The organism is Cohaesibacter gelatinilyticus (assembly GCF_900215605.1).
Taxonomy (GTDB): domain Bacteria; phylum Pseudomonadota; class Alphaproteobacteria; order Rhizobiales; family Cohaesibacteraceae; genus Cohaesibacter; species Cohaesibacter gelatinilyticus.
In genome coordinates this window covers 1-57,671 of the sequence record NZ_OBEL01000002.1, presented here as the reverse complement: position 1 = coordinate 57,671, position 57,671 = coordinate 1, and the positions used below count along the sequence as shown (strand labels likewise).

Genomic DNA, 57,671 nt, shown 5'->3' with positions numbered 1-57,671 from the left:
TCTGTCTGCTCTTTGGAGAATTTGGCAAGCCAAGGTTCTGATGCCTGTCATGGAAGGTACCACACAGGTGACCTCCATGGTCTTCGTCATTCTGATTGGTGCATCGTTGTTCTCGCTGGTCTTCCGGGGCCTTGGTGGTGAGGAAATGATCCAGGAAGCTCTCGAGGGTATTCCTGGCGGTGCTGTTGGCGCCATGATTGCCGTTATGCTGCTGATGTTCTTCCTCGGCTTTTTCCTCGATTTCCTTGAAATCGTCTTTGTGGTTGTGCCGATGGTGGCACCGGTTCTGTTGCAGATGGAAATGCCGAATGGCGAGCCGATGAGTCCGGTCTGGCTGGGAATTATGATGGCTGTGAACCTGCAGACATCCTTCCTGACACCGCCCTTTGGCTTTGCGCTCTTCTACCTGCGTGGGGTGGCTCCTGCGACTGTGCGGACCATTCAGATCTACAAAGGGATCATCCCGTTCGTGTTCATTCAGATGTTGGCTCTGGTGCTGTTGTGGTATCTGCCAAGTCTGGCGACATGGTTGCCGAAAATCATTTATGGCTAAGCGGTTGCATCTCATTGCAAATGCTATCAAGGGCGCTGGTTTTCAGTGCCCTTTTTGTTTTGCCTATCAGCCTTTCAATCGTTGATGGGAATGTGTTTTGGACGGATGGAATCAGTTTTCTAAGACGAAAGTTCTAGAGGTTCTGATGTGCAGTTTTTGAAAATTACGAGCGTTTGTGTCTTAATTAGTTTCACTTGTGGAAGAAAATTCAAAAAGCCAGATCTTGCACGACAGATTGAATCTTGAAGATTACGTGGACGTAAAGTGCTATTTTAGTGTTTCTTAAAATTCCCTGAAGCGCTTGAATTTGCGCCTTTTTCTTGCCAATTGACGTAAAGGTCAAAGAAAGAATGCTTTTAAATCACGCACTTGCTTAAAAATAGAATCTAATCGGTGTCAGAAAATCAAACTAAGCCATTGGGCTAGTTTTCGTAGTCTGGCCTTGATTTGACTCCGATATATCGGCTTAGATTAGAAAAAAATAATCACCAAACCCATTCATTGGGAAACGAGGAAACACCTATGTCAGTTGCGGAGGACTCTGCATCTGCACGTCTGGAAACTTTTCCAGCTGTGTTGTTGCGGAACGCCAAACAGTGGCGTGATCGGCCGGCTATTCGTGAAAAGGATCTTGGGATCTGGCAGACATGGACTTGGAACGATACCTTGAATGAGGTTCGCTCTTTCTCCATCGGCCTTGCGGAGTTGGGCGTTAAAAAGGGCGACCATGTTGCCATTCTGGGTGTGAACCGCCCGCGTCTTTATTTCTCTTTTGCGGCAGCACAGGCGATCGGAGCGATCCCCGTGCCAGTCTATGCGGATTCCGCAGCCGAGGAATTATCCTATATTCTGGAACATGCCAACGCCAAGATTGTGGTGGCGGAAGATCAGGAGCAGGTCGATAAGGTGCTCGAGATTTCCGAGCAGCTACCGGCCCTCAAGGAAGTGATTTACGACGATCCGCGTGGCCTGCGCGATTATGATCACACGCACCTGCATGATTTCGTCTCTGTGCAGGAGCGTGGCGCTGAAGCGCTGAAATCGAATAATGGTCGCGAGAAAGCCTGGCTTGACGGCATTGCTGCGGAAAAGGGCACGGACATTGGCGTGATGCTTTATACCTCGGGCACCACCGGCAAGCCTAAAGGCGTGATGCTGTCCAACGACAATGTCATGATCTCTGCAGCCAACGCTTGTGAAGCCGAGAATCTTACCGAGAAAGATGAAGTGCTGGCCTATCTGCCGCTGGCATGGGTGGGTGACCATCTCTTCTCCTATTGTCAGTCCTATGTTGCTGGTTACTGCATCTCTTGCCCAGAGAGTGCTGACACCATGCAGACGGATATGCGCGAGATTGGTCCGAGCTTCTTCTTCGCGCCTCCGCGTATGTTTGAAGGCCTTCTGACATCGGTGATGATCCGAATGGAAGATGCAAGCAGCTTCAAACGCAAGATGTTTGACTATTTCATCAAGCATGCCGAGAAGGTTGGTGAGGATATCCTCAATGGCAAATCTGTTCCCTTCATGGATCGCCTGAAATACAATCTCGGTGAGCTGATGGTCTATGGTCCTTTGAAAAACACCTTCGGGTTTTCAAAGATCCGCGTTGGCTATACTGCAGGTGAGGCGATTGGTCCGGAGATTTTCCGCTTCTATCGCTCTCTCGGAATCAACCTCAAACAGCTCTATGGTCAGACAGAAGCCTCCATCTTCGTGACTGTGCAACCTGATGGTGAGATCTATTCCGATACCGTTGGCGTTCCTGCCAAGGATGTTGAGATCAAGATTGCCGATAATGGCGAGGTGCTTTTCCGTGGTCCTGGCGTTTTTGTGGCTTACTTCAAAAATGAAGAATCCACCAAAGATACCAAGAATGAAGAAGGCTGGGTCTATTCCGGTGATGCTGGTTTCTTTGATGATCGTGGGCATCTGAAAATCATCGACCGCGCCAAAGATGTGGGCAAGCTCAATGATGGTTCTCTGTTTGCGCCAAAATATATTGAGAACAAGCTCAAATTCTTCCCGAACATCAAGGAAGCCGTTGCTTTCGGTAATGAGAAGGACAATGCGACCGTCTTTGTCAATATAGATCTGAATGCCGTTGGGAACTGGGCTGAGCGTAATAACATTGCCTATGCATCCTATCAGGAACTGGCAGGCCATCCGGAAGTCTATGATATGATCCGCTCTCACATCGAAAAGGTGAATGAGGATCTGTCGAACGAGCCAATGATGGCAGCATCACAAATCAATCGCTTCCTGGTTCTGCATAAAGAGCTTGATGCCGATGATGGCGAATTGACCCGTACTCAGAAAGTACGTCGTCGCTTTGTGGCTGAACGGTATGATGATCTGATCTCAGCGCTCTATAGTGACAAGACAGAGCAATATACCAAAACCGAAGTTGTGTTCGAGGATGGCCGCAAGGGCTCCATCGAGGCAACTGTTCGTCTCTCTGATGCCAAGACCTTTCCATATGCGAAAGCGGAGGCTGCAGAATGACATTCCAAGCCAATGTGAGTGACGCGATGACTGAATCAACAACGGCTAAAGAGCCGGAAATGATGTTGGCTGTGGAGCATGTCTCCTTGTCGTTCGGCGGCGTGAAGGCGATTACGGATATTTCCTTTGATATTCATAGAGGGGAAATCCGCGCAATCATTGGGCCCAACGGTGCCGGCAAAACGTCAATGCTCAACGTGATCAATGGATTTTACCATCCTCAGGAAGGCACAATCTATTGGCAGGGCAAAGTGCGCCGCCGCATGAAGCCTCATGAAGCGGCAAAATCCGGCATCGCCCGCACCTTCCAGAACGTGGCTTTGTTCAAGGGCATGTCCACCTTGGACAATGTGATGACCGGTCGTGGTTTGAAGATGAAGTCCAATTTCCTTTGGCAATGCATCCATAAAGGCCCTGCCTTGCGTGAAGAAAACGAGCATCGCGCGAAAGTGGAAGAGATCATCGATTTCCTCGAGATTCAGCATATTCGTAACAAGCCCGTGGGCAAGCTGCCTTACGGTCTGCAAAAACGAGTGGAGCTGGCCCGCGCTCTGGCAATGGAGCCGGATCTCTTGCTTCTTGATGAGCCGATGGCGGGCATGAACCTCGAAGAAAAAGAGGATATGTCCCGCTTCATCATCGAGACCAATCAGCGCTATGGCACCACGATTGCTCTCATCGAGCATGACATGGGTGTTGTCATGGATTTGTCCGACCGTGTGGTCGTACTCGATTACGGTAAAAAAATTGGTGATGGCCCTCCAAAAGAAGTTCAGGCCAACCAGGAGGTTATCGATGCTTACCTTGGCGTAAGTCACTAACTCATCTGGTTAAATCCATTTTTTTGTAATCATGAACTTCATGAGGCTAATCCATGAATTTCTTTATTGAAACAGTCTTATCCGGCTTGATGGCTGGTGTGATGTATGCGCTGGTCGCATTGGGTTTCGTACTTATCTTCAAGGCCTCGGGCATTTTCAACTTTGCTCAAGGCGTTATGTGTCTGTTTGCTGCTCTGACCTTTGTCGGCGTTCAGGAGAAATTTGGTCTTCCGGTCTGGCTTGCATTGCCAGCTGCTGTCGGCGTTATGATCCTTCTGGCCTGGCTGATTGAACGGTTGGTGCTGCGCCATCTTGTGAACCAGGATCCAATCATCCTGTTCATGGCGACCATTGGTCTTGCCTATGTGCTGGAAGGCCTGGGCGATCTGATGTGGGGTTCCGACGTCAAGGTGCTTGATATTGGTCTTCCAAGCGGCGCGTTTGACTATCTGCTCGACGAATTCAATATCTATCTTGAAAAATTGGAAGTCGTTGCTGCGGTTATCGCTTCTGTTTTGGTGGCAGCTCTTGCGGTCTTCTTCCAGAAAACTCGTGTTGGCCGTGCGCTTCGTGCGGTGGCTGATGACCATCAGGCAGCATTGTCGGTTGGCATTTCCCTGAACACCATTTGGGTTATCGTTTGGTCTGTTGCAGGTATCGTGGCTCTTGTTGCCGGTATCATGTGGGGGTCCAAGTCCGGGGTTCAGTTCTCGCTGTCCCTGATCGCCCTGAAAGCCCTGCCAGTTCTTATCCTTGGTGGCTTTACTTCCATTCCAGGTGCGATCATCGGTGGACTGATCATTGGTGTTGGCGAAAAAGTTGCTGAAGTTTACATGGGGCCGTTTGTTGGTGGTGCCGTTGAGAACTGGTTCGCCTATATGTTGGCTCTCGCCTTCCTGCTGGTCCGTCCGCAGGGTCTGTTTGGCGAAAAGATCATCGAAAGGGTTTAACAGATGTTCTATCGCGAAACTGGTCAATTCAAGACCAACTATTCGGATGATCGGGCTATCTTCCCGATTGCGCAGGATCGCTACGGTATTATGATCCTGCTGGCTCTTGCCTTCTTCGTGGTCCCTTTCACCGTGGATGACTATTGGGGCAATGCGATCTTCCTGCCGCTTCTGATCTATGCGCTGATTGCGATGGGTTTGAATGTTCTGGTGGGTTATTGCGGGCAAATCTCGCTGGGTACTGCCGCTTTCATGGCGGTTGGATCCTATGCATCCTTCAAGTTGATGACATCCTTCCCGGGGCTTGATTTCACCGTTGTGGTGCTGATGTCAGGTCTGATCACTGCGATCGTGGGCTCCCTGTTCGGTTTGCCGAGCTTGCGGATCAAGGGCTTCTATCTGGCTGTGGCGACACTGGCAGCGCAATTCTTCATTATCTGGCTTGTGAACAAGGTAGAGTGGTTCTACAACTATTCTGCAACCGGACAGATCAATGCGCCTGAGCGGTATGCCCTGATGTTCCCTGTTACCGGGCCGAATGCGCCGATCCTGTATAAGTATTTCTTCTGTTTGACCATTGTGGTGCTTGCTGCTCTGGTAACAAAGAATATTGTCCGCGGTCGTATCGGCCGCCAGTGGATGGCAATTCGCGATATGGATATCGCGGCCGAGTTGATCGGTGTGCGTCCGCTGACCACCAAATTGTCAGCCTTTGCCGTCTCTTCATTCCTGATCGGCATGGGTGGTGCTCTCTACTTCGGCGTATGGCTGGGTGCAGCCGAACCAACCGAAGCATTTGGCATCGATCAATCCTTTCTCATTCTGTTCATGATCATCGTGGGCGGTTTGGGAACCATTCTTGGCTCTTTCCTGGGTGCTGCCTTTCTTTGGTTGTTCCCGATTGCCTTCAAAAACTTCATGGTGGATTCCCTGGGGCTTTCGACGGCAATGGCAGAGCATCTGCAGATCATCCTGATGGGTGGCCTGATCATCTTCTTCCTGATCGTTGAACCACACGGCTTGGCTCGTCTGTGGCAGATCACGAAAGAGAAACTACGCATTTGGCCATTCCCGCACTAACCAGTGCGGGCATAGCCCCTATCACCTTTCATTAGTAGAGGAGTGTTTACCCAATAAAAGAACATGGGGAGCACTTTAATCGGAGGAACGAAAATGAAATTTTCCAAGGCGAAACTTGCCGCTGGCCTGTTGGCAGCAAGCTTGATTGCTCCAGTTGCAGCTCAGGCTGCTGACAATGAGTTGATCTTGCCATCACTGGATTATCGTACTGGCCCGTATGCGCCAGGCGGCATTCCTTATGCCAATGGATATGCAGATTTCTTCACCATGCTCAACGAGCGTGATGGTGGCATCAATGGTGTGAAAGCCAAGGTTGTGCCATGCGAAACCGGCTACAACACCAAAAAAGGCGTTGAATGCTACGAGAAAACCAAGAATGTTGGCTCAGGCGCTCTGGCTTATCTGCCACTGTCCACCGGTATTACCTACCAGCTGATCCCGAAAGTAACCGCTGACAAGATTCCTCTGGTTACCATCGGCTATGGTCGTACATCTGCTCGTAACGGTGAAGTCTTTGAATATGTCTTCAACCCACCAGCAACCTACTGGGATGGTGCGACTGTTGCGATCAAGCATGTGATCGACAGCGAAGGCGGCGCTGACAAACTGAAGGGCAAGAAGATTGCTCTGGTTTATCATAACTCCGCTTATGGCAAGGAGCCTATCCGTACGCTGGAAGCTCTGGCTGAGAAAATGGGCTTTGAGTTGACGTTGTTGCCTGTTGACCATCCAGGTCAGGAGCAGAAAGCGACTTGGTTGCAGGTTCGTCGCAATCGTCCGGACTGGGTCCTGATGTGGGGCTGGGGTGTCATGAACCAGGTTGCCATCAAGGAAGCTGCGTCCATCCGTTTCCCAATGGATAAGTTCGTAGGTGTTTGGTGGTCCGGTGGCGAGAATGACGTGCTGCCAGCTGGTAAAGATGCGCATGGCTACAAGTCGGTTGTCTTTACCGCTGTTGGTGCTGACTTCCCAGCACATGCTGATATCAAAACCTATGTATATGGCGGCGGCAAAGCAGTCGATGCTGCATTTGAGCCACGTATCGGTGAAACCCACTACAACCGCGGTGTTTATGCCGGTGCAGTTGTCTCTGAAGCTATCCGCAAGGCAATGGCTGACAACGACACCAAAACCCCAACTGGCCCTATGATGCAGAAAGCCTTCGAAGGTCTGGAAATCTCTGATGCTCGTTGGGCAGAACTGGGCCTTCCAAACTTCACTGGTGCTGTGAAACTGTCTTGTGCTGACCATCGTGGTCCTTCCAAGATTGCTCTGCAGCAGTGGGATGCCAATGCCAAGAAATGGTCCATCATCACCGACTTTGTCGAGCCAATGGATGATGTAACCACTCCATTGATCAAGGCTGACTCCGAGGCTTATGCCAAAGAGAACAACATCGCTGTACGCGATTGCAAATAATGATACTGGTCTGCGCCCAACAGGGCGCAGACCCCATAATCAAAAAACAAATATGCGGTGAGAGATGTCTTGTCGATTCAAGAAGTCTCGATCCAGGAATTGATGACATGACCGACAGGCTTGCGATCACGCGCCGGGTTTGTGTTTAGGAGGAATGAGTTGTGAGTGACGCGACAGACAACACGATTCTATCGGTGAACAATATTGAAGTGATCTATGATCATGTGATCCTTGTTCTTAAAGGGGTGTCACTTACCGTTCCGCGCGGCGGCATTGTGGCGCTGCTGGGCGCCAACGGCGCTGGTAAAACCACCACCTTGAAGGCCATTTCAAACCTGCTTGGTGCGGAGCGTGGTGATGTGACCAAAGGCTCCATCGAATTTCAGGGCGAAGAGGTTCAGGCCCTTAGTCCGAATGATCTGGTACGTCGTGGTTGTATTCAGGTCATGGAAGGTCGCCATTGCTTTGGCCATCTGTCCATTGAAGAAAATCTTCTGACCGGTGCCTATACCCGTAAAGACGGTAGCGCAGCTATTAAGCGCGATCTGGAAATGGTGTATGACTATTTCCCTCGTCTTCGTGAGCGTCGTCAATCTCAGGCTGGTTATACATCCGGTGGCGAGCAACAGATGTGCGCCATTGGCCGCGCGATGATGGCAGGTCCGTCCATGATTTTGCTGGATGAGCCATCGATGGGTCTGGCCCCACAGTTGGTGGAAGAGATCTTTGAGATTGTGAAGCAGCTGAACGAGAAAGAAGGCGTGTCCTTCCTTCTGGCTGAGCAGAACACCTCTGTTGCCCTGCGCTACGCATCTTACGGTTACATTCTGGAAGGTGGGCGCGTCGTGATGGATGGCGAGGCCAAGGAACTTTCCGAGAACCAGGACGTGAAGGAATTCTATCTTGGTGTTGGCGGCGATGGTCAGAAATCCTTCCGCGATGTGAAGCATTACAAGCGTCGTAAGCGCTGGTTGGCCTGATTCCTGTCAGATATAGGATTGACGATTTTCAAAGGTAGGCGAGAAAAGACATTGCCTGCCTTTTTCTTTGACCAAGACCTGGTTTGATATTGAGAAACCAGAATTAATGTCCGGGAGTGGGATATGTCAGAATTTTTTGATGAGCGTGATAATCAGGCATCTGATGCCCGAGAAGCGGCTCTCTTCGCCAAAATGCCCGCCTTTCTGGAAAAGGTAAAAGCTGGGGCGCCCGGCTGGGCTGACTTTCTGAAAAATATCGATCCTGCGACGATTACCAGTCGCGAAGCGCTGGCTGAGGTGCCGGTCCTGCGTAAAAGTCATTTGCAGGCCTGCCAGAAAGCCAAGCCACCTTTTGGTGGGTTTGTGATGGGGGATCCGTCCCAGTGGAATCGTGTCTTCATGTCTCCTGGCCCGATCTGGGAGCCTCAGGGCATGGCAGCGGATCCATGGCGTGGTGCACGGGCTCTGCATACAGCAGGGTTTCGCAAGGGTGATATCGTTCATAATGCCTTTGCGTATCACATGACCCCTGGTGGTTTCATTCTGGATGAGAGTGCCCGTGCTCTTGGCTGTGCGGTCTTCCCGGCTGGAGTTGGAAATACCGAGGTGCAGGTGGAAGCCATGTCCATGCTGCAACCATCTGCCTATATTGGCACACCGGATTATCTGAAGGTCATTCTGGACAAGGCCGACGACATGGGCGTGAAGCTTGATAGCGTGAAAAAGGCCATGGTGTCTGGTGGGGCGTTGTTCCCATCCTTACGCGATGAATATACAGCCCGCGGTGTGGAGACCTACCAATGCTATGCCACTGCTGATCTGGGCGTTATTGCCTATGAAACATCGTCTTTGGAAGGCATGCTGGTTAATGAGGATATCATTGTCGAGATCGTGCGCCCCGGCACTGATGAGCCGGTGGCTCCGGGCGAAGTGGGTGAGTTGGTCGTCACCTGTTTCAGCGAGACCTATCCGCTTATCCGCTTTGGCACCGGTGATCTGTCTGCCATGATGGAAGGTACCAGTTCGTGCGGTCGGACCGGCATGCGGATCAAAGGCTGGATGGGCCGTGCGGATCAGCGCTGCAAGATCAAGGGCATGTTTGTCGATCCTGCCCAGATCAATGTGCTGTTGAAGCGCTTTGATCGTGTGGATCGTCTGCGCTTGACGGTTTCCCGTGCGGAGGAGCAAGATGTGATGACTTTGCAGGTGGCGACATCCGATCAGACCGAGGGCTTCCAAAAGGAAATGAGCGAAGCCTTGAAGGATGTGACCAAGCTCAAAGGGGTGGTCAATCTGGTTCCTGCTGGCAGCCTTCCCAATGACGGACAGGTCATTGTTGATGAGCGTGATTACTCGTAAGTTGCGTTTACATGTCACAGATACAAAAGGCCCGGTTTCAAACCGGGCTTTTTATTGGCACTCTATAAGAGACTGATTTCAAAGTCCTGAGCCAAACCCTCTCCCCCCTGCATCTCACCCGTCATGGTACCCTCTTGGTACTTTTAGGGGGCGGTTTGGGAGGGGGAGAGGGCAGGACATGCAGCCTGCAGCGCGTTCCCGAAAAGTTGCAGACTTTTCGGATAAGAACTCGTTCTTTATAAATCTCATCCAGAGACTTTTAAGTCGGGCACTATGAAACAATCCCGGTCAGGGATAAGGAGGTTTCCTATGCTGAGAGTGTTGATTGCTATTCTTTGTCTTGGCGGGCCGACTTTGGCTGATGAGTTGCGATATGCCAATAGCAGGTTTGGAACATCAGCCTCTCTGCCGATGGATGTTGCACCATTGCAGGCTCCGGAAAATGGAGATGGTTATCATTTTTCCCGTTCCGGTTTGGAAGGTACAATTTCTATCTATGGCTCCCACAATATATGGGGCGGTGGACTTGCCGGCTATCGAAAAGAACTCTCCAAATCCTTTGAAACCATCACTTACAAAGCTGGCAAGAAAGACTGGTTTGTCCTCTCGGGTCATGAAGGTGAGAGTATTTTCTATGTCCGGGTGAGGGGCTGTGCCAATGGCCCGATGCACCACATCCATTTTCAGTTCCCAAGGGAAGAAAAATCGAAGTGGGATGCAGTTATTGCCACTTATGCCAAGACGCTGGATGGGCCTTGCGAGTAGAGGAAGTCCTGACTTCAAAAGTTTAGAAAGCCCGGCAGTAACCGGGCTTTTTGATATCTCAATCAGCGGCTCGGGGTGGAATTAACCCGGTTTATCAGCTCCTGCCCACTTTCCACGCGCTCGGAGTAACGATCCACCAGATAGTCAGAACGGGTGCGCGTCATATATGTGAATTTCATAAGCTCTTCGCAGACATCAATGATGCGATTGTAGTAAGGGGAGGGCTTGATGCGATTGTCATCACCAAATTCAGTGAAAGCCTTTGGAATAGAGGATTGGTTGGGAATGGTGATCATTCTCATCCAGCGTCCCAAGATACGCATCTGATTGACAGCATTGAAGCTTTGCGAGCCACCACAGACCTGCATCAAAGCAAGGGTTTTGCCCTGGGTTGGGCGCACAGCGCCCAATGATAGTGGGATCCAGTCGATCTGAGCCTTCATGATACCCGTCATGGCACCATGTCGTTCTGGTGATACCCAAATCATACCTTCCGCCCATGCTGCAAGATCACGTAGCTCCTGCACCTTGGGGTGGGTGGCATCGGTCTCATCGGGCAATGGCAGGCCCGATGGGTTGAAGGTGCGGGTTTCAGCGCCCATTGCGGTTAGCAAGCGAGTTGCTTCCTCTGATACAAGTCGCGAGAATGAGCGCTCGCGCAAAGAGCCATAAAGCAGCAGAATACGCGGTGCATGGCCAGAATCATCCGCTGGTGCCAGATAGCTGACATCTAGTGGACGCATGAAGGTTTCATCGGCCAGATGATTGCTCAAGACATCACAATCTATGATTTTATCCATTTTATTGATCTTTCTTGGCAACCATTTCGCCATCTTCCTTGGTGAAGGTGCCGATATCTGCGTCCAGAATGTCCAATACAGCTTCGGACGGGCGGCATAGGCGCACAGCGTTTCTGGTCACGACAATCGGACGATTGATAAGGATTGGATGCTCCATCATGGCATCAATCAGGGTTTCATCACTCAAATCCATATTATCCAAGCCCAGTTCGCCATAAGGCGTGCCTTTGGTGCGTAATACATCACGCACGGAAATAGGCATGGCATCCAAGAGTGAAACGAGTGTTTCGCGCGATGGTGGGGTCTGCAGATATTCAATGATTGTTGGCTCGATGCCTGCTTTTTGAATCATAGCCAGTACATTGCGAGAGGTTCCACAATTGGGATTGTGGTAGATCGTGATTTCTTGAGAAGACATGGGGAGGCTCTAAGGTCTATTTCATAAGATTAATCTGGGCCGCAAAGGGCTTGTACCAGGGGTTTGCACTCTTCAGCCTTGCCACCACAGCAATCGAGCAGAAGAAAATCGAGAAGATGTTGTATGCCTGACATATTTGCATAATAGCGAATGGTTCTGCCTTCTCGTTCATTGCGGATCAGTGCCGCTTGCGTGAGAATGGACAGATTGGTCGACATGGTATTCTGACGGACATCCAGTCGAGTGGCGATATCGCCAGCCAATAGACCCTGATGCCCGGCCTTGATCAGCAGACGGAAAACCTGCAAGCGGGTTTGTTGGCTAAGGGCAGAGAAGGCTGTGAGTGCTTTTTTTTCATCCATATATCCAGAATAATTGATATATGGATATTGTCAATACCTTCTTGTGAAGCCAGTTCGCTTATGATGATAGCGCATTTTGAATGAATATCCGGTCACGCAAAATGTTCTAACCATTGTTTCCAAGCATAGTCCCTAAAACCGTACGCGCTTTTCGGGACTATGTTCTAGGTTTTATAGAAGGAAGATATCTTCTTCCGGTTCAGCATGTTTTGGTGCTGTTTTGGAAACTGACGATGTGGGCTTTCTTGTGATTTTTGCAGGTTCTGCTGGTTTGACCGAGAAATATTGAGAACTGCGCAGCAGGTCATCCATTTCATTCAGCAGACCAGATGCGGGAGTGGCGTCCTCGCTATCCTTGCCGCTGCGTCGTTCACTGCCTGGTGTTATCTTGATCAATGAGCCCGGATCCAATACCGCCCGAATGCGACGATCCAGTGTCTGAGGCGAGAAGGGGCGTGACAAAACCCAGTGAGAGCCAATGTCGATTGCGGTTTTTACCCGTGGTTGCGTCGGATTGTCCATCAGCATGATCAAGCGCGTGTGACGGGCAAGATGTTGCCTTGGAATGTTGGATGCTACTCGTAGCAAATCTGATTGTCTGGCGGTGTCATAGTCGATGAAAAGAAAATCTGACGAGGATCGTTTGGATTCTGTCAAACCACCTTCGAAGCTGTCTGTCTCAAAAATACGATGGAAACCTGATGTTCTTAGAAGGCTTCTCAATAATTTGCGTTGAAAGTTATTCTTGTCGACAAGCACTGCCGAGCAATATTCAAGTTGCATCAGATTGTCCCCGATTCTGATGGTTGTAGGAGAGCCCCATCTCTCCCTTGAATGAGTTATAGCGACAAGAGTTTAAAAAGACGTAAGGTGTGCGCTGCAATATTCAGAAAAATATATCTGATATGAAATTTTGGGGAAACCAAAGACCGGCAAATTCCGCGCCCTTCAATTGCCTTTTTTCGGGCACCTACCTATATCTGAGTTAGATTGATTTGATTGCAATTGTGCATTTGCTTTGTGCTGACCCTCATCAGGACAAATAGGAATGAATTGGAGGCTTTGATATGGATGCATTTGGGTTTGGCTCTATCGGTTTCGACAGTTTTGTCATTTTTCTACTGGTTTTGTTGATTGTTTTGCTGGTTGCTGGCATCAAGACCGTGCCACAGGGGTATAATTTCACTGTTGAGCGTTTTGGCGCCTATAAGGAAACCTTGCGCCCAGGTTTGCGCTTTATCGTGCCGTTCATTGACCGCATAGGCGCGCGGATGAACATGATGGAGCAGGTTCTTGATGTTCCAAGTCAGGAAGTGATTACCAAGGATAATGCGACCATCACGTCTGATGGTGTGGCATTTTATCAAATTCTCGATGCGGCTCAGAGTGCTTATGAGGTGAATAATCTGGAATTGGCTTTGCTGAATCTGACCATGACCAATATTCGTAATGTCATGGGCTCGATGGATCTGGATGAGCTGACCTCCAATCGGGATGCAATCAACGCGCAATTGCTGCGCGTTGTGGATGATGCAGCCAGCAGTTGGGGCGTCAAGATCACTCGTATCGAAATCAAGGACATCAATCCGCCGCGAGATCTCGTGGATGCCATGGCGCGTCAGATGAAGGCGGAGCGTGACAAACGCGCTGCCATTCTGGAAGCAGAAGGTCAGCGACAATCCGAAATTTTGCGTGCTGAAGGTGAAAAGCAGGGGCAGATTCTGGAAGCAGAAGGTAAGAGGCAGGCAGCCTTTTTGGAAGCAGAAGCACGTGAGCGTGCAGCGCAGGCTGAAGCGAAAGCGACCGAAATGGTGTCCAAGGCGATTTCTGAAGGAGATTTGCAGGCGGTCAATTACTTTGTCGCCAACAAATATATCGAAACTCTGGGTGAAGTGGTCAAAGCGCCTAACCAGAAAGTGGTCATGTTACCTATGGAATCTACGTCCATTCTCGGAGCTCTGGGTGGTATTGGCGAACTGAGCAAGGAAGTCTTTGGTAAGAATGGCTCTGCTGGTAATGGTGGTTCTTCCTCCCGTGTGCCGCATGTCCCCAACAACGAAAGCTAGGAAAGATCATGATCCTTACCATCTATGAAGGTCTTGGCGGTTGGTTCTGGATGCTGCTTGGCTTGATCCTGCTGATTTTGGAAATTCTGGCGCCGGGGGTGATTTTCCTTTGGCTTGGTGTTGCCGCCATGTTTGTCGGTGTGGCTGACCTCATTTTTCAAATCAGTTGGCAAACCGAGTTGATGGCTTTTGGTTTCCTTGCCTTGATTTTGGTGTTTGTGGGCCGAATGCTGATGAACCGCTTCCGCAAACTGGAAACTGACAGGCCGATGTTGAATGAGCGTAGCAAGGCTCTGATTGGCAAAGAATTTTCTCTTGATGAGGCGATTGTAGATGGTCGGGGCCGGATAAAGGTGCTGGATAGCTACTGGAGGGTTAGTGGTCCGGATTGTGACGTGGGCGGCAAAGTACGGGTGGTCAATGCAGATGGTGCATCCTTACAGGTAGAAGTCGTCGAATAGATCGCGAAAGCAAGAAAGCAGTGAAAAAGCCAGCTCTCGATCATCAGGAGCTGGCTTTTTTGGCTCTGTAGTCAAGGCTTATGCGTGGGTGGCAGGGGAGGGTTTTCTGCCATCAGCAAAATGGAAATGCGGCGATTGGCAGCCAGATAAGGATCGTTTGGAAAGAGTGGTTCCGAATCTGCCTTGCCTACCACCGAGAAGATCTGGTCTATTGGTATGCCGTGCTCGGTCAGGATTGAGCGAATGACATTGGCGCGGTCTGCCGACAATTCCCAACCGGTATAACCGGGATTGATAGAGCCGTTTGATGCGGTGGTATGACCGGTGATTTGAATGCGATTTGGCATACGGGCCAATACCGGAGCCATTGATGTGATCAGCCGGCGCGTGAAATCGTAAGGATATTTGGAGCCTTCCGCGAACATGGAGCGTCCATCCTGATCAACCATCTGAATGTTGAGGCCGTCTTCATCTTCCTCAATGATGATATGTTTTGAAATCTCTGAGATTTCCGGTAATTCCTGCCAGGCTTGGCGCAAGGAAGCGGCAGCGGTTGCGAACATGCGTGGGCGTTCGATTTCGGTTTTTTCAATATCGTGGGTATTGGCTTCGGGACCTTGACGGGACCGCTGATCGTGACGTTCCTGGGCAAAGTCGGAATCATTTTCCTGACTGACCGCTGCGACCTGTTTGACATATTCACGAACAGGCATGCCTTCGATCTCGATCATACCGGCCTTGCGCATGACCGGCTTCACACCAAAAGCATCCTTCATCGAACCGGCAACAACCTGCAGTTTCTCGTTATCCTGAATGGAGAAGGAGATGATCAGAACGAAGAAACATACCAGTAGGGACATTAGATCAGCAAAGGTAACAAGCCAATCGGGTGCGCCACCGCCGCCTTGTGGTTTTTTCTTTGCCATGATGCTTGTCCTGCTGCCTACGTGATCGTCCGAGTGTTGTGCTCAGATTGTGATAAATTCAAGAGGGAAGGGGCCGGAGCCCCCGCCAGAGGATTGATATGGTGCGTTATGCTGCTTCTTCCTGGAATTCCGCTCTTGCGGATTCTGGCAGATAGGCCAGCAGCATTTCGCGAATAAGGTTCGGGCTTTTGTTTTCACGGATCTGCATGACACCGTCGATGACGAGTGTCTGGTTAAGATCTTCACCATCAAGTTTGGCGTCCAGTTTGTCCACGATGGGAATACAGATCACGTTTGATACAAGTGCGCCATACAGCGTGGTCAAAAGCGCAATCGCCATGGCGGGCCCAATGGCTGCCGGATCATCCATGGCCGCAAGCATCTGCACCAGGCCAACCAATGTACCGATCATGCCAAAAGCCGGAGCCGCATCTCCAAGCTGTTTATAGAAGCGTTTGCCTTCGTTCAGGCGTTCGATATAGAGATCACGCTCCCGTTCCATGCTGTCGCGAATGAACGCGGGCTCATAGCCATCGGCAATCATCTGAACGCCTTTGGCCAGGGTGGGCTCGTCAACTTCCACGCCTTCCAGACCAAGAGGGCCGGACTTGCGTGCTACATCGGCAAGCTCGGTAATTTTTTCGATCATATCACGGGCATTGACCTTGCTGCCACCAAAGGCAACTTTACCACCGGTTACAATGGCGCCGCCAATGCCGCCAAGCGTGAAGCGAATCAAGGTTGCAGAAAGGCCACCACCAATCACGATCAATACGGACGGGATGTCGATAAACTGACCAAGGGTTCCGCCCAACAGAATGGCGGTGACAACCACGCCAAAACTGGCGACCATCCCCAAAAGTGTTGCAATATCCATCTGGTTTCCCTGCGCTACCCAAATTGGCCTGACGCCAATTGCTTGCCTGTCTTTGGGTCTCAGTGTAGAAAAACAGCTCTAATGGATTGCTAATGGATAGGCTGAAAAAGGCTTTTAATTTACAAACTTACATTAAGGTTAGCGAACGTTTAACGCCTCCGGTTTGTAAAAAGACGGAGGCGCTTTGATGTCGTGGTTTGAAATGCTGGTGCGGATATCAAGCTGCGCCAATGCGTAGAAGATCATGCATATGCAACAGACCAACCGGTTTTGTTCCATCGACAATGAAAATGGCTGTAATGGATGAAGCATTCATGCTTTCAATTGCCGAGGCGACCAATGTATCGACTGGCAGGGTTTTGGGATTGGCAGTCATGACATCACTCACCTTGCGGCTGAGTAGATCATCGGCCAAATGTCGACGCAAATCACCATCGGTGACCATGCCTACCAGATTGCCCGAGCCATCGATAATACCGACGCAGCCAAAGCCTTTTTCCGACATGGTCATGATGATTTCACTCATCAGACTGTCAGATGGCGCCAGAGGCATGGTTTGCTCCTTATGCATCAGATCCCGCACATATTGCAGATTGGCGCCAAGGCTTCCACCAGGGTGATAGACCTTGAAATCAGATGCGGTAAAGCCGCGGTTTTCCAAAAGAGCCACCGCGAGAGCATCACCCAGGGCGAGCTGCATTGTGGTTGATGTGGTGGGTGCCAGTCCAAGAGGGCAGGCTTCTTCCGCCTTTGGCAGGCAAAGCGCGATATCAGCCTGTGTAGCCAGGGCGCTTTTCTCGCCAGAGGTCAAGCCGATCAATGGTACCTTGAACCGGCGGGTGTAGGAGATGATATTGGCCAGTTCGGCCGTTTCACCCGACCAGGACAAGGCCAGCACGACATCAACAGTGCGGATCATGCCCAAATCACCATGGCTGGCTTCGCCAGGATGAACGAAAAAAGCCGGAGTGCCGGTGGATGCCAATGTGGCGGCAAGTTTTTTGGCAATATGGCCACTCTTGCCCATACCGGTCACTATCAGGCGACCCTGGGCCTCCTGAATTGTCTTTACTGCATCCAGAAATGGCTGTTTCAATGCCCCGACCAACGCATCTTTGAGGATGGCGATGCCATTCATCTCTTTGTCGATGGTAGATAGGGCAGATTGTAGGGGAGAAATAGCGGCGTTGTCGCTTTGACCTGGCATGGACCATCCTGCTCGTTTATGCGATTTGGCCTTCTTTTATACTATTCAATAATCGCTGGAAAGAGCTGCAATAGATCTTTCAGACTCGATTTGGCAAGAAGTTGTTAACCAAAAATCTTTACGATCTGGAAAGGATTTCTTAAAGGATTCGCCTTGCAGTTTTGGAAAGATACGGAACATGGCAAAAACACACTTGCCTCTTATGATTTTGGGCCTTGGTCTTGGCATGAGTGTGAGCAATGCTCTGGCGCAAGGCTATCCGGGTTCCTCTTCCCAAACCTTTGGCCAAAGCTCTAGTCAGAGCTCGGTTTTTGGTGAAGATCCCGGTTTACGCGGCTTGAGCGCAGATCCTGCTGCCGAACAAGTGCCGTTTGGTGAGGCGCCTGTTCCGCCAACTTCCGATACTGCACCTCCTGCCTTTCCCACCCAGCCGGTTCAACCGTTGCAAACGAATCCGCGATCAGCGCAGGTATTGGGGCCTTATGATCCAACAGGTATTTCCGTGGGATCTTTCGATCTTTATCCGTCCGTTACCTTTTGGGGCACGCATGACGACAATGTTGATAATGCACGGAGAAAGCAAAGCTCCAATTCCGGACGTATTGAAGGGGATCTTCGCTTGCGTTCCAACTGGTCCCGACATGAGTTGGAAGTGAATGCCAACGCCAGTGCTACAGGATATAGAACGCCCAAGCGGAAACCTGACCATAATTATGGTTTGGATGGAGAGCTGCGGCTTGATCTTGGTGAAGTGAGCACTTTGACCCTGCGCTCCGGGCTTGGGATCGAACGAGAGGCCGCCAACAGCGTTGAATTGCGTGCTTCTGGTGGAACGCAGTCCATTCAAACTGTTCTGTCAGGGAATGCTCAGCTTGATCATCAGGCAGGCCTGTTCGAGCTGCAATTGCGTGGCGGTCTGGTTGATGAAAGTTTTGACGAGAACAAATCCCGCGATTTCCAGCTCTTTACCGTTGGTGGTCGTGTTGGCTATCGTTATACAGACCAGGTTGTCCCCTTTGTGGATCTGGAAGCAAGTCGGCGCCGCTTTGATCAAGGTCCCAATGCGCAGGATGGAGATCGCCTGCGTGGTTCTATCGGTGTAGCTGTTCGAGAGCGGGAAAAATGGTCTGGGGAGTTTTCTGTAGGGCAGGTTATCTGGAAACCTGATCAGGCGGGTCAGACATCAGACCGGGGATTGTTTGCCGATGCCAGTGTGATCTGGTCCCCCAATACGCTCTGGCGGATTGAAGCGGGGCTTGGAACCTCCTTATCATCTACCTCCACAGCAGCCAGTTCCGTGCTGAGCCATCAGTTTGATCTGAACGTGGATTATGATATCCAGAGAAATCTTGCCTTGGGTGCCGACCTTTCGATCTCCCGTCAAGACTATAATGGCATTTCCCGCAAGGACTGGGTGACCAGCGGTGGTTTGGATGCAACTTATAACCTGTCCCGTAATGCGCAAGTGATTGGTCGATATCAGCATGATCGTCGCTCCAGCAATGTAGCTGGTGAGGATTTCAAATCCAATCTCTTTGAGCTGGGTGTGCGCTTCCAAAAGTGATGCAATTGAGAGTCTTCATGAACCAAAACCCCGCTCATTGAGCGGGGCTTTTGTTCTGATGCATTATTGGAATTTTGATCGATGCTATCGATTAATTTCCAACATTGTTTGCTGAGCTGCAAGTTACCATGACTTCGTATTTGTATCCGCCGCGCTGGTTTGTCGTGTTGCTCATCTTCCAGCCTTTCTTTGCCTTGTTTTTACGAGCTGCAACAGCATCAAGCTCGAAATAGGCGTAAGCCTTTACCTGATGTTTTTTGCTTAGAATTTGTTGTTTTGTCTGGCCTTTTTTCTTCAGATTTTGAAGATTGGCATCACATCTGGCTTTGGGATTGCCGCCAGACCAGCGGATATGGTGCATGGCAAGGGAAGGGTTATAATTTTTAGAGACAGTCCGTTTGCTGCCTGATCCAACTTCGCGATGGGCAAAGCTCTTGCTCCAAAGGTTCCCGTCGGCTTCGAAATATTGAACGCCTTTGAAGGAACCAATCTTCAAGGCTACAATCCGCTTGCCTTTGGTTGCGCGGGCATGAAGTTTTAGCAAGAACTTATGTTTCTTGGTCTTGATCGCGGTATAGCCGCCCATGTTGGCAGAGACGCGAATTGCTTTGGTATCAATCCCGTCACGTTTCACGGAAACTTTTTCTACCCAGTCTTTTGCAAGGGCGGTATCGGGAAGAGAAATTCCCGTTGCCAGAATTGCGGCGGTCAGAATTGTCGAAGCAATATGTCTTTTCTCGTACATCTCTTTTTCTCTTTCATGTCTTTATGTGTCAGTATGTCGCACTGAAAGCAGGAAAGGTTCAAAGATTACAGTTTCATGGATTCATGAATCCATACGGAGCAGCTTACTTTGTTGATTTGGACCAAGATTGCAGACCGGATGAGTTTGGCGCTCAATGGTTATTGGAAGGACTGAGAAGTGAACACGCAAACCCATTTGCTGATCAGTGCTTTTCTTCTGACAAAGCCGGGGCAATCCGGGCGGAATATTGCCGCGATTGCTGGAGCATTGGCTCCAGATGCTTCTATCTATGCGTTGGTCATCTGGTCAAAGATCAATCAGATCCCGGAAAGTCAGGTATGGAATGGCTATTATTGGCAGCAGCCCTGGCAACTTTATGGGGCAATCTCCAATTCCGTTCCGTTCTATTTGCTTGGGTTGCTTCTCAGTCTTGTCTTTCTGAACTATTCGAAATCAAGACCGTCCGTTGTCTCATTGGCGGAACCACCCCCCATGAACAGCAAGCTCTGGCTATGGGCTTGCGTATTTTTTGCCAGCTGCCTTCTGCATATCACCTTTGATTTTCCAGTGCATGTCGAGGATGCTCACCGGCATTTCTGGCCTCTTTCAGATTGGCGCTTTCAGTCCCCCATTTCCTATTGGAATTCGGCCCATCATGGCGATCTGGTTCAGATCATCGAGTTTCTTGGCGCGGTCATCATGCTTTCCGTACTCTTCATGCGTTTCAAGGCTTTATGGGTGCGCTCGCTATTGGTGATTGCAGGATTGGCTTATGTGATCATGCCCTTGTATTGGGCATGGCAATTCTCGTGACAGCCGGTAGATCAAGCGCTGAGCTTAGTTAAACCGGCGAATAGCGAGGGGGGCTACAGCGCGACCGGCGAACTGTCTGGAACTGGTGAAGTTGATTGGTTGATGGCTGAAGCCCTGTTCGATCATGTGGGCTGGTTGGGCTACAAGACCATTCAGATTGTTCGGTGCAGGCCGAGACAAGCGCGCAAAGGTAGCTGTCTGGGCCGATTGCTTCATATGAGCAAAATGCGACATGCTGGCCGGGCCATATGAGAAGGTCAGCTTGGCCAATTGATCACGTGAACGAGTTGCCGGCTGTACAGGGGTATTGGGTGCAACTGCCTTTCGAGCAGCTGGGCGAGGAACCGGTAGATTATTCTGTGGCTGCGTAAGTGGCTTGGCATTTGGAAGGCTAGCCAATTGCAAGGCTTGTTTGCCTGGATCTTCGCTACCCGCTCTTGGAAGGGGAGCCGGGACAGGAGCATAGGAGAAGCGGTTATCGGTGGCATCGGTATCAGCTTCGGCCTTGGCCAATTGGGCGATGGCGTCTTCAGCTTTCGCTGGAGTTGCTTCGACAACAGGAGATGCTGGCGGCACCGTACCAAAGCCCGAAAGCACTTCCTGACGTTCAGGCGAGCCTTGTGGCAGAGATGCCAATTTCAGATGCTCCTGAACCGTCGCAGTACTTGCCGTGCTGGTCGGATCGATTGCTGGCTCTGCTGTCAGAGCTGGTGCAGGCACTGGGTTCGGTGCAGCAGGCTTCGGTCCGGATGCAAGGACGAAACGACGCTGAGCATTTGGTGATGACTGACGTGGCTTTGGCAGAATTGCCAACTTGATTTGTTCTGGTTCCGGTGCTGGGCCAGTCGGCGCCGGAATATCGGTATGATCACTTGCTGCCAGATCAATTGGAGCAGGTTCAACCGGTAGCGCTGGGCGTGGCTGTGGTGCTCGCGGCTTTGGCAAAGCGGCGAGCTGGAATGGTGCAGCGCTTGCAGCCGGGGTCAGTTCCACAGGAGCAGGTGCTGCCACCCTTGGAGCTGCGGCTGGTGTAGGGCGATTCTGAGGTGTGCGGTTCAGCAGATTGCTCAAGAAGCTGTTGGATTTTTGCTGGGCCGGAGCGATCCTGCTGGCGTTGGCACTGGCGATTTGCGTACGGCGTGATTTGCTCGGCGCAGCTTTTACCACTTGGGTGAAGCGCGCGACAGAGCGAGAAGACCTTGCCATTTGAGATTTGATGCGAGCGACTTTTGCTTTGGCCTGCTTGTATCCCTTGAAGGGTTTGCCATCTGTCGGAACATGCACCGTATTGCCACGTGGGAAAACCCGAGCCAGTTGCTTTCGGCTCATGCGTGGCCAATGGCGCACATTGCCGGTATCAATATGTACGAATGGGGAGTTGGAACGTGGATAATACCCAACACCACCAGCTTGCATCCGCAGACCGACTTCCCGAATCTTCCTGATAGGAACGCCGGGGAGGTAAAAGTCCATTGCCTGGCCACGGGTATGGCGGCTTTGCTTTGCCACGCCACGGCTTCTTCTGCGCAACATGTTGTTGGTAGCAGGAGAGCGATAGCCGGAGACGACATGGATAGGTTTTCTTGCGCCAGTGTCCTTATAAACCTGCCAGATCAGATCAAACAGGGCGGGGTCCATCTGGATGATTTCGTTGCGGCGCCAGTCGCGCAGGAAACGGTTTAGCTTACGCAGACCATCGGCATCAAAGCGCCCATTGCGCTTGTAGACAATAGTGGTTGTTTCTTTGGTATGAGTGTTGTGAAGGGTCAGGGACCGATTGGCGGCCTCTGCTTCACCTGTGGTCGCAAATGGTATCAAAGTGCAGGCAGCAACCATCGCGGCCTTAAGGGTGGCCTCGATCACTTTGGGGCAACGGGATACATCGCTCAGCCTTTCAGCGAGCCGATCCTTTGTTGTGTTTAACCGGGCCACAAACAATCTTGTCGTTCCAAACCTGTCTGCCGTTGCCTTGAAGGGGACTCGCAGACTGTGAGCCACTCGGCAGTTTCAGTGTTATTGGAAGTCCCTTGTCTCAATCCTCCCCGTAGGTTGAGCCGTCTGCAAGGGGCTTCTTGTGCTTGGATCCATCTTACAAGAGCTCACGCATCCAGCAAGGTGAATATTGGCTGACATTCGAGCAAAGACCGCTCAGCCATCCAGAATAATAGAACTTTGCTATCTGCTTCTCTTTGATCTAGAGCGTCATCAAGCAAAATATTAAGACTTTATTATCCCCCAATTTGGTTAACGAAACACCAATCGAGGGGAAAACTGAAGATCGTTCCGTGGGTATTCTGCAATTACGGGTAAATAAAGGCAAGCAGGCGAGATGGGCCCACCTGTTCAACCAATGCTAATCTTTGGTAAACAAAGACTTACTTTCAGAATGCTGTCATGAAGCTTGCGATGGGAGACGGACCTTAAAGGCCAAGCTTCTTCTTGACTTTGGCATTGTGGCCGTAAATGTCGGAGCGAATTTGCAATGTCCCTTCTTCGGACATCCAGGTCGTGAAATAAGCAAGATGCACCGGTATCTTGCGTTTCAGGTTGATACGGCGCTCATTGCCGCCAATCATCTTTTTCACGCGGGCTGCGTTCCAGGCTTTTTCCTCCGAGAGGATGAATTCTGCAAACTCCAAAGGTTTATGGACACGGACACAGCCATGGCTGAAAGCACGATAGTCGCGTTTGAACAGGCTGCGGGATGGCGTGTCATGCAGATAGACGGCATGTTTGTTCGGGAACATGAATTTGATGCGACCCAATGCATTGCGAGTGCCTGGTGTCTGGCGCAGACGGACCTGTTTGGCGTCGATCTTGCTCCAATCCAGCTGGCTTGGGTCAACCACGCGCGTGCGGCCCTTCACACTGGCCAGAACCTGATAATTTCTGGTCGAGAAGAATTGAGACGGGTTCGTGCGGATTTTTGGCAACAATTCCTTGCTGGCGATAGAACGTGGCACATTCCAGTATGGATTGACCACCAGATATTCCATCTGATCGGAGAAGACAGGTGTCTTGTTGGATCGTTTGCCGACAACAACGCGGGTTTCATGAATCTTCTGGTCGTTTTTGACCACCTGAACATGATAGGTCGGGATATTGACGAAGACATGGAATCTGCCAAGATCGCGTGGTAACCAGCGCCAGCGCTCCATATTGGCGATCATGTCTTCCATGAGATCTTTCTTGCTACCATTCATGATGGCCAATGTACCTTTGCCAACGATGCCATCATCGACCAGACCATTGGCTTTTTGGTATTTCTTCACTTCGGCTGCCAATGCTTTGGTATAGAGCGTTGGCTTTTCAGCAGGCAGGCTCAGGCCAAGGCGTGCATAAAGAAGTGGAACGCGTTTGTTGTGTTTGCCAACTTTCATGCTTTTCCCAGCCGGGATTGGCTCGAACTGTTCACCTGTGCCTTGCATACGCAATTTGTTATATTCGGTGCGCAGAGCAATATAGCCCCTATGCTGCGGATTGAAGCTTCTCAGCTTTTCGACCGGCACGGATGCTGTCATCACTTCCTGTAAAGCGCTGATGGAATCAGGCAGGTGCGGCTTGATGGTGATTTCTTTCTTGGAGAAAGAGCGCGGATCGACACGGCCAGCATAGGCATGGCGAGTATATTTGGTGATGGCCAAGGACAGGGCCAGATCAGCGTTGGCAATCTCACTTGCACTCGACTGTTTTTTGCGGCTGACAGTCAGAGCATTGGTCACATAGTCAGATGGGTTCAGACCATCCAGATCAGCACGTGACAAGGCAAAGACAAGCTTGCGGGCATTCTTGGTCAGATTGCCATCTTCAAACCAGGCAGGGACAAAATTGCGCTGCTGATAAAAGGTTTGTACTGCGGCGTTGTCACGTTTGATGTAGAAATTTTTACTGCGAGGCAAGGCCTTGCTGAGGGTTTGCAAGGCGTCAGCTATATCCTCATCTGCCTGTTGATCGATAAGGCTGACTGGTAATGTTCGTGGCAGATTGGGGAGCTTTGGCAGCTCAACGCTGGCCTGCTGGCTTGCTTTTGTGCCGATTGGGGTTTCTGCAGTGACATTTGTTGTGATGTCGAGCTTCTCTGCTTCTGGTGCTGTTGACGTAGCAGGTGCTGTGGCTACGGTTCCAGCTTTTACAGCAGAAGAGGTTTCAGATGCGGCAGGTGCTTTGGTTTCTGCAACTTGAGGTGCTTCGGTGCGGGAAGCCTCGCCAGGTGCTGCAGTCTCATCAGTTGTTTTGGCTTCTTCAACGACCTTTGGTGCTTTCGGTGTTGCAACTGCCTTTTCAACTGCTTCGACAACCTGTTCTACAGGTGCTGTGCGTGTGACTGGCTCGGACGCGCTGGCGGCGATGGGTGCGAGAAGCATGCAGGGGGTGACCCACATAGCGGACATCATGGCTTTCATACGCGTTTTCATTCTTTGGGCACCTTTGTCGAATCATTTCTCGCACAGCTTCAAAGCAACGGAATTCGAGCTGTTTAGCAAGACAATTAACTGTGATGGCCAGCAAATTGGACAGAACTGTTACATGGTTGCAACGCCCGGAATTGCTGGTTTTCTTTATCTTTGTGGTAATTGGTCGCGTTTATGATGCTTTTGGTTCACTTGATGTTTCCTCAAGGCCATATTCCTTGAGTTTTCGATAGAGAGTGGAGCGCCCTATCCCAAGCTGTCTGGCCACAGCAGACATGCGATAGTCGTAATGATCCAGAGCTTTTTGAATGATCTCCGCTTCCAGCTCGGCAAGCGACTTCAAATCACCCTCATCATCCAGCAGTCGTAGAAAGCCCCACAGATCTTCCGGCGTCTGTGTGGCTGGTTGCATGTTGGCTGCAACTGGGTCAACAGGAGTTGTACCGACCTTGTTTTGATTTATTCCGTCAGTTTGTTGCAATGGTGCGACGTCAGAGGTTTGCTGAGCTGGCGGAGGGGCCGATCGGGTGTCATTTTGTGGTGCGCGGGCCTGAATGATGGAGGCGCTATAGCTCTCAACCTGAGTGGCAATCTGAGGAAACTCTTCAATGGTGAGCTGATCGCCATCACAAAGAACCACGGCGCGGAAGATGGTGTTTTCCAGCTGACGGATGTTGCCGGGCCAATCATAGGCTTGCAGCATGTGCATGGCTTCCTGCGTGATTTGGGCCAGACTTTTTCTCCCCTCTTCGGCGGCAAAACGGGTCAGGAAGAATTTGGCAAGAGCTGGAATATCCTCCTTTCGATCTCGCAAAGGGGGCACTCTGATAGGAAAGACATTCAATCGATAATAGAGATCTTCTCGGAATTTGCCATCCTTGACCAGTTGGATCAAATCCTGATTGGTGGCTGAGATCAGGCGAAAATCGACTTTCACCGGTTTGCTGCTGCCTACCGGATCAATCTCGCCCTCTTGCAAGGCGCGCAGCAACTTGACCTGCGTCTCCAAGGGTAGCTCGCCAACTTCATCAAGGAAGAGGGTGCCGCCATTGGCTTCCTGGAACTTGCCGGTATGTTTGTCGCCCGCGCCAGTGAAGGCGCCTTTTTCATGGCCAAACAGGATGCTTTCTACCAGATTATCCGGGATTGCTCCACAATTGACGGTGACAAAGGGTTTTGATTGGCGATCACTTGCTGCCTGAATGGACTGAGCGATCAGCTCCTTGCCAACACCGGATTCCCCCTCCACCAGTATCGGGATCTGGGATTTCGCAGCCCGTTCTCCGAGATTGAGTACACGGCTCATGGCTGGGCTGGCAGCAATGATGGACTGGAAGGTATGGCCAGAGTTTTTGGTGGCCCGGATGCGGGTAATTTCTTCTTCCAGTGCGTTGACTTTCAGCGCATTGCGAATAGCGGTTTGAAGGCGCTCTGGCGAGATGGGCTTGATGACGAAATCGAACGCTCCGGCGCGCATGGCATTGACAGCAGTGTCGATGCCACCATGTGCGGTCTGAACTATGACAGGGATGCGGATGTCGGTTTTGCGCAAGGCTTGCAACACACCCATGCCGTCCAGATCCGGCATGACGAGATCCAGAACCATCAAGGAAAAATGGTCCGGCTTATTCTCGCCAAGAATTGCCAACGCTTGCTGGCCATTTTCAGCGCAAGACGGTGTGAAGCCGAACTTGCTGATAGCATTTTCCAAAAGACGGCGCTGAATTGGGTCATCATCGACAATTAGAATGCGTTCGCTCATGCCAGTGCTCAAAATCCTGTGTCATTTTGAACCAAAATGCGCTTCGCCAGTTAATAGGCCTTTAATTTGTTAGTCATTGATAGCAAAATTCATGTGCATAGGCCTGTGTCACAAGGGTGTGAAGGGGCAAACAACCCTTTGCAAGTTGGTCAATGCATCCCTATCTTGATTGTTTGATGATTGATATCTGTCCTGGCTAATGGGTGGATTTGGCAAAAGGTTCTTTTAATGGTGCATCAGCTTTCCATGTTTCGCAGCATGATCTCTTCTCGTAACTCTTCTCATGTTGGTTCTCCGCATATGGATGCGGTTTATTCAAGTGAAGCAGGTGCAGCGCAGGAGAGTGGTCTTGCCGGATTGCCGGAATGGAATTTGGCGGATCTATATGCGGGAATGGACGATTTGGCCATTGATAGTGATTTTTCCAAAATGGAAGAGGAAGCGAAGTCTTTTGCCAAGGATTACCAAGGTGAATTGGTAACCATGTTGGGTAAGGCCGATGGTGGTGATCAATTGGCCAACGCCTTGAAACGATATGAAGCCATGCAGGACGGCCTGGGGCGTATCATTTCCTTCGCTGGTCTGGTCTATAGTGGCAATACCACCGATCCAGAGCGAGCCAAATTCTATGGCGATGTTCAGGAGCGTATCACCAATCTTTCTACCATTCTGCTGTTCTTTGAGTTGGAACTGAACCGTATTTCCGACGATGTGCTGGAAGGCTGCATCAAGGCAAGCAAAGCGTTGGCCTATTATGCGCCATGGATCGAAGATCTGCGTAAAGAGAAGCCTTATCAGCTGGAAGACAAGATCGAGCAGTTGTTCCACGAAAAGTCTGTGACCGGTGCTGCTGCCTGGAACCGTTTGTTTGATGAAACGATGGCAGGTTTGCGTTTCAAGGTGGAACTGGCGGACGGAGTGCAAGAGCTGGCAATTGAGCAGACATTGAATTTGCTCACCGATGAAGATGAGGCAAAACGCAAAGCCGCATCGGATGCTCTTGCGACAACCTTCAAGAAAAACCTTGGCACCTTTGGTTTGATCTCCAACGTACTGGCCAAGGACAAGGCGATTTCCGATCAATGGCGCGGGTTCGAAGATGTGGCCGACGGTCGTCATCTGGCCAATCGGGTTGAGCGGGAAGTCGTGGATGCGTTGGTGGATGCCGTGCAGAAGGCCTATCCAAATCTTTCGCATCGTTATTACAAGCTGAAAGCCAAATGGTTCGGTAAGGATGTGCTGGAGCATTGGGATCGTAATGCGCCATTGCCAAAGGTTGAAAGCAAAGTGATCGGCTGGGATGAAGCCAAGGCCATTGTGCAGGATGCCTATGGTGGCTTCTCTCCAAAGATGGCCGAGATTTCCGGGCAATTCTTTGACAAAGGCTGGATTGATGCACCAGTACGTGAGGGTAAATCTCCCGGTGCATTCGCTCATCCAACCGTTCCAAGCGCGCATCCTTATGTGTTGCTCAATTATCTTGGCAAACCACGCGATGTGATGACGCTGGCTCATGAATTGGGCCATGGTGTGCATCAGGTCTTGGCAGCAGAGCAGGGGGCTTTGATGGCTCCGACACCTCTGACATTGGCTGAGACTGCATCAGTTTTCGGCGAGATGCTGACTTTCCGTTCCTTGCTTTCCAAGGCAGAAGGCGTGGAGCAGCGCCGTGCGCTGTTGGCGGGCAAGGTCGAAGACATGCTCAACACAGTTGTGCGCCAGATCGCCTTTTATCTGTTTGAGCGCAAGCTCCATATTGCTCGTCAGGATGGTGAGCTGACCGCCGATCAGATTTGTGAGCTCTGGATGAGTGTTCAGGCAGAGAGCCTTGGACCGCATGTGCGTCTGTCTGAAGGTTACGAAACCTTCTGGGCTTATATCCCCCACTTCATCCATTCACCTTTCTATGTTTATGCCTACGCCTTTGGCGATTGTCTGGTGAACAGCCTTTATTCGGTTTATCAGAATAGCGATGAGAGTTTTGTCGAGAAATATTTCGAGATGCTCAGTGCAGGTGGTTCCAAGCATCATTCCGAGCTTTTGGCACCATTTGGCCTTGATGCCAAGGATCCGGATTTCTGGTCCAAGGGCCTCTCGGTGATCGAGGGGCTGATTGCAGAGCTGGAAGCGCTTGAAGGGCAGTGATTAAACAAAAGATCTGAAAGATGAGGGGGACGTTGGTCCCCCTTGTTGTTTGATGCGTACATTCATAAATGTAGTTTATATCCGCCCCATTTAAGGACTATCAGATGAGCAAAGTGCCGATTGATTCCAATGCTGACCAATCGTCCTTGTCGGATGAGGAAAAGAACCGTCTTGGCGGGCGGGTGAAACGTTATGCCAAGGTATCGTCCGGCATGGGGGGCTTTGTGGCCAGAGCCGCCAGCTCGCGTCTCTTTGGTAAGGATGTTGATCTGTCGCGCGAAGCTGCAGATCTGGCGCAGGTTCTGGGTGGTCTGAAAGGGCCGCTGATGAAGGTGGCACAGCTTTTGGCTACGGTCCCCGATGCCGTGCCAGCCGAATATGCTGCCGAGCTGGCGCAATTACAGTCTGATGCTCCGCCCATGGGCTGGATCTTTGTCAAACGCCGTATGAAAAGCGAACTGGGTGCTGGGTGGCAGAAACGGTTTGCTGAGTTTGAACATGAGCCATCAGCTGCGGCATCCCTGGGGCAGGTGCACAAGGCAAGCCTTGAAGATGGCACTCGGCTGGCTTGCAAGCTGCAATATCCCGATATGGCCTCGGCAGTGGATGCCGATGTAAAACAGCTGAATCTTGCGCTCTCAGTCCATCGCACCATGCAGTCGGCTATCGATACGCGAGAGATTGCCAAGGAGATAGCAGACCGGGTTCGCGAAGAACTGGATTATGAGCGCGAGGGGCGGCATATGTCGCTTTATCGTGAGATCTTTGAGCAGGATGAAGGCATTCGGGTTCCAGATCTTCATGAAGATCTCTCTACTGGTCGTTTACTTACCATGTCCTGGCTCGATGGTCGCAAGATGCTGGATTACAAAGATGCCAGTCTCGAGGACCGTAATCATCTGACCGCAGCGATGTTTCGTGCATGGTGGTACCCTTTCGCCCATTATGGGGTGATTCATGGCGATCCGCATTTGGGTAACTATACGGTCTTTGAAGAAGATGGACGTCCAAAGGGTATCAACCTTCTTGACTATGGCTGCATTCGTATCTTCCCGCCCGCCTTCGTACAGGGGGTTGTCGATCTCTATCATGGGCTTCGTACTGACGATCGGGACCGGATTGTTCATGCCTATGAAAGCTGGGGCTTTAATAATCTTTCAAATGAGCTGATTGATGTACTCAATATCTGGGCGGGTTTCATATATGGGCCGCTCCTTACTGACCGGGTGCGCTCTATTGCCGACGGGATCAGTCCTGCCGAATATGGCCGTGGGCAAGCCATGAAGGTGCATGCAGAGCTGAAGCGTCTTGGCCCTGTCACCGTGCCACGTGAATTTGTTTTCATGGATCGTGCAGCGATTGGCCTTGGTGGGGTCTTTCTGCATCTGCGGGCGGAAATGAATTTCTATCAGCTCTTCAATGAGCAGATAGAGGATTTCTCGCAGCACCGCTTGTTGGATGCTCGGTATGGTTTGAAAGCAGCTTCTTGGCTGACGGAAGGTCAGAGTTAAAGAAAGGTACTTTACCTGTGCTATTTTGTCGCGTTATGGTGTGGCATCCAAAAAGACCTTCGCATAATGGTCCTTTTGCATTCTGACTTTGTCAATGTTTGACCGCGGCTCTCAAATAGATTCAACTCTGTTGCGATCCGTGGGGTAACATTTGTGCGTTGGATCACAAAATTATCATTATGCAGAGATCTTTCCAGTCATTTTAGATGCGAGGGGCAATCTATGAGTGAAGAGCTAAATCCGGTTATGGATTATGACGAGCATAATAAAACCTATAATATGTTCGTTAATCTCACCAAATGGGGTACCATAGCTATGGTGCTTTTGCTGATCGTGATGGCGGCAACACTGTTGTAAGTGTTCAACCGGAAGCACGATTATTGCAAATGATTGGCGTCCTTCTCGTGAAGGGCGCTTTTTTTATGTCGAATAAAGGGATTTGTTGCGTCAGAGGCAAGCAGGGGGAGCAATTGGCAGATCAAATGCTCTTCTGGCTTTTCAGCTTGCGTGTGCGATTCATGCCGTTGACAGCCGGGCTGTAGCTTGGGCTGATGAATTTGGCCTGCGCATAAGAATCATAGGCCTTCTGATAATTGCCCAATCGCTCCAGAGCAATGCCTTGGTTTGTCCAGGCACGATAATTCTTCCGGTCCATTTTTACGGCATTGGAGAAATCGCCCAGAGCACCGCGCATGTCATTCTGAGCCAGATAGCTGACACCGCGCGAATTGAAGGCATTCGGATTGGAGGCATCCAGGCTGAGAGCGAAAGTAAAGTCTTCGATGGCCTGATTGTGATTGCGCTGCTGCTGATAAATCAAACCGCGATGATAATAAGCGCGTGGATCACGGGTACGAGCCGCAATGGCCTGATTATAATCGCCTATAGCCTGTGCATAGTCTTTCTGGATGCGGAAAATATCACCGCGCCCAATCAGAGCGACATCATAGGATGGTTTGAGAGAAATGGCCCTGTTGTAATCGGCCACAGCAGCGGCAAAGTTGCCGGTCTTTTTATGAATCAGGGCTCTATTGGCATAGGCCTGATGGAAGTTCGGGTTCAGGGCGATTGCCTGACTATAGTCCCGAATCGCCTCACTGAAATTGCCGGAACGTCCAAAAGCAGTGCCTCGGATGTTATAGGCATTGGCATCATTGGGCTGCTGCGCAATGATCTGATTCAGGGATGCTATATTATCGGAAGAGCCAGCATTTCGTTCGAAATCACTGCTGCCTAATCCTGCTGTTTGGCATGCGGCCAAGCCAAGGCAAAGGCAGGCAATTGAAAAGAGCTGCTTGGATTTTGGCTTGAAATGCATGGCGGACCGAACCTGGTTTTTAATTTGCCTCTGCTCGCAGGAAGACATGCTACCTGCAAGGCTGACTGGATGATGAAGTCTGTTTCATGACAGTCTGGCCAAAATGAGGCAAAAAGACAGGCTTGACAGACTGTCTTGTTTTCCCTTGGAACAAGGTCTTTCAAAGCACCGCTTTGAGAAGACCTTAAACCTTGGGAATATTAGCGACCACGGCCTTTGGATGGCAGAAGACCTTCGCGCTGAGCCCGCTTGCGAGCCAGTTTGCGAGCACGACGAACGGCTTCAGCTTTTTCACGAGCCTTCTTTTCAGATGGCTTTTCATAGAAGTTCCGCATTTTCATTTCGCGGAATACACCTTCACGCTGAAGTTTCTTTTTCAGTGCCTTCAGGGCTTGGTCTACATTGTTATCGCGGACGAGTACCTGCACGCGTCAATTCCCGAGTTGGTTATGTTAGGATGAATACAAAAAATCGGTCACTGCCTAGACAGTGCCCGAGCTTTTGGGGCGTTCTACCAGACCAAGTGCGGCTTGTCTACCGGAGCAAGAGTGCTTTTGAGGCTTTTTGCCAAAAAAAGCGGCTTTAGTCGTGGCTTCTTTGTGATATTTTATTGAAATGCCCCATTTTGCGGCCTTGGCGTGTTTCTGCCTTGCCATAGGAATGATAGGAAATCTGGCTGTTTTCCAGCAATTGTGATCTCTGCTCGATATCATCGCCGATCAGATTTGTCATGACAACGTCACTATGCCGCTCTGAGCTGCCCAAAGGCCATCCAGCAACCGCACGGATATGCTGTTCGAATTGGGAAACAAGACAAGCGGCTTCGGTCCAATGGCCTGAATTGTGTACGCGTGGTGCCATCTCGTTGGCAACCAGGCGATTCTCGAAGCTCTCGGGCAGCAGGAACAGCTCAACAGCCAGAACCCCCACATAATCGAGCTCTGCGGCAACTGATTCACCGATCTTGCGGGCTTGGGCTGCGATATTGGCGTCAATATTGGCTGGAACCGTCGTGGTGTTGAGGATCTGATCCTTGTGAACATTTTCTGCTATGTCATAGGAGACCGTCTGACCTTGTTCATTTCGTGCAGCGATTACCGATATTTCACGCTCGAAAGGCACAAAGGCTTCCAGAATAGCTGGCTGAGCGCCAATCTCTTCAAAGGCTCCGGCTAGATCTTCCGGAGTTTTGAGAAATTTCTGGCCTTTGCCATCATAACCAAAGCGGCGGGTTTTCAAAAGGGCTGGCAGACCGAGGCTCTCCACTGCCTGATGGAGATCGTCCTGATTGTCGATGGGAGCAAAGCCCGCAGTCTTTATGTCGATGGTGTTGAAGAAATTCTTCTCGGTCAGTCTATCTTGCGAGACTTTCAATACATTGTCATTGGGCAGAACCGAAAGGCGTGCTTTCAGAAAATCGACGGCCAGTGCCGGAATATTCTCAAACTCGTAGGTTACCACGCTGACTTCTTGTGCAAAGGCTTCAAGGGCTGCCTCGTCTTCATAATCTGCCACTGTCTTGTAGGGGGTGACATCAAAGGCGGGGCTGTTCTCATCGGGACAATAGATATGGGCTTTCAGACCCAGTTTGGCAGCCGCAAGCGCCATCATACGGCCAAGCTGACCTCCGCCAAGAATGCCGATGGTATCTCCAGGATTGAGCATTTTCGAGCCTTATTCTTCGTCGACGGGAGCGAGCGCGATGGAATCGGATTGTTTTTGACGCCAGGTATCCAATCGTATTGCCAGTTCATCATCGGTGGTGGCGAGTATGGCTGCTGCCATAAGGCCTGCATTGACTGCGCCTGCGCGACCAATTGCCAAGGTTCCAACCGGAATACCCGCTGGCATTTGAACAATGGAGAGAAGCGAGTCCTGACCGCTGAGCGCCTTGGACTGCACTGGAACACCGAGAACAGGGAGCGGGGTCATGGAGGCTGTCATGCCAGGCAAATGGGCGGCGCCACCCGCACCTGCGATGATCACCTTGAAACCATCCTTCTTGGCAGACTTGGCAAAGTCGGCCATGCGGTCTGGTGTGCGGTGTGCAGAAATGATTTTGGCTTCATAGCCCACATTCAGGGCATCTAGGACTTCGGCAGCGTTGCGCATGGTAGGCCAATCGGATTGGCTGCCCATAATAATGGCGACGGGTGTGGCTTGGTCGGTCATGAAAAAGATCCTGCAAATGCCTATATGTGGCGCTCATTTCAAGAAGGCGCGATTATAGAAAAATTTGGCGTTCGAGCAAGGCGAGAAATGTGATTGGTGTCCGCACTATTGCTGCCTCTATGCGAGCATAAGGACAGAGTTCATCTTCAAGCAATGATATCTGGAAAGAGTTGGTTTTCCAGTCGCTGTATTTGATCTTTGATGGCCAGTTTTTTCTTCTTCAGTCGCTGTATAGGCAAGAGATTGCCGGCACTTTTTTCTTCAAGAGCCTGAATAGCCAGATCCAAATCGCCATGCTCAATTTTGAGCTTTGCCATTTGGTGGCGAATTTCCTCTTCATTTTCTACGTTCATGATGCCGCCGATCTCATTAAGTCTATGAAAATCAATACAATGGCTTTGATAATCTTGCAAGCATGCAATTGACAGTTGGGTTTTCCACTTATTAAATTTTGGCCCTGTCATAATGGTTCAGCTTGCTGTGTGCGGAGGGTGATTGATCTCGACAGATAGTCATGGATATGTCACACTTTACCTATCTCAACTGATAGTATGGAGGAGTAAATGGCTCTGGAAGCGCATATCCTGGAACTGGAACGTCGTCATGAGGTTCTGGGCAAAGAGATTGAAGATGCGGCAAATCACCCATCCGTCGATGATCTCGAAATTGCGGATATGAAAAGGCGAAAGCTCCTGCTGAAAGATGAGATAGAAAAACTGAAAGCAGGTGAGTAAGTCTTTCATATTCCAGCTTAAAAAAGCCACGGTTATTGACCGTGGCTTTTTTGTTGATCAGGTTTGGGAAAGCCCGCGTTTGATGCGGGCTTTTACTGTCTACAAATCCAAGCTCAAAGTGTTTTGGCACGCTCACGTAGAACGAATTTCTGGATCTTGCCGGTTGAGGTCTTGGGAAGCTCCTCAAAGACAATCTGTTTCGGTGTTTTATAGTGTGCCAGATGATCTCGACACCAAGTGATCAGATCCTGCTCACTGAGTGAGGTATCACCTGCAACCTCGACAAAGGCACACGGAGTTTCGCCCCATTTGTCATCGGGTTTGGCAACGACTGCAGCTGCGGTAACCTCTGGATGCTTATATAGGGCTTCTTCGACCTCAATCGAGGAAATATTCTCGCCGCCGGAAATGATGATATCCTTGGAACGATCCTTCAGCTGAACATATCCATCTGGATGCATGACACCCAGATCGCCGGAATGGAACCAGCCATCATAGAAAGACTGATTGGTGGCTCCTGCATTCTTGAAATAACCCTTCATGACAATGTTGCCGCGGAACATCACTTCGCCAATGGTTTCGCCATCGGCCGGTACTGGTTCCATGGTTTCAGGGTCCAGCACGGTCAGATCTTCGAGCGCAGGATAGCGCACGCCCTGACGGGCTTTGCGAGCTGCCTGATTGGCGCCATCCAGTTCAGACCATTCCTGTTTCCATTCATTGACAACGGAAGGCCCATAGGTTTCGGTCAGGCCGTAGACGTGAGTGACGTTGAAACCGGCATCCGCCATGCCAGCCAGAATCGATTCCGGGGGTGGTGCAGCGGCTGTGATGAATTCTACCGTGTCAGTTAGCTCTCGTTTTTCATCTGAAGAGGCATTGAGCAATGTTGACATGACAATGGGTGCGCCGCAGAGATGAGTGACGCCTTCATCGGCCATGATATCAAAAATGGCTTTGGCGCGGACTGCTCGTAGACAAATATGAGTGCCGGCAACAACAGAGAGCGACCAGGGGAAACACCAGCCGTTGCAGTGAAACATCGGCAATGTCCAGAGATAGACGGGGTGTTTGGCCAGATTGGCCGAGATGATATTGGCATAGCCCATCAGATAGGCACCGCGATGGTGATAGACCACGCCTTTGGGGTCACCTGTGGTGCCGGAAGTGTAGTTCAGCGCTATGGCGTCCCATTCATCATCAATGCCCGGCCAGTCGAAATCTGGATCCCCTTCGCTTAGCAGATTTTCATATTCCAGCTCACCAATATACGGACCGGTCTGCGGGAATTCAGGATCTTCATATTGGACGATGACCGGATCGATATCTGCCAGAATCAGGGCTTCTTTCATGACATCGGCAAACTCGGTGTCGATGATTACCATTTTGCTTTCCGCATGTTCCAGCTGGAAGGCGATGATGGCGGGATCCAGTCGAGTGTTGATGGTGTGCAACACCGCCCCTACCATGGGTACACCATAATGGGCTTCCAGCATGGCGGGGATGTTTGGCAGCATGACCGAGACCACATCTCCCTTGCCAAGGCCCCGCTTGGAAAGGGCAGAGGCAAACTGGCGACAGCGATTGTAAAACTCCCCATAAGTCTTGCGGTTTTTGCCATGTACCCATGCGGTGTGTTCTGGATGGATCGTTGCTGATCTTTCCAGAAAGGTAAGCGGAGACAACGGGATATGATTGGCGGGATTCTTGTCGAGATTGCTGTCAAAGGGATTGGTCATCGCGATTGCACTTTCCAGCTAGGTGAACGGAATAACCCATTCTGATCTTGGTCCTGGATGAATCCCAGGATGAAGGAAAGATAATTGAAGCGAAAAGAGAGCGCCCGCGCAAGTGGCTAAAGGGTGAAACTGACTAGAGCCATGCTGTGACGCTATCCCAGATCAACTTCAGAGCGATGACGAACATGGCGCTATAGGCAAGTCGATAGAAGTAAGTTTGGCTGATATGACGCACAAGCCAGATGCCAGTCAATGTCGCGATTGGTGCAAGGGGTAGCAAGGTCAGGGATGTTTGCAAATTCTGGGTCGAGAATTGTCCAAGTGCGAAATAAGGGACAAGCTTGATGGCGTTGACGATCGTGAAAAAATAAACTGAGGTGGCGACGAAAGTGATTTTGTCCAGTCTCAAAGAGAGCGTATGGATTTGGTAAGGTGGGCCGCCAACATGGGCGATAAAGCTGGTCAGGCCTGAGACGGCACCCCAGAAAATGGCCGAGATTGAGCCTTTTTCGGGCTGTTCTTGTTCAGAGCCATTCTTTTTGAGTTTGCCCAATGCATAATCGAATACGAAAGCCAGTGCAGTCAGGCCTACGGCCAGTCGAATCAGTTCAGCGCTCAATAGATCGGCCATCAACCAGCCAAGGCCAATGCCAAGGCAAGCAGCCGGGATCATGATCTGCAAGATCGACCAGTCCGCCTTACCGCGATAGGCCCAAAGTCCGACCATGTCCATGACCACCAGAATGGGTAGCATGATAGCGGCTGCTTGCACCGGAGACAGGCTGAGCGCCATAATAGGCACGCCTAACATGCCCATGGAACCAGCAAAGCCACCTTTGGACAGGCCAACCAGGATGACGGCGGGAATTGCGAAGAAATAAAAGTCGGCAGGCAATGGCATGAAGTGCCCCGAATTTGGCGGGTCAATGGTGGGGATGCGCTTCTGCTTAGCGGCCCCCCGGCTAAAAGTCGAATAAATTGTCGCAGAAGTTGCTCTTTTTGCTCAATAGACGACGAGCTGGTGGCGCGGTATTTATGGAGCAAATCTGCATTTCTTTGGGAGGCCTCGCATGAGCGCACAATATAAAGACGTTTATAATAGCTGGAAACAAGATCCCGAGGGCTTCTGGGGAGAGGCTGCCAAGGCGGTCGACTGGTTCAAACCTGCTGACAAGGTTTTTGATGCCGATCTGGATGTTTATGGTCGCTGGTTTGCCGGTGCGGAATGTAACACCTGCTACAATGCGGTTGATCGCCATGCTGATGGCGAGCGTGGTGATCAGGATGCCATCATTTATGATAGTCCGATCACTGGCTCCAATGCCAAGTTCACTTATCGGGACGTGAAAGCTCAAGTGCAGGCGCTGGCGGCTGTACTGCAGGATCAGGGCGTTGAAAAAGGCGATCGCGTTGTCATCTATATGCCAATGATCCCACAAGCGGCCTTCGCGATGCTGGCTTGTGCGCGTATCGGTGCCATTCATTCCGTGGTCTTCGGTGGTTTTGCGGCGAATGAGCTTGCAACACGCCTCAATGATGCCAAGCCAAAGGCGATCATCTCTGCCTCTTGCGGCATCGAGCCGGGACGCGTGATTGCCTATAAGCCGCTTCTTGATGAGGCCATTGAGTTGGCTGAGCACAAGCCAACATCTTGTATTGTCTTCCAGCGCGAGCAGTTGAGTTGTGATCTGATTGAAGGTCGTGACGTTGATTATAGCGCGGGCGTTGCTGCTGCGATTGACGCTGGCCGCGAAGTGCCTTGTGTGCCTGTTGCTGCAACAGATCCGCTTTATGTGCTGTATACTTCTGGCACCACCGGTCAGCCAAAAGGCGTTGTGCGCGACAATGGTGGTCATATGGTTGCGCTTAGCTGGTCCATGAAGAACCTTTATGACATCCAACCGGGTGAAGTGTTCTGGGCTGCGTCAGATGTGGGCTGGGTTGTTGGCCATTCCTATATCGTTTATGCGCCGCTGGTGCATGGCGCGACGACTGTCCTGTTTGAAGGCAAGCCTGTGGGTACGCCAGATGCAGGCACCTTCTGGCGTGTGATCAATGAGCACAATGTTGTCTCTCTCTTCACTGCACCGACCGCTTTCCGTGCGATCAAGAAAGAAGATCCGAACGGCGAATTCATTGGCAAATATGATCTGTCCAAGCTGCGTACTCTGTTTCTGGCAGGTGAGCGCGCTGACCCTGATACCGTTCAGTGGGCAGAAGATATGCTGAAAGTGCCGGTGATTGATCACTGGTGGCAGACAGAGACCGGTTGGGCGATTGCCGCCAATCCGGTTGGCATTGAGCTGTTGCCTGTTATTCACGGTTCTCCGACTGTCGCTATGCCTGGTTATGACGTTCAGATCGTTGGATCTGATGGCCATCAGGTGGCTGCAGGCGATATGGGCAATATCGTGATCAAGTTGCCGATGGCTCCGGGCAACCTGCCTGGCCTGTGGCAGAATGATGAGCGGTTCCGGTCTTCCTATCTGGAAGAGTTTCCTGGCTATTACCAGACCGGTGATGCGGGCTATATGGATGAGAATGGCTATCTTTACATCATGTCTCGCACCGATGACATTATCAATGTGGCGGGTCATCGTCTGTCCACCGGCGCCATGGAAGAGGTGCTCTCTGCCCATCCGGATGTTGCCGAATGTGCCGTGATTGGTATTGCTGACAAGCTCAAAGGTCAGCTACCTGCCGGTTTCGTGGTTCTGAAGTCTGGTGTTGATCGTACACCTGCTGAAATCGAGAAAGAACTGGTCAGGCTGGTGCGAGAGAAGATCGGTCCTGTTGCAGCCTTCAAGATTGCCGTGACTGTTGATCGCCTGCCAAAGACCCGCTCCGGCAAGATTCTTCGTGGCACCATGCGCAAGATTGCAGACAACGAAGAGTATAAAATGCCAGCAACCATTGATGATCCAGCCATTCTGGATGAAATTGGTGAAGCTCTGAAAGAGCATGGCCTGTAAGATCGAAGGATCAGGACTTTATTGAATTGAAGAAGGGGCCAGTGTCCCCTTTTTCACGCTGTGAGATGAACACAAAAAAGCCGGGCGATGCCCGGCTTTTTGATTTGTGCCTGATCGCTTGAAGCTATTCTTCGTTTTCTTCCTGAGGGGCAGGGGAAAAATTGGCAAAGACAGAAGCGGCATCTGGAAGATTTGGTTCTTCCTGTGGTGCTTCGGCTGGCTTGAAGTTGCCAAACGGATCTGCAGGATTGATGGATTCTTCCGGAGACAGAAGAGTCGGATCTTCCGGCAGCTCCTGACGGGCAGGGGCATCAGCCGCGGACTTCTTGACTTCCAGATCCAGATCAATCTGCTTACAAATACCAAGAGTTACAGGATCCATTGGTGTCAGCTGCGCACTGTTCCAATGGGTGCGATTGCGGATGGCCTCAATGGTTGGCTTGGTGGTGCCAACCAGACGTACAATCTGAGCATCTTTCAGTTCAGGATGGTTCCGTACCAACCAAAGAATGGCATTTGGGCGATCCTGACGCTTGGAAACAGGTGTATAGCGTGGGCCACGACGCTTTGGCTCCGGTACAGTTACTTTTGGCGGTGCCAGTTTGACCCGGTAAGTTGGGTCATTCTGTGCTTTTTCAAGCTCCTCACGCGTCAACTGGCCAGTCATGATTGGGTCAAGGCCTTTGATGCCTTGGGCCGCTTCGCCATCAGCGATGGCTTTGACTTCCAGTGGATGCAGTTTGCAGAAAGCAGCGATCTGATCGAAAGACAAGGCTGTGTTATCGACCAGCCAAACTGCTGTTGCTTTCGGCATCAGGGGTGCATTCGACATGGTACATCCTCTTCGTTGCTTGGCTCGGGTTTTTACCGGGCTAGCTTGGGAAATTCGTCTGAAATTACAGGGAATGGATATACTATACTTGGATTGAAGGCACTAAGCAAACAAGAAAACGTTTTTTCTTCTCGTTTGCGGGGCTTTGTCTTGTTGACAAGAGTAGCAATTGAGCCTTTTCGTAAAAAAGTGCCGGACTGCCATATGGCTTCAAAGCATTGAGGCAGGAGAATTGCTCCTCCTGCCTCATCAGATTCGGCCTTGCTACAGAGATTTACTCGGTAATGCGGACATTGTTCAGAGCAGCCGCGATCTTCTTGAAGTCGGCAATCATTTGGGCCGTGTTTTTTGGTGTGAAGGCATATTCCGGCAAGGTGGCGCAATCACGCAGCAATTTTGTCGTTGATGAGCCGAGATTACCATAAGCAACGGTATATACCTGAACGCCGGCTGTTTTTGCTGTCTGACAGGATTCCAATGTTCTCTTATTCATCTCATTTGTGGTTGAACCAGAACCGGAGATGCGTCCGTCATTGGAATAACCATAAGCTGAATAACCGCTATAGGTATTGGCGCCATCCGACATGACGATCAGAAACTTGATGGTTTCTTTGTCTGAATAAGGCGCACCTTCGGTCAATGGTGATTGTGGAGACAGGGCACGCAAACCCCAGATGGTGCCCATGTGAATATTGGTCCATCCGCCAGCGTTCATTCTGTTGATGTCTGCACGCACGGTGTTCATGTTTTTTGTCAGAGGCGTAATTTTCTGGATATAACAGCCATAGTTGGGGTTATAACGAGATGGGGTTTTTCTATAATATTTGCCGTAGCGATCCTTTATTGGATTGCTTCTGGCGCTTCCCGACAATCTGTCACTGATATAGGAACGGCTCCTGCCATCCCTGTCATCGGGGAAGAAGAAGGGCAAATAATAGCTGTCTCCAAATCTGGAATCCGGTGCTGTATCATTCACATCATAAGGATGTTTGCGCGCTTCCATACATCCTTCCCATTCCGTGTTTCTTAGGGTCTCGAACAGTTCGAGACGATTGGAATTCCTGGGTAACCGGAGATGCCTATTGCGAGACTGGTTATTCGTATGTAGGGATGATTTGCTGTCCTGATCCAACCAGCTGGCATCTTTTTTGCCTTTGTCCACGCGAACCAGATGATTGAAGGGCACAAGTGCGATGCGCAGATCTTCGCTGTTTTGCTGGTTTTCTTCCAGAATATTGACCAAGCTGGTTGCAGCTTGTTTCAATGCTCTTATTCGACTGCCGCCCATGGAGCCGGAATTGTCCAGAACCATGGCCACCTCGATAGCCTTGTCACTGGAGACTGCCTGGCTTTTGGCCTTGTAATCCATACTGTTGATTTGTGCCAGTTTCATGAATGTAGTCTTGGTGGAGCCGTTGGCCCAGACCTTGATCTTGTTTGGATTGCGCTCGATTTCGATCAGATTGACATTCACATTGGTGCCGCCCGGAACATTGGCCTGAACATAGCTGCGCACCAAAGTTCTAATTTCGTCATCATTTTGCAACGGAATGCGGTTCACTGCGGCCAGAACAGCGGCGTCTATAGCATCTTGCAATTGCTGGCGGTCGCTACTGGTACGTGAATAATCAACTGCGGCACCTGCCAGCACGATGAGAGGCAGAAGGCTTAGCGCAAAGATGATTGCAACGGCGCCTTGCTCTTCCTGATAGAAACGATGGGACGTGGAGCGCACCGTATGCCCCATCTGGCTGATTTTACTTTTGAGCACTGCTTTCAGTTGCCTGGCTAACTGACTATGCATGTTGGGCTCCATTTCTATCATTCGCCATCAATGGCATATGGCCGCAGTGATTTCCTCCTGAAAGGAAGTGGTGGCAGCCGGAACAAGATAATTTTGTGCTATTGAAGCCAAATAGCCTTACCAACTTCTTGCCAAATGGGTTTGACCCCGAGCCTTTTGGTAAACGGGGTTAAAATTGGTTTACTGCAATGTTCGAATTTTACGAGAATTACGAGAAATGAGATGAGCCTTTGCTGCTATATAGAAAGTCGCCTCCAACACGGAACATTATAAAAAAAGAGGCCTGCGGGCCTCTTTGAAATCTGGCAAATCAGTTTTACCTAATCGATCCTGAGCATGATTTTGCCACTATGTTGAGAGCTTTCCATTAACCTATGAGCCTTGCCGGCATCCTCCAGGGGATAGGTTTTGTAGATAAGCGGTTTGACCATGCCTTTTGAAAGCAATGGCCAGACCTGTTCTCTCAATTCATCTGCAATTTTGGCTTTGAAACTATCTGACCGGGCTCGTAACGTCGAGCCGGTATGGACCAGTCTCTTCATCATCAGGCGACGGAAATCGGCCTCGACCAAGCCCCCTTGCAAGAAAGCAATGGAGACGATGCGGCCATCATTGGCAGCGGCAATGTAGTTTTTGGTGATATAGTCTCCGCCAACCATATCGAGAATGACATTGGCCCCTTTCTTGTTGGTCCAGCTACGCAGTTCCTTTACCCAATCCTGGTCTTTGTAATTGATCGCCAGATCTGCCCCCAGATCCCGACAGATCTGGCACTTCTCCTCATTCCCAGCGGTGGTGATGACGGTCGCGCCAAACGCCTTTGCCAATTGGATGGCAGTGGTGCCGATGCCTGAGCTGCCCCCATGGACCAGGAATGTCTCTCCTTGCTCCAGTTTGGCACGCTGGAACACATTGTGCCAAACCGTGAAAAAGGTTTCGGGCAGGCCTGCTGCTTGCTCCATTGATATGCCCGATGGGACAGGTAGTACGCTTCCCTGATCGGCCGTGCAATATTGCGCATAGCCGCCACCGGAAACGAGTGCAGTGACCTGATCGCCCAATTTAAGATCTTTGACATCCTCACCGATCTGAACAACCTCACCAGAGATTTCGAGGCCAAAAATATCGGAAGCTCCCGGAGGAGGTGGGTAGCCACCGGAGCGTTGGATGCAATCGGGGCGGTTCACGCCCGCATAGGCGACCTTGATAAGGATTTGACTGGCGCCAGGTGCTGGTACCGGGCGTTCTATCAATTTCAGGCAGTCCGGCCCGCCTGGCTCGTTTGCAACAATTGCTTTCATGGTAATGGGGAGAGGCTTGCTGTTTGGCACGATATTTCTCGCAAGATAGTCGGATTGAATGATGATCGGTGCGACATTAGCAAAGCTGACTTACCGCTACAATCAGCCTTTGTAGGGTGCCTTTATCTTCAGTGACTTGGGATTGGCTGAGTTGGTATCAATGATAGCGCTCGTTGCTTGTGTAGCGGATGGCGTTGCCATTGAATGGCGTGATTGCTCGAAATCGTTTGAGCTTCTTTTGCCAAGGCAGGCCATCAAGAGGCGATCTGCTGATGATATGGAAGACAGTATGGGGAATTAATCGTGCCAAAATAAAAGCGCAAGATGGGCTGGTTCGCCATCTTGCGCTTTGTTTCGGCTATTTTTATCTCAAGTTTACGGGGCTTGAGAATTTATGCCGTTGTCTTGCAGCCCTTAACTTGCTTTCACATCGTCCAGGAATGTTTTGATGATTGAGTTCAATGCTTTGGATTTATCATTCAGTTCCTTGGCTCCTGATTTCACATCCATGGATGCTTCGCCGGTTTGTGAGGCAAATTTGGTCACTTCAATGATGTTTTCAGTCACTTCTCTGGCGCCCTCGGATGCTTGTGTCACGTTGCTTGAAATCTCGGTTGTTGCTGCGCTCTGCTGTTCTACAGCTGCCGAAATACTTGATGCAATTGTGTTGATCTCGTTGATGGTTTCAGTGATCTGTTTGATGGAGCTGACCGCATCGTTGGTTTCTGATTGAATATTATTGATCTGCTGACTGATATCACCCGTCGCTTTGGAGGTTTGATCAGCCAGTTCCTTTACCTCTGCGGCTACGACTGCGAAGCCTTTGCCAGCATCCCCCGCACGGGCTGCTTCAATTGTTGCATTCAAGGCAAGCAGATTGGTTTGTTCGGCAATTTCCGAAATCAATCCGATTACTTCACCGATTTTCTGAGCGGCTACGGAGAGCTTCTGCACCTGTTGATCGGTGTTGTTGGCTTGCTCCACCGCATGCAAGGTGATCTCGGAAGATTTCTCTACCTGGCGGCCAATCTCATGGATTGATGCGGAAAGTTCTTCGGTTGAAGCTGCTACCGTTTGGGTGTTCACTGATGCTTCCTCAGCCGCACTTGCAACTGTTGTCGATCGATGGTTGGTGTCGTCTGCAAGGCCTGACATGACCGACGCATTGCTATCGACCATGGACACGGAGCTGGAAACATCCTGCAGAAGGCTCGCCACCTGGGTATCAAACTGATTGGTCAGCTCTTCGATCCGTTGAGCTCGTGCATCTCTAAGTTCCAACTCTTTGGCCTCTCGTGCTGCAAGTTCATCGGCCTTGATCATGTTGGCCTTGAAAACCTGAACTGCCGAGGCCATGTCACCGATTTCATCCTTATTGGATTGTCCTGGAATTTCGACCGTTTTGTCGCCTTCAGCCAATTGAGACATCGATTTTGTGATGTTTTGGATTGGACGAGAAATCATGCGTCCGATGACAAGGGCAGCGATGAGACCCAGAACAATGCCAATGACGGATACGACAATTGTCGTTGTTACTGCCTGTTCCATATTGGTGCTTGCTTTGGGACCAATCGTATCCTGTTCTGCCTTGACCCTCAACTTGACTGACTCAATGGATTTGGCAACCGTTGGGCCAATGCGATCAAGTGTTCCGGAGATCAGGTTGTTGCGTGATACAATGGTGTCGTGGACTTGCTTGAAGGCGATATCATATTTTTCATGCAACTTGGTGACTTCGGCGGCCAATTTCCTTCGGGTGGGATTCTGTAAAGATTGTGACAACTCATGATGAGCGGCCTTCATTGCCTTGGATTCTTTCAGAACTCTCTGGAACGCTTCTTCTTCGTTTGTTACCAGATATTTGGTCGCATAGAGACGCATCAGAAGCAAATTGCGCTGTGTCATTCCAGCAAGAAAAGCAGCGGATGTATCATTGTCCTCATATGCGCTCTGCATGATCCTGGTCAGGTCCTTTTCCATTTTTGGACCTGTGGCATCGAGTGTACCAGTAACCAACTCATTGCGTTTGTCCTGAAGAGACGTCACTTTTTCAAATGTACTTAGATATTCGGTAAGATTCTTGTCAGTTTCAGCTATGACTTGTTTGTCTTTGTCGCTAACCGGCATTTTGCTGAACTCTTGGTTCAGTTTAAGAGTGCTTCCAGCACGGGTCTTTACAGTTTCAACATTTTCCTTGGACGCATGGATGATGAAGTTTTTCACTGCAAGGCGAGCTTCCAGCAAATTTGCCTGAATCCGTCCGGCCTGGTTGGTTTGCAAAGCAATGGACCGATATTGTTTGAAGTCACTGTTACCGCTGCTTAGTGTGAAGACACCGAAAGAGGCGATAGCCGCCAACAAAAACAAGATCATTCCAAATCCGGAAAAAATCTTTGTCGAAATTTTGAAATTCTGAAACATATGGCCACCTTTATGTCAAGTTTCAGAAAATTTACATAGTTGTACTTAAATATACGTTAATGTAAAAATCACTTATACTTAAGTTACTTCGTTATTACTAAATTCTATTTATGGTTGTATCTTAATTTTATTCTTCATATAATTAAAGCATGCTTTTTATTGTCTGTTTTTTGAATTCATCGGAAATTGACTTTGATAATGCCACTCTGACAAGTATTGCAGAATGGGCGTCATCCAAATTTGACCCACGGGATTTGTAGGCGGGAATGCTTATTTCTCTGGAAGGATATGGAAAGATGCTACCCAAATTGCCCCAGTCAAATGGTTTGATTAAGTCCGAACTTTAGGTTTAGGCTCCATTAATTCTGCATATTCTGTTTAACGTGAAGTATTCATATTGATGAACCAATGACAAAATAGGGATGGTGCCCTTTTTGCAGTCATTGGTTCGATAGATGGGTACTTCACGGCAAACCCGAATGGCGAGGTACTTTCGCCCATTGACTGCGCCGGATAGCCTTGAAAATGAACCATATTGTCGCGGCTTTCCTCCTTGCCAATGAGAAAAATTGTTTTCGCAGAATTCGCTTGATTAATGGGCCCTGAGCTTAAGAAGTGCAGGGTCTATCGGATCCCGTAGCTCAATATATTGACGTGGGTGTGTGTTCCGACAAATTGTATTTTCAATAGTCGAATGTTTTGAGTTTATTCTGTAATAGAGAAGCCTTGATAAATTTTACCGCTTTCATATATTAATTTCGCAACTACTTATTGGTCTTTGATGTGTAAAAGAAAATGGTAAATTTATCTTGAAAAATTTGATTTATTAACTATTTGTTAATTGTTTATAGCTTAAATTAACTTATCCATATCATATGGATATTGAGTGGCTCCTGTCACTCTGTTTGACGCCTCCCTGTTAACTCCTGAGAGCCGCCTATCGCGGCTCTTTTTTTGTCTTCATATGCATGAAGGCTTGCTTCTGGTTGCTTTGCAGGCTCAAGACATATCTCTCCCGGTATAACAATTTGCTGTCATATCTTAACCATATTTGGGCTTTGTGCTGGATGATCAGCGTTTTTGCGCAGATTTGATCGGCTGATTGGGGTATGGATGTGCTGCTCTTTATTTTGGCAGGTGAGTTCTGCTAAAATTAACGATTAATAGAGCTGTCAAGAGTTAATCTGGTAATTGGCATGGTTTGTGCTTGATATTCTCGCAATTCATGTGTGCGCGGATAGTCTGTTTGAAAATGAGACAGAAGGCATGCTAGGCAGGACCAGAGAGTTGGAGGTCACATGAAAGACAAGCGTAAAATCCGTACAGGAGACGATCCTGTAGCTTTTGGCGCCAAACTTGCTGATTCAGACAGTTTCAAAACCCTGTTTCGAGATGGTATGGCGCTGGTAGAAGAAGCTGCCGATTATCTGGATGGGGAGGGACGTGATGAGGCCAAGAATTTGCCACGTGTGGCAAGTCTGGCATATGCGACCGAATCCATGCGTTTGACCACTCGTCTTATGCAGATGGCGTCCTGGTTGCTGTTGCAGCGCGCTGTCAATGAAGGCGAGATGAGTGCTGAACAGGCTGGTCAGGAAAAGAACAAAGTGCGTTTGCATGGTCTCAGTTCTGCCAAGGATGGTCCGGGCTGGGAAGAATTGCCAGCGCGTTTGCGCGATCTGATCGAGCGCTCCCTACACTTGCAAAAGCGTATCCGTCATCTGGATGATGTGATCTATAACAAGGCTCCAGAGACTGAGGTGCCTGTTGTGGTCAGCAACCCAGTGAGCGACCAGATCGGCATGATTGCCAGCGCCTTTGCTGCCAAGGCTGATTAATCCACGGCTGACAGATCCTTGCATAATACAAATAAAGCGCCACACGGCGCTTTTTTATTGTCTGCGTGCAGGCTTCTCCCAGCTCTTGGTCGGCTTTCCGGTAGTTCTTTCCTGTTTCAGATAAGTGATCTATCTTCGAAAGCGAAAACTTGTCGGAGAGAGGTATTATGGAACGCTTTGAAGGAGGATGCAGTTGCGGTGCTGTCCGTTATGTTGCCACGGGTCTCCCATATCGGGTCGGTATCTGCCATTGTCTTGATTGCCGAAAGCATCATGGCGCTTTGTTCTATGCGGCTGCCGTCTTTGGGCAAGACGCTGTGAAGATTGAAGGTGAGGTGCGGGACTATAAAGGGCGTAGCTTCTGCCCCAATTGTGGGTCATCTGTCTTTGCGTGCAGTGATGATGAGATTGAAGTGCATCTTGGTTCGCTGGATGCACCCGATCAGTTTATACCAAGCTATGAAATCTGGACCGTGCGCCGCGAAGCCTGGTTGCCACAATTTCCCAAAATGAAACAATATGAATGTGGACGCGAAGAGGCAGAGTGCTTTGAATAGTCCCTTGGTGGTTCTGTTTGTCTTTTGAAGGATAGCGATATGTCACAGAAAATACTGATTAGTGCCTGTCTGCTGGGACAGCCAGTTCGCTATAACGGTCGTGGATTGTCACTTGAGAGCCAGTTACTGGATCTTTGGAAAGAGAAGGGCCTGCTTGTTCCCATCTGCCCAGAGGTTGAGGGCGGTTTTCCGACACCACGCCCGCCAGCTGAAATCGAGCCGAATATGGCCGGGACAGATGTTCTTGATCACGGCGCTCGTGTGAAAGATGTCACTGGAGCGGATGTGACGGATGGATTTGTGGCGGGTGCCAGAATCGCTGTGAGGGCTGCACTGGATGCCGGATGTCGATTTGCCATTCTGACAGATGGAAGCCCCTCATGTGGTAGTGTGCGCATTTATAGCGGCAGACATGATGGAGAAAAGCGAGAGGGGATCGGTGTGGTGACAGCTGCCTTGCGGCAAGCAGGCATCGAAGTTTTCGCGCAGCATCAGCTCAAAGAATTGGCATTGAGATTAGAGCATTAGAAACTCGAGTTTCCAAACGAAAAAAGCCCGGCAGAGCCGGGCTTTTTTGATCTCGATGGCAATCTGGGGCATCTTCGCATGAATTCTTGTCCGAAAAGTCGTACAACTTTTCGGGAATACACTTAGGAACCCAGGAAACCAGAGAATTTGTCTTTGAAGCGAGATACGCGACCGCCGCGGTCCAGCAGCTGGTTGTTGGAACCGGTCCATGCTGGGTGGCTGGTTGGGTCGATATCCAGGTTCAGGGTATCGCCTGCTTTACCGTAGGTGGAGCGGGTTTCGAATTCGGTACCATCGGTCATCACAACTTTGATGGTGTGGTACTCAGGATGAATGTCTTTTTTCATCGTCGGATGTCCTTAATACTGGGCCTCAGGCCGCGTCCGTATCCTCTATTCCAAGAGGTGATCACTAGGGCGAACTGATCCAAAAGTTTCGGCTGCGGGCGTAGGCCGCCGCACAGCCGCAAAATAATTTGATGGACCCTATAGCGCAGGCTGTTGAGATATACAAGCCTGTAACCTATCTTGAGTCAGAAAAATGCGTATAGCCGGACCATGTTGGGCCTCATTTGGGGTTAAGTCCATCATTTATGCTTTATGCCAAACCAGCGGGAATTTTCATGACCAAGAAAGCCGCGTCCAATGCGCGCTCTTTCCAACCCTTGATGCGGTTGGCTCCTTATGCCTTGCGGTATAAAAGACTGGTGCTTATGGCGCTATTCTCGCTTTTGCTTGCTTCTGGTGCAACCCTGTCCTTGCCAACCTTTGTACGGGGATTGGTGGATCAGGGCTTGAGTCAGGGAGATATCGGCTTTGTCGATCAGTATGCAGGATGGCTGCTCCTGGTCGTGGTCTTTTTGGCGTTGGGCAGCGCACTTCGCTATTACTTTGTTATTGTTCTGGGCGAGCGGGTGGTCAATGATCTGCGCTCTGATGTTTTCTCCAAGCTGACGCTTCTTTCCCCGCATTTCTATGATCAGGCCCGTTCAGGAGAGGTGATTTCCCGTCTGACCGCCGATGCCACACAGATCAAATCCGCGGTTGGAGCAAGTGCTTCCATGGCATTGCGTAACTTTCTGCTCTTTGTCGGGGCCGGAGCGATGATGGTATATACCAGTCCGTCCATGTCGGCCATGGTGTTGGCGGCTCTGCCTTTCATTGTTCTGCCCATGGTGGCTCTTGGACGCTGGGTTCGCGGACGGCAGCGTTTTGCGCAAGATCGCCTGGCGGATAGCTCTGCCTTTGCGACTGAAGCCATAGGTGCGATGCGAATCTTGCAAGCTTTTGGTCAGGAAAAGAGAGCACGAGGTTTTTTCTCAGCGCGAATCGAGGAGGCCTTTGAAGCCGCGCAGAAATCGGTGCAGGCACGGGCTGTGTTGACGGCCTTTGCCATCTTTGTGATCTTCTCCTCCATCATCGGTGTTTTGTGGTTTGCAGCCCAGGATGTAGCAGCAGGCAATTTGTCTGCCGGGGCGCTTAGCCAATTTGTTCTCTATTCTATGCTGGCAGCTGCTGGCCTTGGTGGCATGAGCGAGGTTTGGGGTGAAATCTCTCAAGCTTCTGGTGCCGCTGAGCGCTTGTTTGAGCTGCTGGATGAAAAGGTGATGATTGAGAGTCCGGCTGAGGGGCGCCATTTGGTAGCAGATCAGAAGCTTGATGTGCACTTCGATGATGTTGGCTTTGCCTACCCCGGCCATCCTGAAAAGGAAATCCTCAAGGATCTGAGTTTTTCGATCAAGGCAGGTGAGACGGTTGCTATCGTCGGACCATCTGGTGCGGGCAAGTCCACTCTCTTTCAATTGCTGATGCGTTTCTATGATTTGAGCGATGGCATGATCAGGATCGGTGGCGAGGAGATACGCACCCTTGATCTGGCCTCTCTTCGTCATGCCATGGCCATGGTTCCGCAGGAACCTGTGGTTTTTGCCATGTCAGTGGCTGAGAATATTGCCATGGGGCGACAAGAAGCAGACAGAACGGAAATTGAAAGTGCTGCCAAAGCTGCTCATGCTCATGAATTTATCCAGCATCTCGGTGATGGTTATGAGACGTCCGTTGGCGAGCGCGGTGTGATGCTCTCCGGTGGTCAGCGACAGCGTCTGGCCATTGCTCGTGCGATTCTGAAAGATGCGCCGTTATTGCTGCTTGATGAGGCTACATCAGCTCTGGATGCTGAAAGCGAAGAACTGGTGCAGGAAGCGTTGAATGAATTGATGGTCGGGCGCACCACATTGGTAATTGCTCACCGCCTGGCGACCGTGAAGAAAGCCGACCGCATTCTGGTTCTTGATCAGGGGCGCCTGATCGAAGAGGGCAATCATGAAGGCCTGATTGCCAAAGGCGGTCTCTACGCTCGTCTGGCGCGTTTGCAGTTCGGCTATGAAGAGCGGATTGAAGAGGCTGCAACAGTCTCCTGATCCTCAAAAGTAGGCCAATGGTTAGCTCTGGGTGAGTTTCAGTTCGATGCGGCGATTCTTACGCAGAGCTTCTTCGCTCTCGCCCTCTTCAAGCGGCTGGAATTCGCCAAAACCTGCAGCGACCAGCCGGGTTGGCGGTACGCCTTTGGAGATCAGATACTTCACAACGGAAATGGCACGCGCGGTAGACAGTTCCCAGTTGGATGGGAAGCGTGCGGAGTTGATTGGGCGTGCATCGGTGTGACCATCAATCCGTAGAACCCAGTTGATCTCTTCAGGGATTTCGCGGCTCAGCTCCAAAATAGCCTCTGCCAGACGATCAAGCTCGGCCTTGCCCTCAGATTTCATGTTGTCCGCTCCTGAAGGAAACAGAACTTCTGATTGGAAGACAAAACGGTCACCAACCACACGGATATCGGAACGTTGGGACAGGATCTCGCGTAGACGGCCAAAGAAGTCCGAGCGATAGCGGTTCAACTCCTGCACGCGCTGGGCCAGAGCGATATTGAGACGCTTGCCGAGGCTGGCAATCTTGGTCTGGCTTTCGCGATCACGTGTCTCGGATGCCTCCAGAGCATCTTCCAAGGCTGCGATCTGGCGGCGTAGTGCAGAAATTTGTTGATTGAGCAATTCCACCTGGGCCAAAGCTCGCTGGGAGATAACCTTTTCGCTTTCCAAAGATTTGCTCAGGGCAGCAATCTGGCCTCCGGCGCTATCCTTGTCGCCGGCCTGGGCTTCCAACTGGGTGAGCAAGCGATCTCTCGAGGCTTCCGTACTGGAGAGATTGGATTGCAAGGTGAGCAGTGAGCCTTCCAGATCCTGCTTGCCTGCGCGCTCGAGAGCCAGTAATTCGGTCAGTTCAGCAATCTGGTTATTGAGTTTGTTCAGAACTGTGTCCTTGCCGGAGATTTCCTGGCTGAGGAAGAATTGTGCGACCATGAACACGGTTAGCAGGAAAATGAGTACCAACAGCAAGGTTGCCATGGCATCAACAAATCCTGGCCAGTAATCGGCCCTTGGATCATTGCGTCTGTTGCGTGACAAACCCATGGAAGCTGTCCCTTATTCCTGGCCGTCGGATTGGGAAAGGACACTGTCCAGACGTTCCAAAAGCTGCTTGATGTCCTGCTGTTGAGTGGACTGCTGGTCGGCCCAGTCGCGCATCAATTGCTGTTCGGAGCGTATATGTTGCACAAGTCCCTGAATGCCTTCCGCCAGATTGGCCATGGCATTGTTGGCGTTGCGTCCACTGCTGGCGTCAGCTGCTGGCAAATTGTCGAGCTTGGCTGTCAGCTGCTCCAGAGAGCGAACCAGTTGGTCGTTTGGCAACGTGGCTGTACCAGCTCCATTGTTGCGTGCTGCCAGTGGATCAGTCAGATCATCGGAGCGGATATCGGTGACCGTGGATAGCCAATCTTCGAGATTGGTGTAGAACCGGGTTTGGGCCTGGCCTGCTTGCAGATCCAGAAAACCGAGGACAAGGGAACCAGAAAGACCAAACAGAGAGGATGAGAAGGCTGTGCCCATGCCCTGCAAAGGGGCTTCAAGACCGGCTTTCAGATCCTCGAACACGACACCCACATCGTTGGAGGCAACCGAGAGAGAGCGAATGACGTCGCCAACTGAACTTACTGTTTGCAAGAGGCCCCAGAATGTGCCGAGCAAGCCAAGAAAAACCAAAAGGCCAGTGAGGTAGCGCGAGATATCACGTGCTTCATCCAGGCGCATCCCGATGGAGTCGAGAATGGAACGCATGGTGGATGTATCAATTGCCATGCGACCAACTCGATCCCCAAGCAATGTTGCCATGGGGGCCAGCAAAATTGGAGGACGTGCAACTTCCAACCCGGGATCTCCGAGCCGAAAATTATTAACCCATTTGACCTCTCGAAATAGTCGGACAACTTGTCGCAAGGCCAGAAAGATGCCAACTCCGAGTACGATGAAAATCATCGAATTCAGCAAAGGGTTGGCCCAAAAAGCCTCAATGATCTGGCGATACAGGATGAGAGGAATAAAAGCCGCTGCACCGATAAAAATCAGCATGCGCCACATATAACGCTGTGGGCTGGCAAGCTTGTAGGGATCTACATCAGTCATCTTTGTCCAACTTTTCGCGGTTTTGCCGAAGCCTGCATCGAAAAAAGGGCCGGATTGAGACTCAATCCGACCCTTAAAGACATAGCTCGTTTTTCACCGGTTGCGAAGCAGCAAAATTGAAATTTTGTCGGACCCACACCAAAAACGGGTTGTGCCGGGTTTTGGTGTTGCTTTGCAATAGGTTTGTTCTGGTTATCCTTGCGCACGCTTGAGGTTGCGCATGATATATTTACGGATGGTCTCATTGCCCGCGACGATGGTGCCGTTTTCCAGCATCTTGTCACCACCTTTGATATCGGTGACAAAACCACCGGCTTCGCGGACCATGAGGATGCCTGCCGCTATATCCCAGGCATTGAGATATTCTTCCCAATAACCATCAAAGCGACCTGCCGCCACATATGCCAGATCAAGAGAAGCAGCACCCATGCGGCGAATGCCGGAGACATCGGCCATTACTGCTTCAAGCTGACCCAGATAGTCCTTGTGCTTGCCGCGGCCAAGATGCGGTACACCGGTTGCGACCACACAATCATTGAAATCTTCACGATTTGCGACACGCATGCGGCGATCATTGAGGAAAGCTCCGCGGCCACGTTCGGCGGTAAAAAGATCATCGGTTGCCGGGTTGTAGATTACGGCGGCGATGATCTTATCTTCATGCTTCAAGGCAATGGAAATGGCAAACATCGGTATGCCATGCAGAAAGTTGGTGGTGCCATCCAGTGGATCCACGATCCAGGTATGGCTTTTGTCCAAACCTTCTTCCGCGCCGCTTTCTTCCATCAGGAAGCCGAAATTCGGGCGGCCTTTCTGCAATTCTTCGCGCAGGATTTTTTCGGCCTGATAATCGGCATTGGAAACAAAGTCACCAGGGCCCTTGCGAGAGACCTGCAGGTTTTCCAGTTCGCCAAAATCGCGAGACAGACGACGGCCAGCTTTCATAGCGGCCTGGACCATGACGTTGAGAAGGGCTGAACGGGCCATGTGGTATATGTCCTTGTCTAAAAGGGAAAAGCCATGCGCTGCATCTCGTCACTCCGAGCGCTGCGCATGGCTAAGAATTGAAAGTCGTTAGAGCCTAGTCGGCACGGCGCACATAGGTGATTTCGTTGGTATCAACGACAATTTTTTCACCAGTGGTGATGAATGGAGGCACCATACAACGAACGCCGTTATCCAGCATTGCAGGCTTGTAGGAGGAAGACTGGGTCTGGCCTTTGATGGTAGGTTCGGTCTCGGTTACTTCCAGGGTTACCTGATCTGGAAGCTGAATGCCGATAGGGCGTTCTTCATGCAGTTCCACGACGACGGCCATGCCGTCTTGCAGGAATGCTGCGCGTTCACCAACAAAGTCCTTGTTGAGTTCGAGCTGTTCATAGGTTTCGGTATCCATGAAGACCAGATTCTCACCTTCTTCATAGAGATAGGTGAAATCTTTTTGCTCAAGACGAATTCGCTCTACGGTTTCGGTTGCGCGGAAACGCTCGTTGAGTTTGCGTCCGTCAATGAGATTCTTGAACTCTACCTGTGCAAATGCACCGCCTTTGCCGGGTTTCACCGCATTGATTTTTACCGCAACCCAGATGGTACCCTGATGTTCGATCACGTTACCGGGGCGAATTTCGTTACCATTGATCTTCATGATATGTCATCTCGCTGGCAGGGCCATAGGCCTCCGTCAGGAGGGAGCTCTGGGCCGTGCAAAAATCTTACAGAAAAAAGTCTACCGCCCTAGGACCACACTCTCGAGGATTTTTCAAGACTTACGCTGGATTTTTTCCAGCTTGCCCCGAAAAATCGGGCAGATCGGTGCCGAAATATCCCATAACCGGATGATGAAATCTATTGTTTGCTTGTGTTGATCTGCTTACCAGATGCTGTTTTGTTCCAGTTGGACCTGAGCTTTCGCCTGTTGGTCAGGGGAGAGATTGTTGTAGAAATTCTCCAACCAATCATCTTTTTTGCCCGCCCTTCTTGAGAGCAGATACCATTTGGCTGCTGTGACGGGATCAGCTTTGGTTCCAAGACCACGTGCCAGAATGCGTGCAAGACGATTTTGTGCCAGAATATTGCCGTTGTTGGCGGCTTGGGCTATCCAGGAAATTGCGGCTTGCTCATTCTTTTGTACGCCTTTGCCTTTGAATAGCATCAGTCCAAGCTCAAGCTGTGCGTCAGCGAAACCATTTTGAGCAGCCTTTTGCATCCAATAGCTTGCCTGATCCAAATTGGGGACCGGCAGAAAATCTGACTGATAGATAGACGCGAGGGCATATTGGGCATCAGCCAGACCAGCTTGGGCCGACTTGGTGAACAGGTCCATGGCCTTGGTCAGATCCTGACGACGGCTTTGGCCTTGCAAATAGATGTAACCAAGATTGAATTGTGCATCTTTTTGATTTTGCTCGGCGGCCTTTTCAAAAAGCTGAATAGCCTTTTCCAAATCGCGTCCAACGCCTTCGCCCCGGGCGTAGGCAAGGCCAAGGGCGAATTGTGCTTCGCGATCACCATTTTCGGCTGCCAATTCAAACCATTTGACCGCCTCTTTGATGTCTTGCGGTATTCCAAGTCCGTTTTTGTATAATTCTCCCAACAATGTCTGGCTGGCTGCATCGCCTCTACCAGCCCATTTGATGGCAAGATCAAATGCTTTCAGATAACGTCCACGTTGAAAGGCATCATAAGGTGCATCAGGAGAGGTTTCCTCATCGGGCACATTGAACGGATTTGCATTGGTTGTCGGGGCGATTTCGATCGGTGCCGTCGGCTTGCCAACTTCCTGCGCTGAGAGAGATTGAACAGACGATAAGCCAACCAGTAACAGGACAAGCAGACCCGCAGCGTGCCGGTGGGCGGGAGAATACTTGCTTGCTCGGACTATGGTCTTGGTAGGCTTTGGCATGGATCTTCCTTATTTGCCCTTATCTCTCAGTTATTCTTCGATGGCGTATTGCGCAAGAATGCCGTTGGCTTTCTGGATAGCAAGGCGAGGGCCTTGTTCATGGTTCCAGATTGCAGAGCGCAGGGCGATGAATTCTATGCCAGCCTTGGCAGCTTGCTCGCAATTGTTCATGGACGAGCCAGACACGATTACAGCTGGAACTTCAAACAAGCTTGACCACCAATCTGCCATTTCAAAGGGTTGAGCATAAGTCTCATCTTCTTCCGGTGCATCAAGGCGGCCGAACATGATGTAATCAATGCCGCTTTCGCCACGCTGCATGGCTTCATGGCGCTTGCTGGTACCCTCTGCCCCGGTCATGAAGCGGTTTGAGAAGTCTTCGACTCCCTCGGAAATGGCTTCCAGATCACCGTCAATATGCAGGCCATCGCATTTGGTGCGACCTGCAATGCGACTGTCACCACGCAAGACAACTGCAATGTCTTTTGCTTGGGCGATTGGAGCGAGGGTCTGGGCAATTTTTTGCAATTCGGTATCAAGCTTGGCATCACAATCGATCAGCAAAGCAGCAATGCCTCCTCCGGCGATTGCCTCGCTCAATTGAGCTGGAAAAATCTCCAGATCAATATGTTTGGGAGTTATGAGATAGATTTGTGTGCTTTGCATGGGTCGATCTTGTCCTTGGCATTGGAAGACCTATCAAGTCTTCTCTTAAAGCCGGTGTTAAGGCTCTATGGCAGGCCATTGCGGCAAAAATTGGTTATCCTGATATCCTCAATATCCGACATGGGTGCAAGTGCAATTGTCGCAAGGGAGGGAGAGGGGGCCATTTTTCCAAGCTTTTGCCTAACAAAAAACGCCGATTGGTGACCAACCGGCGTTTTCGTCTCAAATGAGATATGCTCTTTTAGTATCGACTTTCGGGTTTAAACCCCTCGTCTTCAGACGAGCTGGCTTCAGCGCAGGGAAATGAGGGTGATCATACTATCCAGAAAAATGAACCGCCCAATGGGATTAGAGGTTCATTTTTCTGGATAGTATGATCATGCAATACGACAAAGGCAAACATTGCGTTTTCTACCATCGTTATCACTTGGTCTGGTCGACCAAGTATCGCTACAAGGTCTTGGTTGGCGATATACGATTGCGTGTGAGAGAGATTCTGAGACAGGTTTGTTCTGAGAACCGGGTGGAAATCATCCATGGAGCACTTTCTCTCGATCATGTCCATATGTTCGTATCTGTTCCACCAAACCTGTCGGTGAGCGATCTCATGCGCAAAATGAAGGGGCGGTCTTCTCACAAGGTGCAGCGAGAATTCCCCCAGCTTAAAAGACGCTACTGGGGGAAGCACTTTTGGGGTCGTGGATATTTTTCGACCACGAACGGAGCTATTACCGAAGATATTGTACTTCAGTACCTTGAAAGGCACGTGCAAAATCCTACCGACATCAGTCGGTAGATGGGATGGTTGCCGTCCTCCCATCGCGGCATCGTAATGTGCCAGCATACGGGTGTTGACGCCTGTAAAATCGA

At 50.4% G+C, this 57,671-nt stretch carries 52 protein-coding genes (1 of these 52 running past the window's edge); 23 read left to right on the top strand and 29 right to left on the bottom strand.

The genetic code is table 11. From position 1 onward, the window contains the following. The 9 genes from CRO57_RS10260 to CRO57_RS10220 all read left to right on the top strand — a co-directional run. Window positions 1-553: the final stretch of a TRAP transporter large permease gene (locus CRO57_RS10260; protein WP_097153373.1), read on the top strand. Its footprint begins 1,034 nt before the window's first position; only the last 553 of its 1,587 coding nucleotides appear in the window; its start codon lies off the left edge, out of view; the stop codon is at window positions 551-553. A gap of 522 nt (window positions 554-1,075) precedes the next feature. Beyond that, window positions 1,076-3,055, top strand: coding sequence for an AMP-binding protein (locus tag CRO57_RS10255; protein ID WP_097153372.1), 1,980 nt, complete (start codon window positions 1,076-1,078; stop codon window positions 3,053-3,055). 26 nt (window positions 3,056-3,081) lie between these two features. Further along, window positions 3,082-3,876 carry an ABC transporter ATP-binding protein gene (locus tag CRO57_RS10250; RefSeq protein ID WP_210200836.1) on the top strand — a complete coding sequence of 265 codons (795 nt, stop codon included), beginning with the start codon at window positions 3,082-3,084 and terminating at the stop codon, window positions 3,874-3,876. Window positions 3,877-3,929: 53 nt separating this feature from the next. Further along, window positions 3,930-4,826 carry a branched-chain amino acid ABC transporter permease gene (locus CRO57_RS10245; protein ID WP_097153370.1) on the top strand — a complete coding sequence of 299 codons (897 nt, stop codon included), beginning with the start codon at window positions 3,930-3,932 and terminating at the stop codon, window positions 4,824-4,826. 3 nt (window positions 4,827-4,829) lie between these two features. Further along, a complete protein-coding gene (locus CRO57_RS10240; protein WP_097153369.1) occupies window positions 4,830-5,906 on the top strand; it encodes a branched-chain amino acid ABC transporter permease in 1,077 nt (358 codons plus the stop codon). A 93-nt stretch (window positions 5,907-5,999) separates the two neighbouring features. Next, window positions 6,000-7,325 (top strand): ABC transporter substrate-binding protein, encoded by a 1,326-nt coding sequence (locus tag CRO57_RS10235; protein WP_097153368.1) that lies wholly within the window; start codon window positions 6,000-6,002, stop codon window positions 7,323-7,325. A 161-nt stretch (window positions 7,326-7,486) separates the two neighbouring features. Continuing rightward, the gene (locus CRO57_RS10230) at window positions 7,487-8,305 is read left to right on the top strand and encodes an ABC transporter ATP-binding protein (RefSeq protein WP_097153367.1); all 819 of its coding nucleotides are present in this window, start codon (window positions 7,487-7,489) and stop codon (window positions 8,303-8,305) included. Window positions 8,306-8,428: 123 nt separating this feature from the next. Then, entirely contained in the window at window positions 8,429-9,664 is a 1,236-nt protein-coding gene (locus CRO57_RS10225) for a phenylacetate--CoA ligase family protein (protein ID WP_097153366.1), read from the top strand. Window positions 9,665-9,973: 309 nt separating this feature from the next. Next, complete coding sequence (locus CRO57_RS10220; RefSeq protein ID WP_097153365.1) at window positions 9,974-10,429, top strand: hypothetical protein; 456 nt, start codon at window positions 9,974-9,976, stop codon at window positions 10,427-10,429. Between the two features lie 62 nt (window positions 10,430-10,491). On the opposite strand, the gene arsH is transcribed toward CRO57_RS10220, so the two are convergent. The 4 genes from arsH to CRO57_RS10200 form a co-directional block, all read right to left on the bottom strand. Next, window positions 10,492-11,172: an arsenical resistance protein ArsH gene (gene arsH, locus CRO57_RS10215; RefSeq protein WP_170956102.1), complete on the bottom strand. Its 681-nt coding sequence runs from the start codon at window positions 11,170-11,172 to the stop codon at window positions 10,492-10,494. A gap of 58 nt (window positions 11,173-11,230) precedes the next feature. Next, complete coding sequence (gene arsC / locus CRO57_RS10210; protein WP_097153363.1) at window positions 11,231-11,647, bottom strand: arsenate reductase (glutaredoxin); 417 nt, start codon at window positions 11,645-11,647, stop codon at window positions 11,231-11,233. Window positions 11,648-11,676: 29 nt separating this feature from the next. Continuing rightward, window positions 11,677-12,009 (bottom strand): ArsR/SmtB family transcription factor, encoded by a 333-nt coding sequence (locus CRO57_RS10205; RefSeq protein ID WP_097153362.1) that lies wholly within the window; start codon window positions 12,007-12,009, stop codon window positions 11,677-11,679. Window positions 12,010-12,180: 171 nt separating this feature from the next. Beyond that, window positions 12,181-12,792: a response regulator gene (locus tag CRO57_RS10200; protein WP_097153361.1), complete on the bottom strand. Its 612-nt coding sequence runs from the start codon at window positions 12,790-12,792 to the stop codon at window positions 12,181-12,183. A gap of 284 nt (window positions 12,793-13,076) precedes the next feature. Between CRO57_RS10200 and CRO57_RS10195 the strand changes: the two genes are divergently transcribed. Continuing rightward, entirely contained in the window at window positions 13,077-14,075 is a 999-nt protein-coding gene (locus CRO57_RS10195; protein WP_097153360.1) for an SPFH domain-containing protein, read from the top strand. 8 nt (window positions 14,076-14,083) lie between these two features. After that, a complete protein-coding gene (locus CRO57_RS10190; RefSeq protein WP_097153359.1) occupies window positions 14,084-14,536 on the top strand; it encodes an NfeD family protein in 453 nt (150 codons plus the stop codon). A gap of 71 nt (window positions 14,537-14,607) precedes the next feature. Here CRO57_RS10190 and CRO57_RS10185 read toward each other — a convergent pair whose 3' ends face one another. From CRO57_RS10185 to CRO57_RS10175, 3 genes are all read right to left on the bottom strand, one after another. Then, window positions 14,608-15,462: an OmpA/MotB family protein gene (locus CRO57_RS10185; RefSeq protein WP_097153358.1), complete on the bottom strand. Its 855-nt coding sequence runs from the start codon at window positions 15,460-15,462 to the stop codon at window positions 14,608-14,610. 106 nt (window positions 15,463-15,568) lie between these two features. Continuing rightward, entirely contained in the window at window positions 15,569-16,339 is a 771-nt protein-coding gene (locus tag CRO57_RS10180) for a motility protein A (RefSeq protein ID WP_097153357.1), read from the bottom strand. Between the two features lie 217 nt (window positions 16,340-16,556). Beyond that, window positions 16,557-17,546 carry a KpsF/GutQ family sugar-phosphate isomerase gene (locus CRO57_RS10175; protein ID WP_097153356.1) on the bottom strand — a complete coding sequence of 330 codons (990 nt, stop codon included), beginning with the start codon at window positions 17,544-17,546 and terminating at the stop codon, window positions 16,557-16,559. 178 nt (window positions 17,547-17,724) lie between these two features. Between CRO57_RS10175 and CRO57_RS10170 the strand changes: the two genes are divergently transcribed. Further along, window positions 17,725-19,110, top strand: a complete 1,386-nt coding sequence (locus CRO57_RS10170; RefSeq protein ID WP_097153355.1) for an outer membrane beta-barrel protein — start codon at window positions 17,725-17,727, stop codon at window positions 19,108-19,110. Between the two features lie 91 nt (window positions 19,111-19,201). Here the strand turns inward: CRO57_RS10170 and CRO57_RS10165 are convergent, their stop codons facing one another. Continuing rightward, window positions 19,202-19,855, bottom strand: a complete 654-nt coding sequence (locus CRO57_RS10165) for a hypothetical protein (RefSeq protein ID WP_097153354.1) — start codon at window positions 19,853-19,855, stop codon at window positions 19,202-19,204. A gap of 177 nt (window positions 19,856-20,032) precedes the next feature. On the opposite strand from CRO57_RS10165, the gene CRO57_RS10160 reads away from it, so the two are divergent. Then, entirely contained in the window at window positions 20,033-20,668 is a 636-nt protein-coding gene (locus CRO57_RS10160) for a hypothetical protein (RefSeq protein ID WP_097153353.1), read from the top strand. 24 nt (window positions 20,669-20,692) lie between these two features. Here the strand turns inward: CRO57_RS10160 and mepK are convergent, their stop codons facing one another. The 3 genes from mepK to CRO57_RS10145 all read right to left on the bottom strand — a co-directional run bounded on the left by mepK (window position 20,693) and on the right by CRO57_RS10145 (window position 26,842). Next, window positions 20,693-22,600 (bottom strand): peptidoglycan L,D-endopeptidase MepK, encoded by a 1,908-nt coding sequence (gene mepK / locus CRO57_RS10155; protein WP_141401216.1) that lies wholly within the window; start codon window positions 22,598-22,600, stop codon window positions 20,693-20,695. 488 nt (window positions 22,601-23,088) lie between these two features. Beyond that, window positions 23,089-25,083 (bottom strand): L,D-transpeptidase family protein, encoded by a 1,995-nt coding sequence (locus CRO57_RS10150; protein WP_097153351.1) that lies wholly within the window; start codon window positions 25,081-25,083, stop codon window positions 23,089-23,091. A gap of 169 nt (window positions 25,084-25,252) precedes the next feature. Continuing rightward, a complete protein-coding gene (locus CRO57_RS10145) occupies window positions 25,253-26,842 on the bottom strand; it encodes a sigma-54-dependent transcriptional regulator (RefSeq protein ID WP_097153350.1) in 1,590 nt (529 codons plus the stop codon). A gap of 300 nt (window positions 26,843-27,142) precedes the next feature. Here CRO57_RS10145 and CRO57_RS10140 point away from each other — a divergent pair, with 300 nt between their 5' ends. From CRO57_RS10140 to CRO57_RS10130, 3 genes are all read left to right on the top strand, one after another. Beyond that, window positions 27,143-28,987, top strand: a complete 1,845-nt coding sequence (locus CRO57_RS10140; RefSeq protein ID WP_097154020.1) for a M3 family oligoendopeptidase — start codon at window positions 27,143-27,145, stop codon at window positions 28,985-28,987. Window positions 28,988-29,091: 104 nt separating this feature from the next. Next, window positions 29,092-30,498, top strand: coding sequence for an ABC1 kinase family protein (locus CRO57_RS10135; RefSeq protein WP_097153349.1), 1,407 nt, complete (start codon window positions 29,092-29,094; stop codon window positions 30,496-30,498). A 222-nt stretch (window positions 30,499-30,720) separates the two neighbouring features. After that, a complete protein-coding gene (locus tag CRO57_RS10130) occupies window positions 30,721-30,855 on the top strand; it encodes an aa3-type cytochrome c oxidase subunit IV (RefSeq protein ID WP_097153348.1) in 135 nt (44 codons plus the stop codon). 121 nt (window positions 30,856-30,976) lie between these two features. Here the strand turns inward: CRO57_RS10130 and CRO57_RS10125 are convergent, their stop codons facing one another. The 5 genes from CRO57_RS10125 to CRO57_RS10105 form a co-directional block, all read right to left on the bottom strand. Continuing rightward, window positions 30,977-31,816: a tetratricopeptide repeat protein gene (locus tag CRO57_RS10125; RefSeq protein WP_097153347.1), complete on the bottom strand. Its 840-nt coding sequence runs from the start codon at window positions 31,814-31,816 to the stop codon at window positions 30,977-30,979. Between the two features lie 200 nt (window positions 31,817-32,016). Then, window positions 32,017-32,244: a 30S ribosomal protein S21 gene (gene rpsU, locus CRO57_RS10120; RefSeq protein WP_097153346.1), complete on the bottom strand. Its 228-nt coding sequence runs from the start codon at window positions 32,242-32,244 to the stop codon at window positions 32,017-32,019. 154 nt (window positions 32,245-32,398) lie between these two features. Next, entirely contained in the window at window positions 32,399-33,481 is a 1,083-nt protein-coding gene (locus tag CRO57_RS10115; protein ID WP_097153345.1) for a 5-(carboxyamino)imidazole ribonucleotide synthase, read from the bottom strand. Between the two features lie 9 nt (window positions 33,482-33,490). Beyond that, window positions 33,491-33,988, bottom strand: coding sequence for a 5-(carboxyamino)imidazole ribonucleotide mutase (purE, locus tag CRO57_RS10110; protein WP_097153344.1), 498 nt, complete (start codon window positions 33,986-33,988; stop codon window positions 33,491-33,493). A 146-nt stretch (window positions 33,989-34,134) separates the two neighbouring features. Beyond that, window positions 34,135-34,452 carry a YdcH family protein gene (locus CRO57_RS10105; RefSeq protein ID WP_342068280.1) on the bottom strand — a complete coding sequence of 106 codons (318 nt, stop codon included), beginning with the start codon at window positions 34,450-34,452 and terminating at the stop codon, window positions 34,135-34,137. 99 nt (window positions 34,453-34,551) lie between these two features. Between CRO57_RS10105 and CRO57_RS10100 the strand changes: the two genes are divergently transcribed. Next, window positions 34,552-34,722 (top strand): YdcH family protein, encoded by a 171-nt coding sequence (locus CRO57_RS10100; RefSeq protein WP_097153343.1) that lies wholly within the window; start codon window positions 34,552-34,554, stop codon window positions 34,720-34,722. A gap of 113 nt (window positions 34,723-34,835) precedes the next feature. Here CRO57_RS10100 and CRO57_RS10095 read toward each other — a convergent pair whose 3' ends face one another. After that, a complete protein-coding gene (locus CRO57_RS10095) occupies window positions 34,836-36,461 on the bottom strand; it encodes an acyl-CoA synthetase (RefSeq protein ID WP_097153342.1) in 1,626 nt (541 codons plus the stop codon). Window positions 36,462-36,594: 133 nt separating this feature from the next. Continuing rightward, window positions 36,595-37,362, bottom strand: a complete 768-nt coding sequence (locus tag CRO57_RS10090; protein WP_097153341.1) for a sulfite exporter TauE/SafE family protein — start codon at window positions 37,360-37,362, stop codon at window positions 36,595-36,597. A gap of 169 nt (window positions 37,363-37,531) precedes the next feature. Between CRO57_RS10090 and CRO57_RS10085 the strand changes: the two genes are divergently transcribed. After that, window positions 37,532-39,433, top strand: a complete 1,902-nt coding sequence (locus CRO57_RS10085; protein WP_097153340.1) for a propionyl-CoA synthetase — start codon at window positions 37,532-37,534, stop codon at window positions 39,431-39,433. A 124-nt stretch (window positions 39,434-39,557) separates the two neighbouring features. Here CRO57_RS10085 and CRO57_RS10080 read toward each other — a convergent pair whose 3' ends face one another. The 4 genes from CRO57_RS10080 to CRO57_RS10065 form a co-directional block, all read right to left on the bottom strand. Further along, window positions 39,558-40,265 (bottom strand): DUF1013 domain-containing protein, encoded by a 708-nt coding sequence (locus tag CRO57_RS10080; RefSeq protein ID WP_097153339.1) that lies wholly within the window; start codon window positions 40,263-40,265, stop codon window positions 39,558-39,560. A gap of 274 nt (window positions 40,266-40,539) precedes the next feature. After that, complete coding sequence (locus CRO57_RS10075) at window positions 40,540-42,069, bottom strand: TadE/TadG family type IV pilus assembly protein (protein WP_170956035.1); 1,530 nt, start codon at window positions 42,067-42,069, stop codon at window positions 40,540-40,542. Between the two features lie 320 nt (window positions 42,070-42,389). Beyond that, window positions 42,390-43,370, bottom strand: a complete 981-nt coding sequence (locus CRO57_RS10070; RefSeq protein WP_097153337.1) for an NAD(P)H-quinone oxidoreductase — start codon at window positions 43,368-43,370, stop codon at window positions 42,390-42,392. Window positions 43,371-43,784: 414 nt separating this feature from the next. Continuing rightward, entirely contained in the window at window positions 43,785-45,791 is a 2,007-nt protein-coding gene (locus CRO57_RS10065) for a HAMP domain-containing methyl-accepting chemotaxis protein (RefSeq protein WP_097153336.1), read from the bottom strand. Between the two features lie 1,298 nt (window positions 45,792-47,089). Here CRO57_RS10065 and rcdA point away from each other — a divergent pair. From rcdA to CRO57_RS10050, 3 genes are all read left to right on the top strand, one after another. Further along, entirely contained in the window at window positions 47,090-47,629 is a 540-nt protein-coding gene (gene rcdA, locus CRO57_RS10060) for a protease adaptor protein RcdA (RefSeq protein ID WP_097153335.1), read from the top strand. Between the two features lie 167 nt (window positions 47,630-47,796). Then, window positions 47,797-48,186: a GFA family protein gene (locus CRO57_RS10055; protein ID WP_097153334.1), complete on the top strand. Its 390-nt coding sequence runs from the start codon at window positions 47,797-47,799 to the stop codon at window positions 48,184-48,186. Between the two features lie 39 nt (window positions 48,187-48,225). Further along, window positions 48,226-48,714, top strand: coding sequence for a 2-thiouracil desulfurase family protein (locus tag CRO57_RS10050; RefSeq protein WP_097153333.1), 489 nt, complete (start codon window positions 48,226-48,228; stop codon window positions 48,712-48,714). A gap of 122 nt (window positions 48,715-48,836) precedes the next feature. On the opposite strand, the gene rpmE is transcribed toward CRO57_RS10050, so the two are convergent. After that, entirely contained in the window at window positions 48,837-49,061 is a 225-nt protein-coding gene (gene rpmE / locus CRO57_RS10045) for a 50S ribosomal protein L31 (RefSeq protein WP_097153332.1), read from the bottom strand. 275 nt (window positions 49,062-49,336) lie between these two features. On the opposite strand from rpmE, the gene CRO57_RS10040 reads away from it, so the two are divergent. Then, window positions 49,337-51,133: an ABC transporter transmembrane domain-containing protein gene (locus CRO57_RS10040; protein ID WP_097154018.1), complete on the top strand. Its 1,797-nt coding sequence runs from the start codon at window positions 49,337-49,339 to the stop codon at window positions 51,131-51,133. Between the two features lie 21 nt (window positions 51,134-51,154). Here the strand turns inward: CRO57_RS10040 and CRO57_RS10035 are convergent, their stop codons facing one another. The 6 genes from CRO57_RS10035 to CRO57_RS10010 form a co-directional block, all read right to left on the bottom strand. Beyond that, window positions 51,155-52,183, bottom strand: a complete 1,029-nt coding sequence (locus tag CRO57_RS10035; RefSeq protein WP_097153331.1) for a peptidoglycan -binding protein — start codon at window positions 52,181-52,183, stop codon at window positions 51,155-51,157. A 12-nt stretch (window positions 52,184-52,195) separates the two neighbouring features. Beyond that, entirely contained in the window at window positions 52,196-53,233 is a 1,038-nt protein-coding gene (locus tag CRO57_RS10030) for a flagellar motor protein MotA (protein ID WP_097153330.1), read from the bottom strand. Window positions 53,234-53,425: 192 nt separating this feature from the next. Beyond that, window positions 53,426-54,220, bottom strand: coding sequence for an inositol monophosphatase family protein (locus tag CRO57_RS10025; RefSeq protein ID WP_097153329.1), 795 nt, complete (start codon window positions 54,218-54,220; stop codon window positions 53,426-53,428). A gap of 94 nt (window positions 54,221-54,314) precedes the next feature. Beyond that, window positions 54,315-54,878, bottom strand: a complete 564-nt coding sequence (gene efp / locus CRO57_RS10020) for an elongation factor P (RefSeq protein WP_097153328.1) — start codon at window positions 54,876-54,878, stop codon at window positions 54,315-54,317. Window positions 54,879-55,103: 225 nt separating this feature from the next. After that, window positions 55,104-56,135, bottom strand: a complete 1,032-nt coding sequence (locus tag CRO57_RS10015) for a tetratricopeptide repeat protein (RefSeq protein ID WP_097153327.1) — start codon at window positions 56,133-56,135, stop codon at window positions 55,104-55,106. Between the two features lie 30 nt (window positions 56,136-56,165). Continuing rightward, window positions 56,166-56,801 (bottom strand): thiamine phosphate synthase, encoded by a 636-nt coding sequence (locus CRO57_RS10010; RefSeq protein ID WP_097153326.1) that lies wholly within the window; start codon window positions 56,799-56,801, stop codon window positions 56,166-56,168. A gap of 379 nt (window positions 56,802-57,180) precedes the next feature. Here CRO57_RS10010 and tnpA point away from each other — a divergent pair, with 379 nt between their 5' ends. Beyond that, complete coding sequence (gene tnpA, locus CRO57_RS10005) at window positions 57,181-57,597, top strand: IS200/IS605 family transposase (RefSeq protein ID WP_097154017.1); 417 nt, start codon at window positions 57,181-57,183, stop codon at window positions 57,595-57,597. Window positions 57,598-57,671: the final 74 nt, after the last annotated feature.

Coding starts and splice junctions, on each gene's coding strand:
- CRO57_RS10255 (WP_097153372.1), top strand. CDS start 1,076: ATGTCAGTTGCGGAGGACTCTGCATCTGCACGTCTGGAAACTTTTCCA.
- CRO57_RS10250 (WP_210200836.1), top strand. CDS start 3,082: ATGACTGAATCAACAACGGCTAAAGAGCCGGAAATGATGTTGGCTGTG.
- CRO57_RS10245 (WP_097153370.1), top strand. CDS start 3,930: ATGAATTTCTTTATTGAAACAGTCTTATCCGGCTTGATGGCTGGTGTG.
- CRO57_RS10240 (WP_097153369.1), top strand. CDS start 4,830: ATGTTCTATCGCGAAACTGGTCAATTCAAGACCAACTATTCGGATGAT.
- CRO57_RS10235 (WP_097153368.1), top strand. CDS start 6,000: ATGAAATTTTCCAAGGCGAAACTTGCCGCTGGCCTGTTGGCAGCAAGC.
- CRO57_RS10225 (WP_097153366.1), top strand. CDS start 8,429: ATGTCAGAATTTTTTGATGAGCGTGATAATCAGGCATCTGATGCCCGA.
- CRO57_RS10220 (WP_097153365.1), top strand. CDS start 9,974: ATGCTGAGAGTGTTGATTGCTATTCTTTGTCTTGGCGGGCCGACTTTG.
- arsH (WP_170956102.1), bottom strand. CDS start 11,172: ATGCGTCCACTAGATGTCAGCTATCTGGCACCAGCGGATGATTCTGGC.
- arsC (WP_097153363.1), bottom strand. CDS start 11,647: ATGTCTTCTCAAGAAATCACGATCTACCACAATCCCAATTGTGGAACC.
- CRO57_RS10205 (WP_097153362.1), bottom strand. CDS start 12,009: ATGGATGAAAAAAAAGCACTCACAGCCTTCTCTGCCCTTAGCCAACAA.
- CRO57_RS10200 (WP_097153361.1), bottom strand. CDS start 12,792: ATGCAACTTGAATATTGCTCGGCAGTGCTTGTCGACAAGAATAACTTT.
- CRO57_RS10195 (WP_097153360.1), top strand. CDS start 13,077: ATGGATGCATTTGGGTTTGGCTCTATCGGTTTCGACAGTTTTGTCATT.
- CRO57_RS10190 (WP_097153359.1), top strand. CDS start 14,084: ATGATCCTTACCATCTATGAAGGTCTTGGCGGTTGGTTCTGGATGCTG.
- CRO57_RS10185 (WP_097153358.1), bottom strand. CDS start 15,462: ATGGCAAAGAAAAAACCACAAGGCGGCGGTGGCGCACCCGATTGGCTT.
- CRO57_RS10180 (WP_097153357.1), bottom strand. CDS start 16,339: ATGGATATTGCAACACTTTTGGGGATGGTCGCCAGTTTTGGCGTGGTT.
- CRO57_RS10175 (WP_097153356.1), bottom strand. CDS start 17,546: ATGCCAGGTCAAAGCGACAACGCCGCTATTTCTCCCCTACAATCTGCC.
- CRO57_RS10170 (WP_097153355.1), top strand. CDS start 17,725: ATGGCAAAAACACACTTGCCTCTTATGATTTTGGGCCTTGGTCTTGGC.
- CRO57_RS10165 (WP_097153354.1), bottom strand. CDS start 19,855: ATGTACGAGAAAAGACATATTGCTTCGACAATTCTGACCGCCGCAATT.
- CRO57_RS10150 (WP_097153351.1), bottom strand. CDS start 25,083: ATGAAAACGCGTATGAAAGCCATGATGTCCGCTATGTGGGTCACCCCC.
- CRO57_RS10145 (WP_097153350.1), bottom strand. CDS start 26,842: ATGAGCGAACGCATTCTAATTGTCGATGATGACCCAATTCAGCGCCGT.
- CRO57_RS10140 (WP_097154020.1), top strand. CDS start 27,143: ATGGATGCGGTTTATTCAAGTGAAGCAGGTGCAGCGCAGGAGAGTGGT.
- CRO57_RS10135 (WP_097153349.1), top strand. CDS start 29,092: ATGAGCAAAGTGCCGATTGATTCCAATGCTGACCAATCGTCCTTGTCG.
- CRO57_RS10130 (WP_097153348.1), top strand. CDS start 30,721: ATGAGTGAAGAGCTAAATCCGGTTATGGATTATGACGAGCATAATAAA.
- CRO57_RS10125 (WP_097153347.1), bottom strand. CDS start 31,816: ATGCATTTCAAGCCAAAATCCAAGCAGCTCTTTTCAATTGCCTGCCTT.
- CRO57_RS10115 (WP_097153345.1), bottom strand. CDS start 33,481: ATGCTCAATCCTGGAGATACCATCGGCATTCTTGGCGGAGGTCAGCTT.
- purE (WP_097153344.1), bottom strand. CDS start 33,988: ATGACCGACCAAGCCACACCCGTCGCCATTATTATGGGCAGCCAATCC.
- CRO57_RS10105 (WP_342068280.1), bottom strand. CDS start 34,452: ATGACAGGGCCAAAATTTAATAAGTGGAAAACCCAACTGTCAATTGCA.
- CRO57_RS10100 (WP_097153343.1), top strand. CDS start 34,552: ATGGCTCTGGAAGCGCATATCCTGGAACTGGAACGTCGTCATGAGGTT.
- CRO57_RS10095 (WP_097153342.1), bottom strand. CDS start 36,461: ATGACCAATCCCTTTGACAGCAATCTCGACAAGAATCCCGCCAATCAT.
- CRO57_RS10090 (WP_097153341.1), bottom strand. CDS start 37,362: ATGCCATTGCCTGCCGACTTTTATTTCTTCGCAATTCCCGCCGTCATC.
- CRO57_RS10085 (WP_097153340.1), top strand. CDS start 37,532: ATGAGCGCACAATATAAAGACGTTTATAATAGCTGGAAACAAGATCCC.
- CRO57_RS10080 (WP_097153339.1), bottom strand. CDS start 40,265: ATGTCGAATGCACCCCTGATGCCGAAAGCAACAGCAGTTTGGCTGGTC.
- CRO57_RS10075 (WP_170956035.1), bottom strand. CDS start 42,069: ATGCATAGTCAGTTAGCCAGGCAACTGAAAGCAGTGCTCAAAAGTAAA.
- CRO57_RS10070 (WP_097153337.1), bottom strand. CDS start 43,370: ATGAAAGCAATTGTTGCAAACGAGCCAGGCGGGCCGGACTGCCTGAAA.
- CRO57_RS10065 (WP_097153336.1), bottom strand. CDS start 45,791: ATGTTTCAGAATTTCAAAATTTCGACAAAGATTTTTTCCGGATTTGGA.
- rcdA (WP_097153335.1), top strand. CDS start 47,090: ATGAAAGACAAGCGTAAAATCCGTACAGGAGACGATCCTGTAGCTTTT.
- CRO57_RS10055 (WP_097153334.1), top strand. CDS start 47,797: ATGGAACGCTTTGAAGGAGGATGCAGTTGCGGTGCTGTCCGTTATGTT.
- CRO57_RS10050 (WP_097153333.1), top strand. CDS start 48,226: ATGTCACAGAAAATACTGATTAGTGCCTGTCTGCTGGGACAGCCAGTT.
- rpmE (WP_097153332.1), bottom strand. CDS start 49,061: ATGAAAAAAGACATTCATCCTGAGTACCACACCATCAAAGTTGTGATG.
- CRO57_RS10040 (WP_097154018.1), top strand. CDS start 49,337: ATGACCAAGAAAGCCGCGTCCAATGCGCGCTCTTTCCAACCCTTGATG.
- CRO57_RS10035 (WP_097153331.1), bottom strand. CDS start 52,183: ATGGGTTTGTCACGCAACAGACGCAATGATCCAAGGGCCGATTACTGG.
- CRO57_RS10030 (WP_097153330.1), bottom strand. CDS start 53,233: ATGACTGATGTAGATCCCTACAAGCTTGCCAGCCCACAGCGTTATATG.
- CRO57_RS10025 (WP_097153329.1), bottom strand. CDS start 54,220: ATGGCCCGTTCAGCCCTTCTCAACGTCATGGTCCAGGCCGCTATGAAA.
- efp (WP_097153328.1), bottom strand. CDS start 54,878: ATGAAGATCAATGGTAACGAAATTCGCCCCGGTAACGTGATCGAACAT.
- CRO57_RS10015 (WP_097153327.1), bottom strand. CDS start 56,135: ATGCCAAAGCCTACCAAGACCATAGTCCGAGCAAGCAAGTATTCTCCC.
- CRO57_RS10010 (WP_097153326.1), bottom strand. CDS start 56,801: ATGCAAAGCACACAAATCTATCTCATAACTCCCAAACATATTGATCTG.
- tnpA (WP_097154017.1), top strand. CDS start 57,181: ATGCAATACGACAAAGGCAAACATTGCGTTTTCTACCATCGTTATCAC.